Annotated in this window: 48 protein-coding genes and 2 pseudogenes (2 of these 50 only partly in view); 22 read left to right on the forward strand and 28 right to left on the reverse strand. The window is 74.4% G+C overall.

The window, feature by feature from the left end; genetic code table 11:
* On the forward strand, positions 1–716 hold the 3' portion of the coding sequence (locus tag GKE82_RS06970; RefSeq protein ID WP_154732803.1) for a hypothetical protein. 640 nt of this gene lie to the left of the window's left edge; the window shows 716 of its 1,356 coding nt (coding positions 641–1,356); its start codon lies off the left edge, out of view; the stop codon is at positions 714–716.
* A 27-nt stretch (positions 717–743) separates the two neighbouring features.
* On the opposite strand, the gene GKE82_RS06975 is transcribed toward GKE82_RS06970, so the two are convergent.
* The gene (locus GKE82_RS06975) at positions 744–2,807 is read right to left on the reverse strand and encodes an ABC-F family ATP-binding cassette domain-containing protein (protein ID WP_154732804.1); all 2,064 of its coding nucleotides are present in this window, start codon (positions 2,805–2,807) and stop codon (positions 744–746) included.
* Between the two features lie 35 nt (positions 2,808–2,842).
* Here GKE82_RS06975 and GKE82_RS06980 point away from each other — a divergent pair, with 35 nt between their 5' ends.
* Positions 2,843–3,475, forward strand: a complete 633-nt coding sequence (locus GKE82_RS06980; RefSeq protein WP_154732805.1) for an MSMEG_1061 family FMN-dependent PPOX-type flavoprotein — start codon at positions 2,843–2,845, stop codon at positions 3,473–3,475.
* A gap of 6 nt (positions 3,476–3,481) precedes the next feature.
* Here the strand turns inward: GKE82_RS06980 and GKE82_RS06985 are convergent, their stop codons facing one another.
* The 3 genes from GKE82_RS06985 to GKE82_RS06995 are packed head-to-tail and all read right to left on the reverse strand — an operon-like array spanning position 3,482 to position 6,226.
* A complete protein-coding gene (locus GKE82_RS06985; RefSeq protein WP_154732806.1) occupies positions 3,482–4,657 on the reverse strand; it encodes a zinc-binding dehydrogenase in 1,176 nt (391 codons plus the stop codon).
* Positions 4,658–4,698: 41 nt separating this feature from the next.
* The gene (locus tag GKE82_RS06990; protein ID WP_107569400.1) at positions 4,699–5,466 is read right to left on the reverse strand and encodes an isocitrate lyase/phosphoenolpyruvate mutase family protein; all 768 of its coding nucleotides are present in this window, start codon (positions 5,464–5,466) and stop codon (positions 4,699–4,701) included.
* 28 nt (positions 5,467–5,494) lie between these two features.
* Positions 5,495–6,226 (reverse strand): enoyl-CoA hydratase/isomerase family protein, encoded by a 732-nt coding sequence (locus tag GKE82_RS06995; protein WP_154732807.1) that lies wholly within the window; start codon positions 6,224–6,226, stop codon positions 5,495–5,497.
* Between the two features lie 30 nt (positions 6,227–6,256).
* On the opposite strand from GKE82_RS06995, the gene GKE82_RS07000 reads away from it, so the two are divergent.
* Positions 6,257–6,526 carry a hypothetical protein gene (locus GKE82_RS07000; protein WP_154732808.1) on the forward strand — a complete coding sequence of 90 codons (270 nt, stop codon included), beginning with the start codon at positions 6,257–6,259 and terminating at the stop codon, positions 6,524–6,526.
* A 241-nt stretch (positions 6,527–6,767) separates the two neighbouring features.
* Entirely contained in the window at positions 6,768–8,756 is a 1,989-nt protein-coding gene (locus GKE82_RS07005; protein WP_154732809.1) for an SDR family oxidoreductase, read from the forward strand.
* Here GKE82_RS07005 and GKE82_RS07010 read toward each other — a convergent pair.
* On the reverse strand, positions 8,734–9,996 hold the full coding sequence (locus GKE82_RS07010) for a hypothetical protein (protein ID WP_154732810.1): 1,263 nt from the start codon (positions 9,994–9,996) through the stop codon (positions 8,734–8,736). The genes GKE82_RS07005 and GKE82_RS07010 overlap by 23 nt on opposite strands.
* Before the next feature lie 54 nt (positions 9,997–10,050).
* Between GKE82_RS07010 and GKE82_RS07015 the strand changes: the two genes are divergently transcribed.
* On the forward strand, positions 10,051–10,965 hold the full coding sequence (locus GKE82_RS07015; protein ID WP_309233477.1) for a histone deacetylase: 915 nt from the start codon (positions 10,051–10,053) through the stop codon (positions 10,963–10,965).
* A gap of 92 nt (positions 10,966–11,057) precedes the next feature.
* Positions 11,058–12,870: pseudogene (locus tag GKE82_RS31255) on the forward strand (ABC-F family ATP-binding cassette domain-containing protein).
* On the opposite strand, the gene GKE82_RS07025 reads toward GKE82_RS31255, so the two are convergent.
* The 3 genes from GKE82_RS07025 to ilvE form a co-directional block, all read right to left on the reverse strand.
* Positions 12,797–13,111, reverse strand: a complete 315-nt coding sequence (locus GKE82_RS07025; RefSeq protein ID WP_146175374.1) for a hypothetical protein — start codon at positions 13,109–13,111, stop codon at positions 12,797–12,799. The pseudogene GKE82_RS31255 and the gene GKE82_RS07025 sit on opposite strands and share 74 nt — an antisense overlap.
* Positions 13,111–14,064, reverse strand: a complete 954-nt coding sequence (locus GKE82_RS07030; protein WP_154732811.1) for an RNA polymerase subunit sigma-70 — start codon at positions 14,062–14,064, stop codon at positions 13,111–13,113. The genes GKE82_RS07025 and GKE82_RS07030 overlap by 1 nt, the downstream gene beginning before the upstream one ends.
* Positions 14,065–14,131: 67 nt before the next feature.
* Complete coding sequence (ilvE, locus tag GKE82_RS07035; RefSeq protein ID WP_154732812.1) at positions 14,132–15,013, reverse strand: branched-chain-amino-acid transaminase; 882 nt, start codon at positions 15,011–15,013, stop codon at positions 14,132–14,134.
* Here ilvE and GKE82_RS07040 point away from each other — a divergent pair.
* Entirely contained in the window at positions 15,012–15,707 is a 696-nt protein-coding gene (locus GKE82_RS07040; protein ID WP_154732813.1) for a TetR/AcrR family transcriptional regulator, read from the forward strand. The two genes, ilvE and GKE82_RS07040, sit on opposite strands and share 2 nt — an antisense overlap.
* Positions 15,708–15,747: 40 nt before the next feature.
* Here the strand turns inward: GKE82_RS07040 and ppk1 are convergent, their stop codons facing one another.
* From ppk1 to GKE82_RS07060, 4 genes are read right to left on the reverse strand one after another with little or no spacing between them, the layout of a single operon-like run.
* A complete protein-coding gene (ppk1, locus tag GKE82_RS07045; RefSeq protein ID WP_154732814.1) occupies positions 15,748–17,913 on the reverse strand; it encodes a polyphosphate kinase 1 in 2,166 nt (721 codons plus the stop codon).
* 1 nt (position 17,914) lies between these two features.
* Positions 17,915–18,529: a CHAD domain-containing protein gene (locus GKE82_RS07050; protein ID WP_154732815.1), complete on the reverse strand. Its 615-nt coding sequence runs from the start codon at positions 18,527–18,529 to the stop codon at positions 17,915–17,917.
* Entirely contained in the window at positions 18,526–19,446 is a 921-nt protein-coding gene (locus tag GKE82_RS07055) for a CHAD domain-containing protein (protein WP_154732816.1), read from the reverse strand. The genes GKE82_RS07050 and GKE82_RS07055 overlap by 4 nt, the downstream gene beginning before the upstream one ends.
* 9 nt (positions 19,447–19,455) lie before the next feature.
* Positions 19,456–20,376: a hypothetical protein gene (locus tag GKE82_RS07060; RefSeq protein WP_196189095.1), complete on the reverse strand. Its 921-nt coding sequence runs from the start codon at positions 20,374–20,376 to the stop codon at positions 19,456–19,458.
* Between the two features lie 22 nt (positions 20,377–20,398).
* On the opposite strand from GKE82_RS07060, the gene GKE82_RS07065 reads away from it, so the two are divergent.
* On the forward strand, positions 20,399–21,292 hold the full coding sequence (locus GKE82_RS07065; RefSeq protein WP_107569374.1) for an ABC transporter ATP-binding protein: 894 nt from the start codon (positions 20,399–20,401) through the stop codon (positions 21,290–21,292).
* Positions 21,285–22,034 carry an ABC transporter permease gene (locus GKE82_RS07070; RefSeq protein ID WP_107569372.1) on the forward strand — a complete coding sequence of 250 codons (750 nt, stop codon included), beginning with the start codon at positions 21,285–21,287 and terminating at the stop codon, positions 22,032–22,034. The genes GKE82_RS07065 and GKE82_RS07070 overlap by 8 nt, the downstream gene beginning before the upstream one ends.
* A gap of 39 nt (positions 22,035–22,073) precedes the next feature.
* Here GKE82_RS07070 and GKE82_RS07075 read toward each other — a convergent pair whose 3' ends face one another.
* Positions 22,074–22,619, reverse strand: coding sequence for a hypothetical protein (locus GKE82_RS07075; protein ID WP_107569370.1), 546 nt, complete (start codon positions 22,617–22,619; stop codon positions 22,074–22,076).
* 38 nt (positions 22,620–22,657) lie between these two features.
* A complete protein-coding gene (locus GKE82_RS07080) occupies positions 22,658–23,251 on the reverse strand; it encodes a GNAT family N-acetyltransferase (protein ID WP_309233479.1) in 594 nt (197 codons plus the stop codon).
* 24 nt (positions 23,252–23,275) lie between these two features.
* Here GKE82_RS07080 and GKE82_RS07085 point away from each other — a divergent pair, with 24 nt between their 5' ends.
* The 4 genes from GKE82_RS07085 to GKE82_RS07100 are packed head-to-tail and all read left to right on the forward strand — an operon-like array spanning position 23,276 to position 27,299.
* Positions 23,276–24,004, forward strand: coding sequence for a metallophosphoesterase (locus GKE82_RS07085; RefSeq protein WP_154732818.1), 729 nt, complete (start codon positions 23,276–23,278; stop codon positions 24,002–24,004).
* A gap of 31 nt (positions 24,005–24,035) precedes the next feature.
* Complete coding sequence (locus tag GKE82_RS07090) at positions 24,036–24,668, forward strand: hypothetical protein (protein ID WP_107569364.1); 633 nt, start codon at positions 24,036–24,038, stop codon at positions 24,666–24,668.
* A 36-nt stretch (positions 24,669–24,704) separates the two neighbouring features.
* On the forward strand, positions 24,705–25,748 hold the full coding sequence (locus tag GKE82_RS07095; RefSeq protein ID WP_154732819.1) for a PQQ-dependent sugar dehydrogenase: 1,044 nt from the start codon (positions 24,705–24,707) through the stop codon (positions 25,746–25,748).
* Entirely contained in the window at positions 25,749–27,299 is a 1,551-nt protein-coding gene (locus GKE82_RS07100; RefSeq protein WP_154732820.1) for an adenylate/guanylate cyclase domain-containing protein, read from the forward strand. It begins immediately after the preceding gene.
* On the opposite strand, the gene GKE82_RS07105 is transcribed toward GKE82_RS07100, so the two are convergent.
* From GKE82_RS07105 to GKE82_RS07115, 3 genes are read right to left on the reverse strand one after another with little or no spacing between them, the layout of a single operon-like run.
* Positions 27,286–27,984, reverse strand: a complete 699-nt coding sequence (locus GKE82_RS07105; protein WP_230316534.1) for a bifunctional diguanylate cyclase/phosphodiesterase — start codon at positions 27,982–27,984, stop codon at positions 27,286–27,288. The two genes, GKE82_RS07100 and GKE82_RS07105, sit on opposite strands and share 14 nt — an antisense overlap.
* A 12-nt stretch (positions 27,985–27,996) precedes the next feature.
* The gene (locus tag GKE82_RS07110) at positions 27,997–29,046 is read right to left on the reverse strand and encodes a diguanylate cyclase domain-containing protein (RefSeq protein WP_196189096.1); all 1,050 of its coding nucleotides are present in this window, start codon (positions 29,044–29,046) and stop codon (positions 27,997–27,999) included.
* The gene (locus GKE82_RS07115; RefSeq protein WP_196189097.1) at positions 29,043–30,149 is read right to left on the reverse strand and encodes an ATP-binding protein; all 1,107 of its coding nucleotides are present in this window, start codon (positions 30,147–30,149) and stop codon (positions 29,043–29,045) included. The genes GKE82_RS07110 and GKE82_RS07115 overlap by 4 nt, the downstream gene beginning before the upstream one ends.
* Before the next feature lie 57 nt (positions 30,150–30,206).
* On the opposite strand from GKE82_RS07115, the gene GKE82_RS07120 reads away from it, so the two are divergent.
* Positions 30,207–30,758, forward strand: a complete 552-nt coding sequence (locus GKE82_RS07120; protein WP_107569354.1) for a hypothetical protein — start codon at positions 30,207–30,209, stop codon at positions 30,756–30,758.
* A 43-nt stretch (positions 30,759–30,801) separates the two neighbouring features.
* Here GKE82_RS07120 and GKE82_RS07125 read toward each other — a convergent pair whose 3' ends face one another.
* A complete protein-coding gene (locus GKE82_RS07125) occupies positions 30,802–31,914 on the reverse strand; it encodes an alcohol dehydrogenase catalytic domain-containing protein (protein ID WP_154732823.1) in 1,113 nt (370 codons plus the stop codon).
* Here GKE82_RS07125 and GKE82_RS31260 point away from each other — a divergent pair.
* The gene (locus GKE82_RS31260) at positions 31,913–32,935 is read left to right on the forward strand and encodes a low temperature requirement protein A (RefSeq protein WP_230316112.1); all 1,023 of its coding nucleotides are present in this window, start codon (positions 31,913–31,915) and stop codon (positions 32,933–32,935) included. The genes GKE82_RS07125 and GKE82_RS31260 overlap by 2 nt on opposite strands.
* 21 nt (positions 32,936–32,956) lie before the next feature.
* Here the strand turns inward: GKE82_RS31260 and GKE82_RS29815 are convergent, their stop codons facing one another.
* The 4 genes and pseudogenes from GKE82_RS29815 to GKE82_RS07145 all read right to left on the reverse strand — a co-directional run bounded on the left by GKE82_RS29815 (position 32,957) and on the right by GKE82_RS07145 (position 38,089).
* Positions 32,957–33,196, reverse strand: coding sequence for a Crp/Fnr family transcriptional regulator (locus GKE82_RS29815; RefSeq protein WP_196189099.1), 240 nt, complete (start codon positions 33,194–33,196; stop codon positions 32,957–32,959).
* 115 nt (positions 33,197–33,311) lie between these two features.
* Positions 33,312–33,638: pseudogene (locus GKE82_RS31265) on the reverse strand (cyclic nucleotide-binding domain-containing protein); the annotation flags it as partial.
* Complete coding sequence (locus GKE82_RS07140) at positions 33,635–35,350, reverse strand: CHASE2 domain-containing protein (protein WP_154732826.1); 1,716 nt, start codon at positions 35,348–35,350, stop codon at positions 33,635–33,637. The pseudogene GKE82_RS31265 and the gene GKE82_RS07140, both read right to left, overlap by 4 nt.
* 3 nt (positions 35,351–35,353) lie before the next feature.
* On the reverse strand, positions 35,354–38,089 hold the full coding sequence (locus GKE82_RS07145) for a CSLREA domain-containing protein (protein WP_154732827.1): 2,736 nt from the start codon (positions 38,087–38,089) through the stop codon (positions 35,354–35,356).
* Positions 38,090–38,377: 288 nt separating this feature from the next.
* Here GKE82_RS07145 and GKE82_RS07150 point away from each other — a divergent pair, with 288 nt between their 5' ends.
* Positions 38,378–43,774, forward strand: coding sequence for an FG-GAP-like repeat-containing protein (locus GKE82_RS07150; protein ID WP_154732828.1), 5,397 nt, complete (start codon positions 38,378–38,380; stop codon positions 43,772–43,774).
* A 69-nt stretch (positions 43,775–43,843) separates the two neighbouring features.
* Positions 43,844–45,568: a GMC oxidoreductase gene (locus GKE82_RS07155; RefSeq protein WP_154732829.1), complete on the forward strand. Its 1,725-nt coding sequence runs from the start codon at positions 43,844–43,846 to the stop codon at positions 45,566–45,568.
* Here GKE82_RS07155 and GKE82_RS07160 read toward each other — a convergent pair.
* From GKE82_RS07160 to GKE82_RS07175, 4 genes are read right to left on the reverse strand one after another with little or no spacing between them, the layout of a single operon-like run.
* Positions 45,492–46,085 (reverse strand): hypothetical protein, encoded by a 594-nt coding sequence (locus GKE82_RS07160; RefSeq protein ID WP_154732830.1) that lies wholly within the window; start codon positions 46,083–46,085, stop codon positions 45,492–45,494. The genes GKE82_RS07155 and GKE82_RS07160 overlap by 77 nt on opposite strands.
* A complete protein-coding gene (locus GKE82_RS07165) occupies positions 46,082–47,005 on the reverse strand; it encodes an FAD:protein FMN transferase (RefSeq protein ID WP_154732831.1) in 924 nt (307 codons plus the stop codon). The genes GKE82_RS07160 and GKE82_RS07165 overlap by 4 nt, the downstream gene beginning before the upstream one ends.
* The gene (locus GKE82_RS07170; RefSeq protein WP_154732832.1) at positions 47,002–47,442 is read right to left on the reverse strand and encodes a hypothetical protein; all 441 of its coding nucleotides are present in this window, start codon (positions 47,440–47,442) and stop codon (positions 47,002–47,004) included. The genes GKE82_RS07165 and GKE82_RS07170 overlap by 4 nt, the downstream gene beginning before the upstream one ends.
* A complete protein-coding gene (locus tag GKE82_RS07175; protein WP_154732833.1) occupies positions 47,435–47,953 on the reverse strand; it encodes a hypothetical protein in 519 nt (172 codons plus the stop codon). The genes GKE82_RS07170 and GKE82_RS07175 overlap by 8 nt, the downstream gene beginning before the upstream one ends.
* 90 nt (positions 47,954–48,043) lie before the next feature.
* On the opposite strand from GKE82_RS07175, the gene GKE82_RS07180 reads away from it, so the two are divergent.
* The 3 genes from GKE82_RS07180 to GKE82_RS07190 are packed head-to-tail and all read left to right on the forward strand — an operon-like array spanning position 48,044 to position 50,519.
* Positions 48,044–48,733 carry a response regulator transcription factor gene (locus tag GKE82_RS07180; RefSeq protein ID WP_107569342.1) on the forward strand — a complete coding sequence of 230 codons (690 nt, stop codon included), beginning with the start codon at positions 48,044–48,046 and terminating at the stop codon, positions 48,731–48,733.
* A complete protein-coding gene (locus tag GKE82_RS07185) occupies positions 48,730–50,091 on the forward strand; it encodes an ATP-binding protein (protein ID WP_154732834.1) in 1,362 nt (453 codons plus the stop codon). The genes GKE82_RS07180 and GKE82_RS07185 overlap by 4 nt, the downstream gene beginning before the upstream one ends.
* A complete protein-coding gene (locus tag GKE82_RS07190; RefSeq protein WP_154732835.1) occupies positions 50,088–50,519 on the forward strand; it encodes a hypothetical protein in 432 nt (143 codons plus the stop codon). Before GKE82_RS07185 ends, GKE82_RS07190 begins: the two co-directional genes overlap by 4 nt.
* Here the strand turns inward: GKE82_RS07190 and GKE82_RS07195 are convergent, their stop codons facing one another.
* Complete coding sequence (locus GKE82_RS07195; protein WP_196189100.1) at positions 50,520–52,562, reverse strand: neutral/alkaline non-lysosomal ceramidase N-terminal domain-containing protein; 2,043 nt, start codon at positions 52,560–52,562, stop codon at positions 50,520–50,522.
* Positions 52,563–52,836: 274 nt separating this feature from the next.
* Between GKE82_RS07195 and GKE82_RS07200 the strand changes: the two genes are divergently transcribed.
* Both GKE82_RS07200 and GKE82_RS07205 read left to right on the forward strand, forming a co-directional pair.
* Complete coding sequence (locus GKE82_RS07200; protein WP_154732837.1) at positions 52,837–53,442, forward strand: helix-turn-helix domain-containing protein; 606 nt, start codon at positions 52,837–52,839, stop codon at positions 53,440–53,442.
* Positions 53,439–54,602: a benzoate/H(+) symporter BenE family transporter gene (locus GKE82_RS07205; protein ID WP_199223936.1), complete on the forward strand. Its 1,164-nt coding sequence runs from the start codon at positions 53,439–53,441 to the stop codon at positions 54,600–54,602. Before GKE82_RS07200 ends, GKE82_RS07205 begins: the two co-directional genes overlap by 4 nt.
* 3 nt (positions 54,603–54,605) lie before the next feature.
* Here GKE82_RS07205 and GKE82_RS07210 read toward each other — a convergent pair whose 3' ends face one another.
* Positions 54,606–54,993 carry the 3' portion of a hypothetical protein gene (locus tag GKE82_RS07210; protein ID WP_154732838.1) on the reverse strand. 74 nt of this gene lie beyond the right edge of the window, so 388 of the gene's 462 nt are visible here — the last part of the coding sequence; the start codon falls outside the window, past its right edge; the stop codon is at positions 54,606–54,608.

The following is a 54,993-nucleotide window of genomic DNA, read 5'->3' on the forward strand; positions in this document are numbered from 1 at the left end:
CGCTCGTGACCGGCCTGACGGGCACGCTCTCCGGTGCGGCGCCGAGCGCGGCCGGGCTCGCGAACCCGCTCGCCCAGCTGCAGGCGCTGCTGGCCGGCCTGCCGGTCGGGGCGAACCTGCTGCAGCTCGACAGCCTCCTGGGCACGGTCAACGGCCTGCTGACGACGACCGGCGTCGCGGACCTCCCGATCGTCGGACCGCTGCTGGAGTCGGTGACCCGCGTCCAGGCGACGAGCGGCACGACGCCCGCGCTGACGACGCTCGCCTCGACGCTGTCCTCGCTGCTGGGCTCGCGTCCCGGCTCGACGCCGCTGAAGCCGACGACCACGACGACGAAGCCGTCGGCCACGACGCCGGGCTCGACCTCACGGCCCGGCGCGGCCGCGAGCGCGCGGGCCCGGGCCACGATCGGCAAGGCACTGCTGACGAAGAGCCGCAAGTCGGCGTCGTTCACGGTGAGCTGCCCGAAGGTGGCGGCGAAGGGCTGCGTCGTGCAGGTCAGCGCCTCGCTGGCGGGGACGAAGGTCCTGAAGCCGCGCTGGATCGCGGTCCTGTCGGGCAGCTCCCAGAAGGTCAGCGTGAAGCTCTCGCGCGCCGTGACCAAGCGGCTGGTGGCCAAGGGCGGGACGCTGACGTTCCGCGCCTCGACCGCCGCGGCCTCCGGCGGCGCGGTGACGAAGGCCCTGAAGGTGAAGAAGACGGCGAAGCGGCGCTAGGCGCCGGTCCGGGCGGAGACTCGGGGCTCAGGCGGTCGCCTGGGCCTCGAACTCCTCGAGTGCCGCGTACGCGGCCTCGACGGCCCGCTTGGCCGCGGTGTGCTTCGCGGTCGACTTGGCGCTCTCGTAGGGCGTCGCCCACGCCTCGGGCGCGGCGAGCTCCTCCTCCGTGCTGACCAGCGCGGCCTCCGCGTCCTCGATCGCCCGCTCGAGCTTCTGCTGCATCCGCAGCCGGTTCTTGGACGGCGCCTTCTTCGTGGCGGCCGCCCCGTCGCTGCCGTTGGACGAGCCGGTCGGGGCGCCGGCGGTGGCGCGGGCGGCGGCCGGGGCACCGCCAGCGCCGCGCGGCGCGGCCGCGGACGTCGGGGCGTCGTCGGAGCGGCGCGCGGCCATCCCGTCGGGCCGCCGCTCGTCGGCGGCGAACCGCGCGGACGCGCGGCCCATCGCGGGCGGTCGCGGCAGGTCGCCGTCGTCGATGCCGGCGGCGAGCCGCGCCTGCCGCTCGGTGAAGTACTCCTGCCAGCCGCCGACGTAGGAGCGCAGGCCGTAGCGCTCGACAGCGATCGTGCGGGTGCCGACGGCCTCGAGCAGCGCGCGGTCGTGGCTGACGAGGATGAGCGCCCCGTCGAACGCGGTCAGCGCGTCCTCGAGCGCCTCGCGGCTCTCGATGTCGAGGTGGTTGGTCGGCTCGTCGAGGATCAGCACGTTCGCGCCGGAGGCGACGAGGATCGCCAGCGACAGCCGCTGCCGCTCGCCGCCGCTGAGGCCGTCGAGCGGCTTCTCCTGCTCCTCACCGCTGAACAGGAACTTCCCCAGCAGCGATCGCGCCTCGTTCGGGGACAGCCCGGTGCGCTTGACCGCCGCCTCCGCGACGGTGCGGGCCCCGTCCTTCTCGAGCTCGTCGCCGTGCTGGGAGAGGTAGCCGACCTTGACGTTGTGGCCGGTGCGCAGCTTGCCGGCGTCGAACACGCGCTGCCCGGTGAGGGCGCTGACGAGCGTCGACTTGCCGGTGCCGTTGGAGCCGACGAGCGAGACGTGCTCGCCGCGCTCGAGCCACAGCTCGGCGTCGTGCAGCAGCACCTTCGGCGGCTCGCCGACCTCGAGGTGCGCGCCGTCGAGCTCGAAGATGACGCGACCGGTGCGCTCGGCCTTCTTGAACTGGAAGCCCATCTCGCGGGTGTCGCGCGGGTCGCGTTCGATCTTCTCGATCTTGTCGAGCGCCTTGACCCGGGACTGGGCCTGCTTGGCCTTCGTCGCCTTCGCGCGGAACCGCTCGACGAACGCCTCCATGCGCGCGATCTCCTTCTGCTGCTTGGCGATCGCGCGGCCGAGCGCGAGCTCGCGCGCGGCCTGCTCCTTGCGCCACTGGTGCCAGGTGCCCTTGAAGAAGCGGGTGCGGCCGGCCTCGACCTCGAGCACGCAGGTGCCGACGGCCTCGAGGAACCAGCGGTCGTGCGCGACCATGATGACGGCGGCGTCGAGCGCGACGAGCTTCTGCTCGAGCCACTCCAGCGACTCGATGTCGAGGTGGTTGGTGGGCTCGTCGAGCAGCAGCAGGTCGGGGGACGCGGCGAGCGCGCGGGCCAGCGACGCGCGGGTGATCTGCCCGCCGGAGAACGTGTGCAGCGGCCGGTCGAGGTCGTCCTCGACGAACCCGAGGCCGTGGATGACGCCGTTGGTGGCGTCGCGCCAGCCGTAGCCGCCGGCGGCCTCGAAGCGCGCCTGGGCGTCGGCGTAGCGGCTGAAGACGCTCTCGTCGCCTTCCCCCATGCGCGCCTCGAGCGCGGCGAGCTCCGCCTCGAGCTCCAGCGGCTCGGTGCAGGCGCTGAGCACGTAGTCGCGCAGCGTGACGTCCTGGTCGCGCGGCGGGCGCTGGTCGTGCAGCACGACCTTGCAGTTCTTCTCCAGGACGAGCTCGCCGCCGTCGATCGACGTGTCGCCGGCGAGCATCCGCAGCAGCGTCGTCTTGCCGGCGCCGTTGCGCCCGGCGATCGTGAGGCGGTCCTTGCGCTCGAGCTTGAACGACACGCCGCGCAGCAGCGGGGTGCCCGACATGTCCTTCGCGAGGTCGGAGGCGATCATCACGGCCATACGACCCCCATGGTAGGCGGCGCTAGGGTCGGGCGATGCCCGCCTTCCAGGAGCTGATCACGTCGGAGGAGGCGCTGCGCGAGCTCGTGCCCCCGCCGCCGGCGACGCGGCTGTCGCGGTCCAAGGAGCTGCGCGAGCTCGACGAGCACGCACGCGCGTGGATCGCCGCCTCGCCGCTGGTGCTCGTCGCGAGCGCCGACGCGGACGGGCGCTGCGACGTGTCGCCTCGGGGCGGCCCGGCGGGCTGGGTGCGGGTGCTGGACGACCACCGGATCGCGCTGCCGGACGCTCCCGGCAACGGCCGGATCGACACGCTGCGCAACGTCGTGCAGACCGGTCTCGCGGGCCTGCTGTTCGTGGTCCCCGGCCGCCGCGACGTGCTGCGGGTCAACGGGTCGGCGTGCGTGACGCGGGACCCGGAGGCGCTGGAGGGGATCCCGGGCTCCCCGCGGCTGGCGCTCGGCGTCGTCGCCGAGGAGGTGTTCTTCCACTGCGCGAAGGCGCTGCTGCGCAGCGGCGTGTGGGACCCGGACGGCTGGCCGGCGCCGGACGCGCTGGCGCCGTTCTCGGTGGTGCTGCGCGACCATGCGGCGCGCAACGGCAACGACGTGGACCTCGACGACGCCGAGGCCCAGATCGTGGAGTCGCTGGCGACCCGGATGTGGTGAGTCCGCTCAGGGCGCGACGGGCTCGGCGGCGTCGCTGCGCGGGTCGACGAGGATCTTCGCGAACGCCTCCGGGTCGGCGAGCGCCGTGAACGCGGCGTCGACGCCCTCGAGGCCGACCGTCGCGGACAGCAGCGGCCGGGGGTCGACCTTCCCGTCGGCGAGCAGGTGGAGGGTGTCGCGGAACTCCAGCGGCGTGTAGCCGATGACGAACCGCAGGTCGACCTCCTTGTTGATCGCCATCGCCGGGGTGATCTGGTCCGTGCCGACGCAGACGCCGACGACCACGACGCGCGAGTACATCGGAGCGCTGGAGACGAGCTGGTCGATGACGCCGGGGACGCCGACGCACTCGAAGATCACCGGGTGCTTGGGCTCGATGCCGAGCCTCTCGGCGAGGCGGAAGCCGGGCCAGGGGCCGAACGGCAGCTTCGAGAGCTTCTCGGTCGCGCCGACGGCGAGCTCGAGCGCCTCGGGGATCGTGGTGAGGTGGTCCTTGGACGGGGCGGCGGCGAACGGGTCCGTCTCGCGCGGGTCGACGACGACGTCCGCCCCGCAGCGGCTGGCGAGCGCGCGCCGGCCCGGCGAGTAGTCGCTGGCGACGACGGTGTGCACCCCGCGCGCCTTGAGCATGAGGATGACCCCGAGGCCGACGGGACCGCAGCCGATCACGATCGCGACCTGCCCCTTGCCGACCTCGCCGCGGCGGACCGCGTGGTAGGCGACGGCCATCGGCTCGGTCAGCGCGGCGACCTCGACGTCCAGCCCGTTGGGGACCGGGAGCATCAGGGACCGCTCGACGAGCACCTGCTCCGCGTAGGCGCCGGGGGCGTGCTGGGAGAGGCCCAGGGTGTCGACGCCGCCGCCGGCCCCGCCCGCGCGCAGCAGCGGGAACGCCACGACCGGCGTTCCCGCGGGGACGTCGGCCTTGGTCTTCGGGCCGTACTCGGCGACCGCGCCGCAGAACTCGTGGCCGAACACGACCTGCTCGTCGGAGCGGCCGAAGCGGTCGTAGCCGCACGCCGCGGTCATGTCGGCCCAGTCGTCGATCCCGTGACGCGCGTGCAGGTCCGAGCCGCAGATGCCGCAGCGCAGGACCTCCAGGCGGACCTGCCCGCGCTGCGGGACGGGATCGGGCAGCTCCTCGACGGTGAGCTCGGCGTTCTGGCAGACGACGGCGCGCATGCGCGCACCCTCTCACGAACGCGACCGTTCAGGGAGGTCGCTCAGGGCGCCGGCGGGCGGAACGCCAGGGCCTGCGGGTAGGCGCCGCGCGCGTGCAGCGTGGTGGCCGCGTCGCTCAGCGCCTGCGCGGCGAGCCCCATGGTCCCCGGGCCGAACGACACGCGCGCGACCCCCAGCGACGCGAGCTCGGCCAGCGACGGGGACGCCGGGCCCGCGACGACCGACAGCCGCCCCTCGAACGCCTGCGCGAGCATCCCGATCGTCTGCGCGTCGCGGACGCCGGGCACGAAGACGCAGTCCGCGCCCGCCTCGAGGTACGCGACCCCCGCGTCCATCGCGCGGGCCCGGACCCCGTCGCCCTTGAGGTACTCGTCCGTCCGCGCGTTGATCACGAACCCGACCCCGGCGGCGTCGCCCGCGGCCCGGGCGGCCATCACGCGGGCGACGTGCTCGTCGATCCCCTCCGCCTTGTCCTCGAGGTTCGCGCCGACGACGCCCACGGCGATCGCGGCGGCGACGGTCGAGCCGGTGTCCCCGTAGCCGGACTCGAGGTCGGCGGTGACGGGCAGGTCGGTCGCGGACGCGATCACCGACACCGCGGCGAGCATCTCCTCGACCGGGATCTGCTCCCCGTCGGCGTAGCCGCGCGCCTCCGCGATCGAGTGCGACGCGGTCGCGAGCGCCTCGCAGCCGGGCGTCGCGGCGACGGTCCGGGCGCTCCACCCGTCCCAGACGTTGACGACGACCAGCGGGTCGCCGGGGCGGTGCGCGGCGCGGAGGGTGTCGGCGAGGGCGGCGAGATCGGACATGCCCCCCAGCCTACGGGCGGGGGCGTCCTCAGCCGCGCGGGGCCTGCGGCAGGCCGCCGCCGTCGCGCTGGAACGCGACCAGGCGCGTGTTCTCGCGCGCGACGCGCTCGGGCAGCGGCAGCGCCTCGTACTCGCGGAACATCGCCTTCAGCGTGCGCAGGCCGTCCGCGTCGTTGGCGACGAGCTGCTCGGCGAGCTCGATCGCCGCGGCCTCGGCCTGCGCCTCGGGCGCGGTGCGGTGCAGCAGGTGCAGGCGGGCCGCCTCCTCCATGCCGACGACGCGCCCGGTGAAGACGAGGTCCTTCGCGACCGACAGGCCGACGAGCGGCGCGAGCCGCGCCGGACCGACGGGGACGCCGAGGCGCGCGCCCGCCCACGCGAGCTTCAGGTTGTCGCCACCGACGCGCAGGTCGCAGCCGGCGGCGAGCTCGGCGCCCGCCCCGACGACGTTGCCGACGCACACCGCGACGGTCGGGACCGGGAGCGCCTCGAACCGCGCGTAGACCTCGGCGAAGAGCTCCATCCGCTCGACGCCCTCCGCGGGCGTGAGCTGCTCGCCGACGTCCGCGCCGGCGCACAGCGCGCGGGTCGCGGTGGTCGACACGACGACGACCCGGAGGGCCGGATCGGCCTCCAGCTCGGCGAGCGCCGCGAGCAGCTCCCGCAGCGTCGCGCGGTCGAGCGCGTTGCGGACCTCGGGGCGGTCCAGGCGCAGGATCTCGATCCCGGCGCCGAGGCGTTCTCTGGCGAGCGACGACATGACCCCCTCGTTCTATACGATTGCCGGGCCATGACCGCGTTCGCCCGCATCGCCCTCACCACCTGCGTCACCTTCGCGCTGCTCGCCCCGTCCGCCTTCGCGCAGGCGTCCGGCGAGGGGCTCTACGGCGAGACCAACGACCGGGTCGTCACGAACTTCGGGTTCATCCTGATCGCGTTCTTCCCGCTGTTCATCCTCACGATGTCGCTCATCCAGTGGAAGCTGGAGAAGCGCAAGGACGAGAAGAAGGCGGCGGCCAAGAGCCGCGCCAACGACGAGATCTGGAAGGGCGGCTGGTAGACCGGCCCCCGGGCGCGCCCGGCGTGCCCGTCCCCCAGCAGGTTCTTCACATGGCCTCGCGGATCCTCCGCGAGGCTTTGTCGTGCGGCTCGTCGACCCGGCCGCCGCTGCAGTCTCCGCGCCCCGCCTGAAGCCCCTCCCTCCGGCTTGCGGGGCGCGTCGCGTCGAGGCCCCGGCGGGACCACCGGCGTTCCGGATAGGGTCGCCCGAGTTCGTCGGTTCCGCGGGAGAGAGAGGCTGTATGTCGTACGTCGTGACGGGCGCGACCGGGTTCATCGGTCGGCACCTGGTGGCCGAGCTGCTGGCCAACCGCAAGGGGGACGTCCACGTCCTCGTGCGCAGCGGGTCGAAGAAGAAGCTCGCCGCGCTGATGGAGGGCTGGGGTCCGCAGGCGGCCAAGCGCGTCAAGCCGGTCGTGGGCGATCTGGCGAAGCCGCGCCTGGGCGTGTCGAAGAAGTGGATCGCCGAGCACCAGGGGAAGGTCGGGCACGTCTTCCACCTCGCCGCCATCTACGACATGACCGCCGACGACGCGACGAACGAGCTGCTGAACACGGGCGGCACGCGGCACGCCGTGGAGTTCGCCAACGCGGTCGGCGCCGGGATCTTCCACCACACCTCCAGCGTCGCCGCGGCCGGCGCGCACCGCGGCCTGTTCCGCGAGGACATGTTCGACGAAGGGCAGAAGCTCCCGTCCGCCTACCACCGCACGAAGTTCGAGAGCGAGAAGATCGCCCGGACCGAGACGGAGATCCCGTTCCGGGTCTACCGGCCCGCCGTCGTCGTCGGCCACTCGCAGACCGGCGAGATGGACAAGATCGACGGCCCGTACTACTTCTTCAAGCTGATCCAGAAGCTCCGCGACGCGATGCCGCCGTGGCTGCCCCTGGTCGGCCCGGAGCTCGGGCACACGAACATCGTGCCGGTCGACTTCGTCGCGAAGGCGATGGACCACATCGCCCACCAGAAGGGCCTCGACGGCCAGGCGTTCCACCTGACGGCGCCGAAGTCGATCCGCTCCGGCGAGGTGCTGAACATCTTCGCGCGCACTGCGCACGCCCCGCAGTTCGCGATCCGCGTCGACAAGAAGCTCACCGACGCGCTGCCCAAGGGCACGATCTCGATGCTGCTGAAGCTCCCGGCCCTCAAGGGCATCCGCGACGGCATCCTCAAGGACGTCGGGATCCCGCCGGAGGTCGTCGAGCACGTCGGCTTCAGCTGCCAGTTCGACACGCGCGACACCGAGCGGGCGCTGAAGGGCTCCGGGATCGCCGTGCCGCCGCTGGAGGACTACGCGGACGTGCTGTGGCAGTACTACGAGCGCCACCTCGACCCCGAGCTGTTCAAGGACCGCTCCTTCGAGGCCGCGGTCCGGGGGAAGATCGTGATGATCACCGGCGCCTCGTCGGGGATCGGCGAGGAGGCCGCGCGCAAGTTCGCGGCCGCGGGCGCGATCCCGCTGCTCGTCGCGCGGTCGCTCGACAAGCTCGAGGCGCTGCGCGACGACCTCGTGCGGGCCGGCGGCACCGCCCACGTCTACAGCGCGGACCTGACGAGCCTCGACTCGATCGAGGACCTCGCGCAGCGCGCGCTGGCCGACCACGGCCGCGTCGACATCCTCGTCAACAACGCGGGCCGGTCGATCCGCCGCTCGATCAACCTCTCGCACGACCGCTTCCACGACTTCGAGCGGACGATGCAGCTGAACTACTTCGGCGCGATCAAGCTCGTCATGTGCCTGCTGCCGTCGATGCAGAAGAACCGCTTCGGCCAGGTCATCAACGTCAGCTCGATCGGCGTGCAGACCTCTCCCCCGCGCTTCAGCGCGTACATCGCGTCGAAGAGCGCGCTGGACGGGTGGACGCGCGTGGTGTCCTCCGAGGTCATCGGCGACAACGTGCACTTCACGACGATCCACATGCCGCTCGTGCGGACGCCGATGATCGCCCCGACGAAGATGTACGACTCGTTCCCGACGATCAGCCCGTCGGAGGCGGCGGACATGATCTGCGAGGCGGCGCGCTCCCGGCCCAAGCAGATCAACACGAAGCTCGGGACGGCGGGCGAGGTCCTCTACGCGCTCGCCCCGAAGGTCTCCGACCAGATCCTCCACATGGCCTACAAGGTCTTCCCCGACTCGGCGGCCGCGCGCGGCGAGAAGGACGAGAGCGAGAAGGCGAGCATCGAGCAGGTCGCGATGGCGACGGTCATGAAGGGCGTCCACTGGTGAGCCGCAGGGTGCGCTCGCGCACCCACGGCACGTAGCCGTCCGGCCGGGCGTCGATCCGTAGACGGGTCACCGCCCGGCCGACCGTCAGCGTCAGCCGCCGCGTCCCGGGCGCGACCCGGCGGACGACGCGGCGCGTCCCGGCCAGCACCCGGATCTCGCCGGGTGCCTGCGCGGCGAGCGTCACGGTCACGCGGTCCCGCGTGCGGCGGGCGGTGGCCCCGGTGAGGACGCGGCCGCGGCCGTCGAGGTCCGCGCAGTCGGGGCGCAGGAAGCAGCGCAGCGGCGGGATCTCCCGGGTCGGCGTGCCGCTGCGGGTGAGGATCGCCGGCGCGACGAGCGCGAACGCGGCGAGGTCGACGCCGTCGAAGAACAGCTTCCCGCAGGCGCTGCGGTCCGCGCGCGCGACGACCGCCGGTCCCGGGTGCCCGAGCGCGTCGGTGGTCAGCGCGAACGCGGCCGCGTCACCCGCCATGAGGATGTGGTCCTGGCCGGTGGGCATGCGCCGTCCCGGGCACAGGTCCTGGATCTGCACCGAGGTCATGCCGGGCTGCTCGTTGGCGGCCGGCTGCGGCGTGACGGTCGCGTCGGCGAGCGTGCCGATCGCGGTGTAGGAGGGGCCGGGTGGCAGCGCGCGGCGCGCGAGCGCGGTGAGGAGCTCCGAGCCCGTGGCGATCTGGTGGAACGCCGGGACGCAGCCCTCGGGACGCGCGCACTCGGCGGTGATGGCGGTCGAGCCGCGGTCGTAGGCGCCGACCAGGCCGACGAGATCGTCGACCATCGCGGCGAGGTCCGGCCAGATCCGCAGTGCGAACACGGGCTGGAACGCGCCCTGGCTCTGCCCGATGATCGACAGGCGGCGCCCGCCGGCGCGGCGGTGCACCTCGCGGATCGCGGTCGCGACGTACTCGGCGCTGCGCTGCACGTCGACGTAGCCGAAGCCGGGCATCGTGACCGTGCAGACGGCGTGGCCGCGGCGCAGCAGCACGGGCTGGTGGTTGCTCGGCCAGTTCTCCTGCGCGGTCACGCCGGTGCCGTGCACGAGCAGGACGGGCGTCGCGACCGAGGTCGCCGGGTCCCCCAGGCAGCTGATCGCGGCCAGGCGCTGCGGCAGCGGCTCGGTCATCACCGGGCCGGGCTCGGCGGACGCGGCGGCGGGCGCCGCGGCGAGGGCGAGCAGCGCGACGAGCGCGGCCCGGCGGGCGGGACGCCGGCGCGGAAGAGCCTGAACGATCGTGTTCATCAGGGCGCGCATGCTCGCACAGGGCCGGGGTCCGGTGCTTGCCATGATGGGTGGGTGCTGCGGGTGTGGACCCACGCCGATCACCCGTTCCCGCTCCCGGAGCGTCACCGCTACCCGCTGGCGAAGTACGCGCTGCTGCGCGACGCGGTGCTGGCGCACGGCCTCGCGACGCGCGCGGACACCCCCGCGGAGATCTCCTGGGAGGCGCTGCTGCGCGTGCACGACCGGGCGTTCCTTGAGCGGATGCGCACCGGCGCGCTGGACCGCCGCGAGTCGCGCGTGCTCGGGCTGCCGTGGTCGCCGGAGCTCGTCGAGCGCGCCCGGCGCGGGACGCGCGGCACGCTGCGCGCGGCCCGCGACGCGCTGGACGGCCAGACGATCGGCGTCATGCTCGGCGGCGGCACGCACCACGCGGGCCGCGCGAGCGCGCGGGGCTACTGCCTGTTCAACGACCTCGCGGTGACGACGACCGAGCTGCGTCGCGAGGGGCGCCTGCGGCGCGTCCTCGTCGTCGACTGCGACGTGCACCAGGGCGACGGCACCGCCGAGCTGCTCACCCCCGACCCGGAGGCGTACACGCTCAGCCTCCAGTGCGAGCGCAACTACCCGTTCACGCGGATCCCCAGCGACCTCGACGTCGAGCTGCCGACCGGGACCGGCGACGACCTCTACCTCAGCTCGCTGGAGCGGGCGCTGGCGATCGCGGTGCGCGAGTCGCGCCCCGAGATCGTCCTCTACCTCGCCGGCGCCGACCCGTGGGAGGGCGACGGCCTCGGGCGCCTGTCGCTCACCAAGGCCGGGCTGCTCGCGCGCGACGAGCTCGTCCTCGACGCGGCGCTGGCCGCCGGGGTCCCGGTCGTCGTCACGCTCGCCGGCGGCTACCCGCCCGACGTGCACGACGGCGTGGAGATCAACCTCGCCACCGTCCGTGCGGCGGCGGCACGGGCGCGCCCGCTGCCCTCGCCGTAGCCCGGTGGACCACAGCTCGCGGCGCCCGCGAGCTGGTGTCCACCGGCGCCGGCGGGCGGCCGGTGGCGCCGGACCGGCAAGATGCAGCGGGCATGCCGCCGCCCGCCCGCAACCTCGTCAACCTCAAGGACGTCCGCAAGGGCTACGGCTCGCGGACCGTGCTCGACGGCGTCACGCTCGGCGTCGCCGAGGGCGAGCGGATCGGGATCGTCGGGCGCAACGGCGACGGCAAGTCGACGCTGCTGAAGCTGCTCGCCGGGATCGAGGAGCCGGACGCCGGCCAGCTCACCCGCACCGGCGGGGTCAGCACGAGCGTGATCGCCCAGGCCGACGAGCTCGACGGCACCAAGACGATCCGCGAGGAGCTCGTCGGCGGCCGCGCCGACCACGAGTGGATGGGCGACGCCCGCTTCCGCGACGTGCTCGACGGCCTGCTCGGCGGCGTCGCGATCACCCGGTTCCCGCAGGGCCTCGACACGGTCATCGGCCCGCTCAGCGGCGGCGAGCGCCGGCGCATCGGCCTCGCGAAGCTGCTGCTCGACAGCCCCGACCTGCTGCTGCTCGACGAGCCGACGAACCACCTCGACGTCGAGGGCGTCGACTGGCTGGCCCGGCACCTCGCCTCCCGCCGCGGCACGCTCGTGGTGATCACCCACGACCGCTGGTTCCTCGACGCGGTCTGCACCGCCACCTGGGAGGTCTCCGACGGGGCCGTCCACCAGTACGAGGGCGGCTACGCCGCGTACGTGCTGGCCCGGGCCGAGCGCGACCGGCAGGCCGCCGCCCGCGAGGACCGTCGCCAGCAGCTCATGCGCAAGGAGCTCGCCTGGCTGCGCCGCGGCCCGCCCGCGCGGACGAGCAAGCCGAAGTTCCGCATCGAGGCCGCGAACGCCCTGATCGCCGACGAGCCCCCGGCCCGTGACGGCGTCGAGCTGCTGCGGTTCGCCTCGCAGCGGCTGGGCGACAAGGTCCTGGAGGCGGAGGACGTCTCGCTCGCCTACGGCGACCGCGTCCCTGCTGCGCGGCGCGACCTGGCGGCTCGGGCCGGGCGACCGCGTCGCGCTCGTCGGCGTCAACGGCTCGGGCAAGACGACGCTCGTCAACCTTCTCAGCGGCGCCCTGGAGCCGACCGACGGCCAGGTGATCCGGGGCGCGACCGTCAAGCTCGCGCACCTCTCCCAGGACGCCGTCGAGCTGCCCGGTCATCTCCGCGTGATCGAGGCGCTCGAGGAGGTCCGGGGCCGCACGACGACCGCCGACGGCCAGGAGCTCACCGCTGGGAAGCTCGCCGAGCGGTTCGGCTTCAAGGGCGAGAAGGGCCGCACGCTCGTGCGCGACCTCAGCGGTGGCGAGCGTCGCCGCCTGCAGCTCATGCGCCTGCTGATGGACGAGCCCAACGTGCTGCTGCTGGACGAGCCGACGAACGACCTGGACATCGACACGCTCACGGCGCTCGAGGACCTGCTGGACCGCTGGCCCGGCACGCTCGTCGTGGTCAGCCACGACCGCTACTTCGTCGAGCGGGTCACCGACGACGTCTACGCGCTCGGCACCAACGGCCGCGTCCGTCACCTGCCGGGCGGCATCGACCAGTACGTCGAGCAGCGCCGCCTCGCGGCGGCGGGCGCGAAGGACGTGGCCTCCGCCGCCCGGGCCGGCGCTCCCGCGCAGAAGCCCGGCCTCTCCGGCGGCGAGGCGCGCACGGCGCGCAAGGAGGTCGCCCGGCTCGAGCGCGCGATCGAGAAGCTCGAGACCCGTGAGGCGCAGCTGCACGAGGACATGGCGCAGGCGGCGACGGACTTCGACCGCCTCCGCGGCCTGCAGGAGGAGCTCACCACCCTGACGGCGGAGAAGGAGGAGCTGGAGGCCTCCTGGATGGAGCTCTCCGAGCAGCTCGAGGGGTGATGACCCGCAGCCGCAGCAGCGGGTCGCGGCACACCCCGGCGTGCAGCGCGACGAACGGCAGCCCGCCGAGCCACAGCACCGCGCCGCGCCCGAACCGCCACCGCTCCCCGTCGCGTCCCTCGGCCACGAGCACGCCGCGGACGACGACCACGAGCCCGTCCTCCCAGTCGGCCGGGTCGTAGGGCAGCGGTCGCCCCGGGGGCAGCGACAGCTCGCGCACCGCGAACCGGTCGCGGGCCATCAGAGCGTCTCGGGCAGCCCGAACCAGGGGAAGACGGCGGGCACGAACGTGACGATCTCGGCGACGAGCCCGTCCTCGATGCGCAGCACGTCGATCGCCAGGGCCCGGTGCGTGTCGTCGCCGGGGCGGCGCACGTAGACGGCCACGGCGGGGCAGCCGTTGGCCCGGGTGACGCGGCAGCGGACGTCGCCGAACTCCGCGGAGCCCCAGCCGCCCTGCTCCCAGCACTCCATCATCTGACGGTTGCCGCGGACCAGCAGCGGCTCGGGCGGCATCGACCAGGCGCCGTCCTCGCGGATGAGCGCCACGAGCCCCTCGGTGTCGTGCTCCTCGCTGACGCGGACGTACCGCGCGACGAGCTCGCGCTCGGCGTCGTCGGCCTCTGCGGACCACTGCTCGCGCCGCTCCGGGAGCCGCTCCTGCAGCATGCTGCGCGCACGCTGCAGGGCGCTGTTCGCCGCCGCGACCGTGATCTCGAGCAGCGCGGCGGTGTCCTTCGCCGACCAGCCGAGCACGTCGCGCAGGATCAGCACGGCGCGCGAGCGCGGCGGCAGGTGCTGCACGGCGACGAGGTAGGCGAGCTCGACGGTCTCCTTCGCGAAGACGACCGCCTCGGGCTCGTCGGCCGCGTCCGCCGCGGCGCGCTCGAGCAGCTCGTCGGGGTAGGGCTGCAGCCAGGTGATCTCGGCGGTGCCCTCGGGGCCCGGCGTGCGCGGCCGCCTGGCGAGCGCGTCGAGGCAGACGTTCGTGGCGATGCGGTAGAGCCACGGGCGCAGCGCGTCGACGGGCGTGCCGTCCGGTGCCTCGAGGCGCCGCCAGGCGCGCAGGAACGCCTCCTGGGTGAGGTCCTGCGCGTCCTCGTAGGACCCGGTCATACGGTAGCAATGGACGTGGATCTCGCGGCGGTGGCGCTCCAGCCGCGCGGCGAGGTCCGGCTCGGTCGTGGTGGTCATGCCCGTGTGACCGGGACGGCGGCCGGAACTCATCGCGTGGCGAGCATCGCACGCCACGCCCGCCCGGTCAGCCGCCGCGCACGGAGGCGGCGAAGAGCTCCTGCGCGCGCCGGGTCAGCGGGCCGGGCGCGGCGGGGAACGGGCGGCCGTCGACGCTGCGGATCGCGACGACCTCCGCGCCGGTGCCGGTCATGAACGCCTCGTCGGCGGTCCACACGTCGGCGAGCACGAGGGACGCCTCGATCACCGGGACGCCGGCGGCGTCGAGCAGGCCCACGACGTGGTCGCGGGTGATCCCGCGCAGCGCGCCGTCGGTGGCGGGCGGGGTGCGCGCGACACCGCCGTGCACGACGAAGAGGTTGTCGGCGGTGCACTCGGCGACGCGGCCCTCGGCGTCGAGCAGCAGCGCCTCGTGCGCGCCCTGCCGGCGGGCCTCGATCGAGGCGAGCACGTTGGTGAGGTAGTTCAGCGACTTGACCTGCGGCGGGAGCGCGTCGGAGGCCGCGCGCCGCAGCGAGCTCGTCACGACGTCCACCCCCTGCTCCAGCGCCTGCGCCGGGTAGAGCGCCAGCGGCGCGCCGATCAGGATCAGCGACGGACGCTCGCACGAGGCGGGCGAGACGCCGAGGGCGCCCATCCCGCGGGTGACGACCAGGCGGATGTAGCCGTCCTGCAGTCCGGTGCGCCGGGCGGTCTCGCGGCAGAGCGCGCCCAGCCGCTCGTCGCTCCAGGGGACGTCGAGGACCAGCGCCCGGGCGCTCGCGCGCAGCCGACGGAGGTGCGCGTCGAGCGCGAACGGCTCCGGCCCGTAGAAGCGGATGCCCTCGAAGACGCCGTCGCCGTAGAGGAGCCCGTGGTCCAGGACCCCGATCGTCGCGTCGCGCGCGTCGTCGAACCAGACGCCGTCGACGTGGGCGACCGACCGGCCGGTGTGCGATGCTCGGGACATGGCCGCGCAACTTACTGATCAATCAGGAAGTACGCAATCCGGTCCGCGGCGGCGCCGCGACGCCGATGCGAGCCGCGAGGCGATCCTCGACGCGGCCCGCGACGCCTTCGCCCGCGACGGCTACGACGGTGCCGCGATGGGACGGATCGCCGCCGACGCCGGCGTGTCGTCCGCCCTGCCCGCCTACTTCTTCGGCGACAAGGACGGGCTCTACGAGGCCGTCGTCGCCCGCGAGCTCGACGCGCGCGAGGCGGCGCTGCGCCCGGTCGCCGACCGCGTGCGGGCGCTCGTCGCCGACGCCCACCGGCCGCTGGACGACGCCACCCTGCGCCGCGCGCTGGCGGCGATCGTCGGCGGGTACGTCGGCTTCCTGGCCGAGCGGCCCGCGTTCGTCCGGCTGATGGCCTGGGAGGCGCTCAACGAGGGGCGGCGGATCGGTCCCGCGCGTCCTCCCCACTCCACCGCGGTGCAGGACGCGCTCGACGTCGTCCTCGACGGGCTCGCGGTGCCCTGGCCGCCCGCTGCGCGACGCCAGCTGCTCGTCACCACGGTCGGGCTGTGCTTCTTCCCCGACGCGCACGCCGACACGATGCTCGCCGGGCTCGGCATCGACGCGACCGCGCCGCGCTGGCGCGCCGCGCGCGTGCGGCACGTGGTCGACGTCCTCGCGGCGGTGCTGCGCGACCGCGCCTGACGCGACGCGACGCGGCGCGGCGCCGCTCCGCGCCGGGAGGCTAGGCCGCCGGGCCCTCGGCGGCGCGGGCCTGGTGGCCGAGCATCAGCTCGCGGTGCACCGAGCGCGGCTCGGGGCCCGGGGTGCGGCGCGTCCACGTGCCGTCGGCGTCGAGGTCCCAGGCGTTGCTGTCGTCGGCGAAGCAGCGCTCGAGCGTGTCGGCGAGGTCGTCGCGCAGCACGGGATCGTCGACCGGTGCGACGAGCTCGACGCGCGTGTCGAGGTTGCGCGGCATGAGGTCGGCGGAGCCGATGTAGATCCGCAGCTCCCCCGCGCGCTCGAAGCCGAAGATCCGCGAGTGCTCGAGGAAGCGGCCGACGACCGAGGTCACGTGGACGTTCTCCGACACGCCGGGGATGCCCGGGACCAGGCAGCAGATGCCGCGGATGTTCAGGTCGACCCGCACACCCGCCTGGGAGGCCCGGTAGAGCGCCCGGATGCACTTCTTGTCGACCAGCGAGTTCATCTTCATGACGATCCGGGCGGGCGCGTCGTCGTGGTGCGCGGCGATCGTCGCGTCGATCTCCTCGATGATCCCGTCACGCAGGTGGTTGGGCGCGACCAGCACCCGGCGCGACGCGCGCGGCCGCGCGTAGCCGGTGAGGAAGTTGAACATGTCCGCGACGTCGCCGGCGATCTGCTCGTCGCAGGTGAAGAGGCCGAAGTCGGTGTAGAGCCGCGCGGTCGACGAGTGGTAGTTGCCGGTCCCGACGTGGACGTAGTGGCGCACGCCGTCGCCCTCGCGCCGCACGACGAGCACGCACTTCGCGTGCGTCTTCAGCGACGGGTGGCCGTAGACGACGTGGACGCCCGCCTCCTCGAGCTCGCGCGCCCAGGCGATGTTCGCGCGCTCGTCGAAGCGCGCCTTCAGCTCCACGAGGCAGACCGCCTGCTTGCCGCGCTCGGTCGCGCGGATCAGCGCGGGCACCAGCGGCGAGTCGTCGGAGGTCCGGTACACGGTCTGCTTGATCGCGAGGACGTCCGGGTCGCTGACCGCCTGCTCGACGAACCGCTCGACCGACGAGCTGAACGAGTCGTAGGGGTGGTGGACGAGGATGTCGCCCTGGCGCATCGCGGCGAACAGGTCCGCGCGGTGGCCGTCCTCGCCCTGCAGCCGCGGCTGGGTGACCGGGGACCAGGGGGTGTCGCGCAGCTCGGGGAAGCCGCCGAGCTTCACGATCTGCCAGAGGTCCCCGAGGTCGAGCAGGCCGTCCTGGACGTAGACCTGCCGCTGCTCGACGCCGAGCGCCTCGACGAGCTGCTCGCGCAGCCCGTCGCTCATGGCGCTGTCGATCTCGACGCGCACGACCTCGCCGAAGCGGCGGCGGCGCAGCTCGGCCTCGACCGCCCGCAGGAGGTCGTCGGCCTCGTCGGAGACCTGGAAGTCGGCGTCGCGGGTGACGCGGAAGACGCCGTGGTCGACGATCTCCATGCCGGGGAACAGCGCGTCGAGGTGCGCGGCGATGACCTGCTCGAGCGGCACGAAGACGTGCTCGGCGACCTCGACGAACCGCGGCAGCATCTCCTTGGGCACCTTCACGCGCGCGAAGGTCGAGACGCCGCTGACCGGGTCGCGCACGAGCACGGCGAGGCTGAGCGACAGGTTGGAGATGTACGGGAACGGCCGCCCGAGCCCGACGGCCAGCGGCGTGAGCACCGGGAAGATCTGGCGGCGGTAGCGCTCGGCGAGGTCGCGCCGGTCGTGCTCGTCGACGTCCGCGTGGTCGACGATCCGGATGCCGTGCTGCTCGAGCGCCGGGCGCAGGTCGCGCTCGACGCAGCGGGTCTGGCGCTCGCACAGCTCGACGACGCGCTTGCGGATCGCGTCGACGGTCTCCGACGGCGTCAGGCCGTCCGGGCCGCGGTCGACGAGCCCGGCGTCGATCTGGTCGTGCAGGCCGGCGACGCGCACCATCACGTACTCGTCGAGGTTCGAGCTGAAGATCGCGACGAACTTCACGCGCTCCAGCAGCGGCTGGCCCTCGTCCTCGGCGAGCTGGAGCACCCGGTTGTTGAACTCCAGCCAGGACAGCTCGCGGTTGAAGTACAGCGCGGGCGCGTCGAGGTCGGACGGAACCGCCGGCGCGACGGCCTGCTCGACGGCCGTGGTGTCGACGGCGCGGATCGGCTCCTGGACGGCCTCGGAGGTGCTGGGCGGCTCGTTCATGTCACCCGGACGGTAGGTGCGGCTCCTCCCGCGCCACGTTGCCATCCTGTGAAGACGGTGTGATCGTCGCGGGTCGCTCGCCGAGCGCGAACTCCAGCCGCGGGCGGAACCCCTCGCGCTGCAGCTCGAGCCAGGTGCGCAAGAAGCCCTCGAACAGCAGCTCGCGCCGGGCCTGCAGGTAGGAGCGCATCGCCTCGAGACCCTGGTAGGCCTCGGCGTGCGGGGTCGCGGCGGCGAGCGCGGGCTCGATGTCGTCCTGCCCGGCGGCGCGGGCGCGGATCGCGGCGATGTCGGCGCGGCGTGCCTCGTCCAGCAGCTCCCCGACGCGGGGGATCGTCACGTCGCAGTCGTGGATCTCGCCGATGACGGACTGCAGCTGCTTGGCGCGCTTGGCCGCGTCGGCGGCGTAGGGCCCGAAGTTCCCGTGGTGCAGCTCGAGGATGTACCGCAAGCGCTTGGCCGCGATGCGCATGTCGTGCAGCGCCTCGACCTCCTCGGGGTCCTCGGCGCGGGGCATGAACGCGCAGAGCTCATCGAGGCGGGTGAGGACGATCCGCGCGACGTTGTCGGCGAGCGTGCCGTCGGGATCGAGCCCCGTGACCTTGCGGGCCTTCATCGGGACCTCCGCAGGACGCGCAGCAGCCCGGTCCGCGTCGGCGCGGGCGCGAGGTCGGCCCCCGCGGCCGGGTCGGCGTCCGGCCGCGCCGGAGCGGGCCGGGGCGGGCGCGGCGGTCGGGGAGGCCGCTCCCCGAGCGGGGTGGCGGCGGGACCGGCCTGGGGCTGCGCCGGCAGGTCCCAGAGCGCCGGCCGCCCAGCCGGCGGGTCGGTGGCCGGGGCGTCAGGCACCTCCGCGGAGACGGCCACGGGCTCGGCCGCCGAGACGTCCGACACCTCCGGAGAGGCGTCCGCAGGCCCGGCCGCCGGGACGTCCGGCACCTCCGGAGAGGCGTCCGCAGGCCCGGCCGCCGGGACGTCCGGCACCTCCGCGGAGGCGTCTGCAGGGTCGACGACCGGGACGTCCGGCACCTCCGCGGAGACGTCCTCCACCGCCGGCTCCGGGGTTGTGGCGCTGTCGGCCAGCTCCTGCAGGCGGGCGGGCAGGTCGCTGTGGCGCATCCGCTCGAGCGCGTCGGCGAGCACGCGGTTGCCCTCCTCCTGCTCGGCGCGCAGGCGGTCGGCGAACAGCGCGATCCCGGCCTGCTCGCCTGCGCCAAGCGCGGCGGCGAACTCCTCGATCGACGCGAGCTGCACGTCCGGGTCGCGGCGCGCGCCGAGGGCGTCGGCCAGGTCCTTGACCTCGCGCAGCACGGGCTTGAACAGCTCGGGCGGGAAGCAGGCCCGGTGGATCTCCAGCACGGCACGCAGGCGACGGCTGGCGACGCGCATCGCGTGGACGCGCTGGATCGAGCTCGTGTCGAGGACGCCCTCGCTGTGGTCGATCAGCTCCTGCGCACGGACGCGGACGGTGCGCGCGGCCGCGTCGCCGAAGCGCATGTCCGGGGAGAGGCCCTTGATCGGTCGTGCCTTGGCCACGAGCCCAGGTTACCCGGCGGCCGACCACCCGCCACGCTCGAGCTCCTCGAGCACGACGCCCTCGCGCAGCCCGCCGCGACCGACCTCCAGCGGGCGCCCGCCGAGCGCCCCGGAGGCGGCGCCAAGCAGCACCAGGCCGGCGGGCAGCATCCGCACGCGGTCGGGGTGCAGCGCGAACCGCTCGACGACCGCGTCGACGGGCAGCTCGAGCAGTACGTCGAGGGCGCGGTCGAGGCCCGCGGGGGACAGCGTCTCGCCCGCGAGCAGCCGCAGCGACGTGGCGCTGCCGCCGACCGCGACCGCGCGCGTCACGGCGGGCGGCGTGATCCCGTCGAAGCCCTGCAGGGCGGTGGCGCGCGCCGCGGCGACCGACGCGGGGTCGGGGACCCCGTCGGGCTCGGGGCGCTCGATCGGCAGGACGCTCGACCCCAGCGGCACCGACACCACCCAGTCGACCGTGCCGCCGGGAGTGCCGACGACGATCTCCGTCGAGCCGCCCCCGACGTCGACGACCGCGACCGGGCCGTCCGCGTCGAGCACGACCGCGCCGGGGCACGAACCGGTCGCCCCGAGGAACGCCAGGCGCGCCTCGTCCTCCCCGCTGAGCACCTCGACCTCGACGCCGCTGCGCTCGCGGATCGCGGCGAGCAGCTCGTCGCGGTTCGGCGCGCGGCGGATCGCCGCGGTGGCCACCGCGCGCAGCCGCTGGGCGCCCGCGGCGGACGCGATCGCCTTCTGCGAGGCGACCGTCAGCGCGACCTCGTCGATCTTCTCGCGCGGGATCGTGCCGTCCTCCCGGCAGGCCGCGCCGATGCGCGTGAACGCGCGGACACCGTCGAGATCGCGCAGCGTCGAGCCGTCCGGCTCGGCCACGAGGAGCCGCGTGGTGTTGCTGCCGATGTCGATGCAGGCGCACCGCAAGGACCCCACCTTGACATGATGCGGGGCACTGATGCCGGCCAGCCCCTCGGCAGACATCGCGATCCTCGTCCGCGAACTCCGGCGCGCCTACGGTGCGCACGAGGCCGTCCGCGGCATCGACTTCGACGTCCACCGCGGCGAGGTCTTCGGCCTGCTCGGTCCCAACGGGGCCGGGAAGACCACGACGGTCGAGATCCTGGAGGGGTACCGCACGCGCACGAGCGGGATCGTCTCCGTGCTCGGCCACGACCCCGCGCAGCGGCCGCGCGAGCTGCGCTCCCGCGTCGGGATCGTCCTGCAGTCCACGGGCATGTACCGGCACATCGGGGTCCGCGAGGCGGTCGCGCACTTCGCCAAGCTCTACCCGCGGCCGCGCGACGTCGACGAGGTGCTCGCGCTCGCCGGCCTCGGCGACGTCGGCGAGCAGCGCGTCCGCACGCTCAGCGGCGGCAAGGCCCGGCGCCTGGACTTCGCGCTCGCGCTCGTCGGCGACCCGGAGCTGATCTTCCTCGACGAGCCGACCACGGGCTTCGACCCGGCCGCCCGTCGCGCCGCGTGGGACGTCGTGCGCTCGCTGCAGGACCTCGGCAAGACCGTGCTGCTGACCACGCACTACCTCGACGAGGCGCAGGCGCTGTGCGACCGCGTGGCGATCCTCAAGGAGGGCAGCATCGTCGCGCAGGGTCCGCCCGCGGCGCTCGGCGTCGGCTCCTCCCGCTACCGCGTCACCTGGCGGACGGAGGCGGGCGACCTCGAGACGCGCGAGACCGAGGACCCCACCGCCCTGCTGCACCAGCTCACGAGCGCGGCGCTCGCGCGCGACGAGCCGCTGCGCGAGCTGAGCGTCACCCGGCCGACGCTCGAGGACGTGTACCTGGAGCTGACCGCGGAGACCGCGGCGGAGGAGGTGGGCTCCGGTGGCTGACGCCGTGACGCTCGCCTGGCACCAGTACCGCCTCGAGCGCCGCATGTTCTGGCGCAACCCGTCGGCGGCGTTCTTCAACTTCGCGCTGCCGCTGCTGTTCCTGATGCTGTTCGGCGCGGTCTTCAGCGGCTCGCAGGAGAACCTCGACGTGATCGTGCCCGGCATCGCCGGCATGAGCGTCATGTCGACGACGTTCAGCGCGCTCGCGATGAACCTCACGTTCCTGCGCGAGCAGGGCGTGCTCAAGCGGATGCGCGGCACGCCGCTGCCGTCCGGCGCCTACCTCGCGGGCGTGTTCGCCAACGCGGTGACGAACGCCGTCGTGCAGGTGACGCTCGTCGTGCTCGCGGGCAAGGCGTTCTTCGGCGTCGACTGGCCGAAGGACTACCTCGAGCTCGCCGTGTTCGTGCTCGCCGGGGTCGTGACGCTCGCCGCGCTCGGCGTCGCGTGGTCGCACGTGATCCCGAACTTCGACGCCGCGCCCGCGTACGTGAACATCGTGTTCCTGCCGGTGATCTTCATCTCCGGCGTGTTCTTCGACGCGGAGAACGCCCCGACGTTCCTGCGGGACATCGCGCAGGCGCTGCCGCTGACGCACCTGATCGACGGGCTCTCCGGGGCGATGGTCGACGGATCCGGGCTCGGGGATCACCTCAGCGGCCTGGCCGTCGTGGCGATCTGGGGCGTGGCGGGCATCGCGCTCGCGATCCGCGGCTTCTCCTGGGAGTCCCACCGCCGTTGAGCGGGCCGGGTGGCCTGCGGCGCGCGTTCGCGCAGCTCGTCAGCTGACCGGGGCGGCGCTGGCGACCGGGTGGTCGACGAAGCCGTCGGCGAACAGCTCGATCGACCCGCATCGCGGGCACGCGTACTCGTGGTGCACGACGAGACCCGGGCGGGCCAGGCCGAGGTCCTCGAGCCGCCCGAACTGCTCGGGTCGCTGCACCGCCATGAGGTGTCGCCGTCCGCGGTACTCGCGTGGCTGCGCGCAGCGCGCGCAGGTGACGTCGAGCGTCGCGGCGAGCTGCTCGCGGGCGGCGCGGTGCTCGTCCTTGCGCTGCGCGGCTCCCGCGCTGATCGTGCGGGCGCGCTCGTGGATCGCGCGGGCCTCGGCGAGGTACGCGTCGGCCTCGGAGAGGTCCAGCCGGCGCTCGCGGCGACGACCGTCGAGGTCGACGGTCTCGAGCGTCGCGTGCGTGGCGGACAGCCGGTCGGCGTCCCCGTCGCCGCGCAGGCCGCCGCGCGCGACGCGCCAGCGCAGCACCGCGCTCGCGTCGCCGCCCGGCAGCGGTGCGGTGAGGTCGACCCGGGTCCCCGACGTGTCGCTCATCGCCGCCATCGTAGGGCGACGCCGGGACGGGTCGCCGCTCAGCCGGGGAGGAACGCGGGCGGCAGGTCGCCGTACAGGTCGCACGGGACCTCGCGCAGCGGCGAGGTCTCCCAATCGGCGCGCAGCAGGCCGTAGAAGCGGACGTCCTTCTGCGTGTCGCCGTGGCGGTGCCAGGCGCGCAGCGTGCCCTCGAGCGTGAAGCCGACCTTCTCCAGGGCGCGCTGGGAGCGCTCGTGGCGCACGTCGGCGTACGCGCCGACGCGCGCGAGCCCGAAGCCGGCGAAGGCGAGCGCGAACACGAGCGCCTTGCTCTCCGCGTTCACGCCGCTGCCCCACCACGCGCGGCCGAACCACGTTCCGACCACGGCGCGCCGGTCGCGCAGGCTCCACTCCGACAGGCCGGTGACGCCGATCGGTCCGGCCTCGCGGTGCACCACGAGGAGGTCGAGCTGCTCGCCCGCGTCCTGCCGGGCGCGGGCGCGGCGCACGTAGGCGGCGGGCTCGTCGGCGGAGCGGTACGGGCCCCAGCTGAACCAGCGGGTGACCTCGGGGTCGCTGCCCAGCTCCAGCAGCGCCGGGACGTCCTCGGCGGTCGGAGGACGGAGCGTGAGTGTCGGGCCGCGCACCTCCACCAGCCCGATGGTATTCGTGTGGGCATGACCGCGCCGCTGGCCCTGCTCTACGACCTGCACGGCAACCTGCCCGCGCTGGAGGCGGTGCTCGCCGACGCGAGCGCGCAGGGCGCGGGCTCCTACCTGCTCGGCGGCGACTACGCCGCCTTCGGTGCCTGGCCGGTCGAGACGGTCGCCCGGCTCGACGCGCTGCCCGCCGACGCGACGACGTGGATCCGCGGCAACTGGGACCGCTGGCTCGCCGACGAGCTGGCCGGGACCCCAAGCCGCGACCGGCCGGACAACGAGCTCGTCGGCGGGGCCGCCGCGCACGCGCTCGCCGCGCTGCCCGCGGAGGTCGTGCAGCGGCTCGGCGCGCTCGACGCGCAGGTCGCGCTACCCGACCCGCCGGACGGGATGGCCACGCGCGCGGTGCACGGCAGCGCCGGGTCGGACATGACGTCGTTCCTGCCGACGCACACCGACCACGACGCCCAGAACGCGGCGGGCGTGCAGGAGCCGCGCCTGGTGTTCGGGCACACGCACCTGCAGTTCGAGCGGCCCGGACCGGGCGGCCTGGTGCTGCTGAACCCGGGCAGCGTCGGCATGCCGCTGGACGGTGACGTGCGCGCGGCCTACGCGCTCGTGCACACGGACGGGGTCGAGCTGCGCCGTGTCCCCTACGACCACGAGGCCAGCGCGCAGGCGCTCGACGCCGTCGGGTCGCCGTGGGCGCGCGAGATCGCCGACCGGCTACGCAAGGGCCACGCCTGAGCGGGCCCGCGTCCGGGCCCGTACCCCGGGCATGGAGACCGTTCGCGCCACCGCCTTCGAGGTCGTCGACGAGGAGGGCCGGGTCCGCGCCCGGCTGGGCACCGCGCCCGACGGGGCGTTGTCCCTCGACCTCGCCGACGAGCAGGGACTCGTGCGCGCCACGCTGACGGTCGAGCCGAACGGGTCGAGCGCCCTGAAGCTCGCCGACGGGGCCGGCACGTTCCGGGTCGCGGTCGGGTCCTGGCTGGACGGCTCCAGCGGCCTGGACGTGTTCGACGAGGCCCGCAACCACCGCGTGAGCGTCGGCCACGCCCCGGGCCGTCCGGCGGGCGCGATGGTCTGGGACGCCGCGGGGCACCTGCGCGCCGCGCTCGCCCAGGGTCCCGAGCCCGAGCGGGAGGCGAGCGTCGAGTTCTGGGACCGCGACGGCAGCTACCGCGCCGGCCTCGGCGTCTGGCCGGACGGGGCGACGGGCATCGAGCTGCTGGACGGCGACGGGACGCTGCGCACCCGGGTCGGGCAGCGCGCGGAGGGCCCGGCGACGCTCGAGCTGTACGGGGACGACGGCGCCTACAAGGCGGCGATGGGCGAGTACCCGGACGGCGCCGGCCGGCTGAACCTGTGGGACGCGGACGGCCGGCCGATCAGCGGCCGCGTCGCCTGAGCGGAACGGCGCCGCCCGGTCGAGTACGGTCGCGGCGTGCGCCGCATCGCCACCCTCGGCCTGCTCCTGCTCGCCGCCCTCGCCGTCCCGGCCGCCGCCCAGGCGGGCCGGACGACGGTCGCGAAGGTCCCCTCCCCCACGAACCTCGCGTTCGACGGGCAGGGTCGGCTGTGGGCGACCTCCGGGGTCGGGGCCGCCTCCCCGAACGACGGGGTCTGGCTGGCGGCGGGCCCCGGGGTCACCGCGCCCCGCCACGTGGTCAAGCGGCTGCCGGTCGCGCTCGGGCTCGTGTGGCTGCGGGGCAGCCTGTACGTCTCGTACGCGGCGAGCCGCCGGACCGGCCGGGTCGTGCGCTACTTCCGCTTCAACGGCCGCTCGTTCGACCGCAAGGAGGTCGTCGTGCGCAGCCTGCCGATCGGGCGTCACACGCTCGACTCGATGGCGGTCGGTCCGGACGGCCGGATCTACCTCGGGGTCGGCAGCGAGTTCGACGCGGAGCGCTCGCGGCGCCGCTACAGCGGCTCGATCGTGTCGTTCGCCCCGGACGGGGGCGGCCTGCGCACGGAGGCGCGCGGGCTGCGCAACCCGTACGGGCTGGCGTTCATCCCCGGCACCGACCGGCTGCTGGTGACCGACAACGGCCGCGACGACCTCGGCCCCGACCGGCCGCCGGACGAGCTGAACCTCGTCGACACGGGCGCCCCGGTGCGCGACTACGGCTTCCCGGACTGCGCCGGCCAGGGCGGTGCGGCGTGCGCGGGCACGGTCGCGCCGCTGCTGGACCTCCCGACGCACTCCAGCGCCGTCGGGATCGCGGTGGCCCCCGACTGGAACGGCGGCGGCCTGACCGCGTTCGTGGCGCAGAACGGGTCGACGATCCGCCCGCGGGACCCGACCGGCCGCGACGTGCTGCGCATCCGGCTCACCGCGCGGTCCGACGGCGGCTACGACGCGACGCCGGACCGGCTGGCGGGCCCGTTCGCGCTGCGCGACCCGCTCGGCGTGGCGCTGTCCCCGGCCGGTGATGCCCTGTTCGTGTCGATGTACCGCAGCGGCCGGATCGACCGGTACACGCCGTAGATGCTGCGCGAGCGGCTGGCGGTCCTGCGCGCGGTCCTCGCGGGCACGCCCGGGGAGACGCACGACGACGCGGTGCAGCGGATCACGACGCTGACCATCGTGGCGGCGTGCGTGACGTCGAGCCTCGTCGGCGTGGCGATCGTCGTGCTGCTGCTGACGCTCGTGCTGCCGCTCCCGGTCGACCCGTTCGCGTCGCGGACGGCGCTGCGGAACTTCGTGGCGATCGCGATCTACGTGCCGTTCGCGCTGCTCGTCGGGGTCCGGGTCGGTCGCCGGATCGGTGACGGGGCGACGGTCTGGATGCGCGAGGGCCGGGCGCCGACCGCGCGCGAGCGGCGCCGGGTCGTGGCGATGCCGATCCGGCTGTTCTCGATGCAGCTGGGCCTGTGGGCGCTCGCGGCGGTGATCTTCGGCGGCCTGAACCTGACGGTCGACGCGCTGTGGGCGTTCGAGGTCGGCATCACCGTGCTGCTCGCCGGGGTGGCGACCGCGGCGGTCGCGTCGCTGCTGGCGGTGCGGTTCGGCCGCTCGATCGTCGCGCGCGCGCTCGAGGACGCGGCCCCGCAGCGATACCGGATCGTCCCGGGGGTCGCCGTGCGGTCGGTGTTCGGCTGGGCGCTGGGCAGCGCGGTCCCGATCACCGGGGCGCTGGTGCTGTGCGCGGTCGCGCTCGGGCAGGAGGACGTGGGGCGTGTCGAGCTCGCCCGGTCGGTCGTCGCGCTGAGCGCGATCGCGCTGGTGATCGGGCTGCTGGCGATCGTGCTGACCGCGCGCTCGATCGCCGATCCGCTGGCGCAGCTGCGCGACGCGCTCGGCCGGGTCGAGCAGGGCGACCTCGACGTCAGCGTGCCGGTGAACGACGCCAGCGAGGTCGGGTTCCTGCAGGCGGGCTTCAACCGGATGGTCGGCGGCCTGCGGGAGCGTGAGCGGGTACGTGACCTGTTCGGCCGCCACGTCGGCCACGACGTGGCGCAGCGCGCGATGGAGGAGGGCGTGCGGCTCGGCGGCGAGGAACGTCAGGCCGCCGCGCTGTTCGTCGATCTCGTCGGCTCGACGACGCTCGCCAGCGACCGCTCGCCGACGGAGGTCGTCACGATCCTCAACGCGTTCTTCGCCGTCGTGGTCGAGGTCACGCGCGCGCACGGCGGCCTGGTGAACAAGTTCGAGGGCGACGGGGCGCTGTGCGTGTTTGGGGCGCCGCTGGCCCACGACGACCCGGCGGGCGCGGCGCTCGGCGCGGCCCGGGAGATGCAGGATCGCCTCGTCGCCGAGGTCGACGGGGTGCGGGCGGCGATCGGCGTGTCCTACGGGACGGTGGTGGCGGGCAACGTCGGCGCGGCGGACCGCTTCGAGTACACGGTGATCGGCGATCCGGTGAACGAGGCGGCGCGGCTGACCGAGCTGGCCAAGGAGCAGCCGCGGCTGATCGCCGCGAGCGAGCGGGCGCTGGAGGCGGCGGGTGCCGCCGACGAGCGGGCGCTGTGGGCCCTCGGCGACGCGGTCGTGCTGCGCGGCCGCAGCGCCCCGACGCGGCTCGCTACCCCGGCGTGACGCCGAGCAGCTCGGCGAGCGCCGCAGGCGCCGCGGGCCGCGCGAAGAAGTAGCCCTGGGCGGTGTCGCAGCCCAGGCCGCGCAGCCGCTGGACCTGGCGGACGTCCTCGATCCCCTCGGCGACGGTCCGCAGTCCCAGCGCGTGGCTGAGCGAGACGATCGCGGCGACGATCGCCGCCTCCTGCTCGGAGGTCTCGATCCCGCGCACGAACGAGCGGTCGATCTTCACGGCGTCGAACGGGAAGCGCTGCAGCGCGCGCAGGGACGAGTAGCCGGTGCCGAAGTCGTCGATCGCGAGCGTCAGGCCGAGCGCCTTGAGCTGGTGCAGCACGCCGGCGGCGCGGTCGTGGTCGTCGGTGACCGCGGTCTCGGTGACCTCGAAGCACAGCGTGGCCGGGTCGACCCCGGTGCGCTCGATCGTCGCGGCGACGGTGGCGACGAGGTCCGGATGGGCGATCTGGCGGGCCGACAGGTTCACCGACACGGTGATCGGCGGGCGGCCGGGCCGCGCGGCGCTCCAGGCCGCCGACTGGCGGCAGGCCTCCTCGAGGACCCAGGCGCCGAGCGTCGTGATCAGCCCGGTCTCCTCGGCGCTGGTGATGAACTCCGCGGGCGACACGAGGCCGCGCTCGGGGTGGTTCCAGCGCACGAGCGCCTCGACGCCGGTGATCGCGCCGGTGACCATGCGCACCTGCGGCTAGTAGTGCAGGACGAACTCGTCGTGCAGCAGGGCGCGGCGCAGGCTGTTCTCGGTCTCCAGCCGGCGCAGGGCGCGCTCGCGCATCCCGTCGTCGAAGACCTCGTAGACGCCGCCGCCGCGCTCCTTGGCCCGGTACATGGCGGCGTCCGCGTCCCGGACGACGGCGTCGGGGCCCCCGTCGCCGCGTCCGCCGGCGAGCGCGATGCCGACGCTGGTGCGGACGAACACCTCCTCGCCCCCGAGCTGGAAGGGCGCGTCGAGCGCGGCGGCGATCCGCTCGGCGATCGTGATCGCCTGGCGTTCGCCGTCGACCGCCTCGCACAGGACGGCGAACTCGTCGCCGCCGAAGCGGGCGGCGGTGTCGCCGCCGCGCAGCGCGTCCTGGAGGCGCGCGGCGACGTCGACGAGCAGCCGGTCCCCGGCGCCGTGGCCGAGCGAGTCGTTGACGACCTTGAAGCGGTCGAGGTCGAGGAACAGGACCGCGACCTGCGCGTCGTGGCGGTCCATCCGCGAGAGCGCCTGGGCGAGCCGGTCGAGGAACAGCGCCCGGTTGGGCAGGCCGGTGAGCGCGTCGTGCAGGGCCTGGTGGGCGAGCTGCACCTCCGCGCGCTTGCGCTCGATCGCGTAGGTGATCGAGCGGGCGAGCAGCCGCGGGTCGACCTGGCCCTTGATGAGGTAGTCCTGCGCGCCCTCCTGGACGGCGCGGACCGCGAGCGTCTCGTCGGTGCGGCCGGACAGGACGATGATCGGGAGGTCGACGGCGACCGTGCGCAGCTGCGCGACGGCGTCCAGGCCGGCGGCGTCGGGCAGCGCGAGGTCGAGCAGGACGCAGTCGGCGCCGGCCTCGAGCAGGTGGGCGATCCCGTCGCGCAGCCGCCGCGTGTGGGTGAGCACATAGCCGGTCTCCGCGGTCTCCCGGAGCATCTCGCGGACGAGCACGGCGTCGCCGGGGTTGTCCTCGATGACGAGGATCCGCAGCGCGGCGGCGCCGGGCCCGTGGTCGCGCGCGGGCCGCGGGCGGCCGTCGGTGCCGACGACGATGGTCACGCGCTCACCGCCTCGTCGCGGAGGGTGACGACGAAGGTCGTGCCCTCGCCGGGGACCGAGCGGGCGGTGATGGTGCCGCCGTGGCGCTCGCAGATCCGCCGGCAGATCGAGAGCCCGATGCCGGTGCCGTCGTACTCGTCGCGCGAGTGCAGGCGCGTGAACACCTGGAAGATCCGCTCGAGCTGCGCGGCGTCGATCCCGATGCCGTTGTCGCTGACCTCGAGGACGAGCGTGCCGCCGGTGCGGCGGGCGCCGAGGGTGACGTGCGGGGCGCGCTCGGCGGTGCGGAACTTCACGGCGTTGACGAGCAGGTTCTGCAGCAGCTGCCCGAGCATGGTGGCGTCGCCGACGACGGTGCCGAGCGGCGCGGCCTCGATCGTCGCGCCGGCCTCCCCGATCGTCTCCTCGAGGTCCTGGCAGACGGTCCGCAGCAGCGCGTCGAGGTCGACGGGCGCGTGGTCGGGGAGCGCGCCGCCGATGCGCGAGTAGCGCAGCAGGTCGTCGATCAGGGCGCGCATCCGGTGTGCCCCGTCGACGGCGAAGTGGATGAACTCGCGGCCGGTGTCGTCGAGCTGCTCGTCGTAGCGGCGACGGACGAGGTCGAGGTAGCTGGTGACCATGCGCAGCGGCTCGGAGAGGTCGTGCGAGGCGACGTAGGCGAACTCGCGCAGCTCGTCGTTGACCTGCTCCAGGTGGCGGGCGCGCCGGTCGTGCTCGCGGGCGAGCTGACGCTGCTCGGTGACGTCGCGGCCGCGGATCGCGAGCAGGCCGTGGTCGGCGAGCAGCCGGCAGCTCCACTCCAGCTCGAGCCAGCGGCCGTCGGGGGCGAGGAAGCGGACGACCTGGTTGTGGACGTCGCCGCCCTGGAGGACCGTGCGGCGGGCCTCCTCGAACGCGAGCCGGTCGTCCTCGTGCAGCCGATGCCGCAGGGGGTCGACGCCCATCCCCGGCTCGAAGTCGAGCAGCTCCATCCAGGCGCTGTTGGCGTCGACGACCTCGCCGCCCGGGCGCATGAGCGCGAGCAGCTCCCCGGACAGGTCGGCAAGTGCGAGCTGCTTCGCAGCTTCGTCGGGGCGGGGAACCGGGGCGGGACGAGACGCCATCTCGACCTCCTTCGGCAGGAAGGGCGCCCGACTGAAGCCACATGGCACCATGGGAGCATGGACGACGCCCCCGGCCCCGACCCGCAGCGCGACGACGACGAGCCCGCGGTGCTCGTCGCGTCCGTCGGCCCGCTCGACCCGGTCGTCGCGCTCCTGCGCGAGTTCCTGCACCGCAGCGGCGCGATCCGCGCGATCGCGCTGATGGAGCACGGGGTCGGCGAGGGCCCGGCGCTCGTCGACGTCGGGCAGCTGCTCCCGATCGAGGTGGTCGTCGACGAGCAGGTCTTCCAGCTCCCGCACGCGATCGAGCTCGACGTCCCGGAGCCCGACGTGCCCGAGGTCCGTCAACTCCCGCCGTTCGAGGTCAACCGGGAGACCGGGGAGATCGCCGCGATGATCGGCGGCGTCGAGCACTACGCCGAGGCGGTGATCGGCCTGACCCGCCGCATCGGCCCGCGCGACGCGGTGATCGCCACGTGGCGCACGAACGACCCGGACACCCCGATCTCGATCTCGGCCCGCGGCAACGACCCGCTGGTGATCACGCTCGGCGAGGACGACGAGTACGAGATGGAGCCGGGCTGGCCGCCGCCGGCGGCCGGGATCTAGCGCGGCGGGGCGCCCGCGGCGGACGCCCCGCGCACCGGACCGCTCAGGCGGTCCCCATCTCGATGACCGAGCGGATGCCGTCCTGGTGGTGCATCAGGTCGAAGCCCCTGTTGACCTCGTCGAGGGTGATGCGGTGCGACATGAACGCGTCGACGTCGATGTCGCCGTCGAGGTAGCGCTGCACGAGCTGCGGGACCTCGTCGCGGCCCTTCACGCCACCGAACGAGGAGCCGGCGACGCGGCGGCCCTGGATCAGCCAGCGGGGGATGACGTCGAGCGTCTCGCCCTTGCCGGCGACCCCGGCCATGGTGGCGAGCCCCCAGCCCATGCGGGCGGTCTCGACGGCCTGCTGCATGACCTTGACGAGCCCGGTCGCCTCGAAGGTGTAGTCGGCGCCCATGCCACCGGTCATCTCGAGGATCTTCTCGGTGGTGTGCTCGTCGGCGACGATCGTGTCGGTGGCGCCCTGCCCCTTGGCGAGCTCGAGCCGGTCGCTGGAGAGGTCCACGCAGACGATCCGCCCGGCGTTCTGCAGGCGACAGCCGGCGACCGCGCCGAGGCCGACCATGCCGGCGCCGAAGACGACGCAGGTGGAGCCCGCCTCGACCTTGGCGGTGTTCATCGCCGCGCCGAGCCCGGTCGACAGGCCGCAGGCGAACAGGCAGGCGCGGTCCAGCGGGGCCTCGGGGTTGATCTTCGCGAGCGCGATCTCGGGCATGACCGTGTACTCGGCGAAGGTCGACGTGCCCATGAAGTGCCGGATGGGCTCGCCGTCGCGGGACAGGCGGGTGGTCCCGTCGGGCAGGTAGCCGTTGTTCTGCTCGGCGCGGATCGCCATGCAGAGGTTCGTCTTGCCGGAGGTGCAGTGGTCGCACTCGCGGCACTGCGGCGCGAACAGGGTGACGACGTGATCACCGACCTTCAGCGAGCTGACGCCCTCCCCCACGCGCTCGACGACGCCGGCGCCCTCGTGCCCGAGCACGGTCGGCGCGTAGCCGGACGGGTCGACGCCGGAGGCGGTGTACATGTCGGTGTGGCACACGCCGCACGCGACGACACGGACGAGCACCTCCCCGGCCTTCGGCTCGGCGAGGTCGACCTCCTGCACCACCAGGGGTGCGCCGAACTCCTCCAGGACAGCTGCTCGGATCTTCATGGGCGCAACCTATCGTGACCTCGGCCCCGGCCCGCACGTTTCCGGGTCGGGCGCCGCCTCCCGGTCCTGGTCGTCCTGGTCTTCGGCCTGTGGTGCACGAGCGCCCGGGCGGACAGCACGCCCCGGCTCGTCGCGCCACCGCTCCTCGTCCTGGAGGCGTCCCGGGTGGGTGACGCTCGTGGCCCGGTTCGACGCGCCATTGCCCGCGCGGTCGGCCTGGAGGCCGACCGGAACGGCCCGGATCGACCGCCAGCGCGCCCGGTTGCGCGCACCCGGGCGGCCGGCCTGGGTTTGTGTCGCCACGGTGGCCGCCAGGACTGCGGCAGCGCCGAGCCGCCCCGTCCCCTGCCCGTCGGGCGGACCTACTCCGTCCGGATTTCCCGGACGACCGGTGACCCGTGACCGGTGGTCGCGCGCGTCGTCCTGCGGGCACTTCGCCGAGCGCCACGGCCTGATCGTGATCATCGCCCTGGGCGAGTCGATCGTCGCGCTCGGCATGGGCGCCTCCGAGGAGGAGCTCACCGGGCTGGTGGTCCTGGCCGCCGTGCTGGGCACGGTCGTGACGGCGTCCCTGTGGTGGGTCTACTTCGATGTCGTGGCGCAGGTCGCCGAGCGGCACCTGCACCGGGCGACCGGTGCCGCGCGAAACGCGATGGCGCGCGACTCCTCCAGCTGCATCCACCTCCTCATGATCGCGGGGATCGTGTTGCTGGCGCTCGGGATCAAGAAGACGCTCGGGCACGTCGACGAGCCGCTCAAGACGATCCCGGCGGTGGCGCTGGGAGGCGGGACCCCGCTCTACCTCCTCGGGCACGTCCTCTTCCGGCTGCGCAACGTGCGCTCCGTGGCGTGGCGGCGGATCGCGGCGGCGGCCGCGTGCGTCGCGCTGATCCCCCTCGCCAAGGAGGTGGACTCCGTCTTCACGCTCACGCTCATCGCCGCGATCCTCGTCGCGATGATCGCGTACGAGGCCGTCCGGTTCGCAGAGGCGCGGGACCGGATCCGCCACGCCCCCGCCTGACCGGTGACGTCGGCGGGCCGGTCAGGCTTCGGGGCGTCCGGCCCGACGTGCCACGGCGGCGCGATCGAGGATCGAGATGGTCCCGCGTCCCGTGGTGAGCCACCCGGCACGTCGCAGCGCCGACAGGGCGCGCACGGTCGTCTCCAGGGACGTCCCCGCCCACCCCGCCAACTCCGCCTGGGTGACCGGGAGCGGGACCACGACGGCGCCGTCCCGGTCCTCGCCCAACCGGTCGGCGAGCTCGAGCAGCCTGGAGGCCACACGGGCGGTGCCGTCCCCCCCCGACGTGCTCCAGCCGTTTGGCGTCGGCGTCCCGCAGCCGTGTTGCGAGGGTGACGAGGACCGCCCGCGAGATGCCAGGCCGCTCCTGGACCAGACGGCGGAACACCGTGCCGGAGAGGGCGAGCGCGCGCACGTCCGCGAAGGCCTCGGCCGAGCCCGCGCGCGGTTGCCCGTCCAACGCCGCCAACTCGCCGAGCAGCTCGCCAGGTCCGCGCAGGCCGAGAAGCATCTCCTTTCCGCCCGGGGACTGCGCCGTGATCCGCACGGCGCCGGCCAGCAGGACGATCACCGCGTCGGCCTCCTCGTGCTGCGTCAGCATCCGCTCGCCCGCGGGCGCCTCGACGGCGCGCCCGTGCTCGCGCACGAGCTGCCGGGCCGGCTCGTCCAGAAGCGACCAGAAGGTCGGAATCCCACCGGTCATCCGCCGAACACCTCGAGGGTTCCGTCGCGGCCCCGCAGGCGCCCCGCGGGCATCGGTCGCAGGCCATCGTGGTCGTCGAGACGCGCCGCCGTGGCGGCGGACACGACCAGGTCGAGTCCTTCGGCGGCCGCGAACTCTTCGAGGCGGAACGCGGTGTTCACGGCGTCCCCCGCCACCATGAACTCGGCCCGACCGTCCGCCCCGACGGTCCCGGACCAGATCGGCCCGGAGTGGACGACCGCCCGCGCCAGCAGTGACGGGCATCCTGACCGCCGATTCGCCTCCGAGAGCTCCCGGGTACGCCCGAGCGCCGCTCGTGCGGCCCGAACCGCCGCCGCCTCGTGGTCGTCCAGTGGGTCCGGGGTCCCGAAGGCGGCGACCAGGCCGTCGCCGCGGTAGGAGACCGGGATGCCGCCCTCGTCGAGCACCGCCTGACCGGCCACCCTGAGGTAGTCGTCGATCACCGCGAGCGCCTCCTGCGGCTCGCGGTCGTGGCAGAACCGGACCGAGTCCTGCAGGTCGTAGACCAGCACGGTCCCGTACGCGGTCGCCGCCGGCAGCCCACGCTCCGGAGCCTGCGCGAGGAGTCGCTGCGCCACCGACGCAGGCACGAACCGGCCGAAGGTCCGCTCGGCGCTCGCCGCGCGGACCGTGGACGCCGTCGAGAGCGCGAACGCCGCTCCCACGAGACCGCAGAGCGCGCTGGTGACCGGTCCCAGCACATCGAGCTGGACACCCAGGAGGACCAGTCCTCCGGCGAGCCCCAGCGTGCCGACGAGGGCGAGGAGACCCGCCGCGACCGCGGCGCGCGTCCGCCCGCGCAGTGCGGCGGCAGGGGCGAGCAGACCGCTCAGCGCGGTCAACAGCAGCGTCCATCCGCGTCCGGCGGGTCCCAGCGGGGCACCGGACACGAGGGTGGCGATCGCGTTGGCGTGCACCTCGGCACCCGCCATCGGGCCGTCGCCCGCGGCCGTCGCCACGGTGTCCTTCAGACCGGGAGCGGTGGCGCCCACCACGACCGTCCGCCCGCGGAGCGCGGCGCCAGGGGCGCGGCCACGGAGCACGTCGACGAACGAGATCGTCCGAACCGTGCCGGGGCCCCCGCGGAAGTCGATCGTCGCATGGCCATCGGTCCCCCGCGGGACCGGACGGCCGCGGGCGGCGACCGCGCGCGCCGCGATCGACGGAAGGCCCCCGGCGCGCAGCGGAACCCGTCGGACGACGAGGTCCTCGTCGACCGGGAAGCCGGCATGCCCGGCCACGGCCCGCGCCGCGCGCAGCCCGTCGGCACCACCGAACACGTTGGCTTCGCCACGTGGTCCCGTCTCGGTCGTCGCGAAGATCGTGCCCGGCCGTCGGGCGGCTGCACGGATCAACGCGTCGTCCTCGCCGGGATCCTCGGCCGGCTCGGTGAACTGGACGTCGAAGACGACCACGGCAGCGCGCGCCTCGCGCAGCCGGTCGAGAACCCGCGCGTGGTGGCGTCGCGAGAACGGGAAGCGACCGAGGGCCGTCACCGTGTCCGTGTCGATCGCGACCACCGTCACGTCCCGGGGCGCCTCCCCGTCGCTGCGCAGCCCGAGCAGCGCATCGCGGAGATCGAGCTCCGCCTCACGCAGCGCACCGGTTTCCTCGACCAGCAAGCCCGTGGCCACGGCAACGACCCCGGCAGCGACCAGCAGCCGGCGGCGCAGCTGATCCCACGGGGCCATCGCTCACCGCCGTCGGGTGAAGACCGCGGACGCGCCGGCGCGGAGGGTGGCCGCGGACCCACGAGCACGGTTCAGCGGCCGGGCCCGGACCACCCCTTGACGGACGGTCACGGTCGAGCTCGTGCACGTGTCGCGCACCAGCCAGTGCGTGCCGCGGACGGTCGCGTCGGCATACCGACCCTGCGTGCGGAAGCGCCCCTCCCCCTTGCCCCAGAGCCCGCGGCTGCGCCGCTTCTTCTTGGCCTTGCTCTTCGCGGCCGCGCGCGCCTTCGGCGCAGGCGGGCAACTGAGGGCAGCGGTCAGGCGCACCGTGGTGACCCCGTCGTCCACGCGGCGCTGGGTGACGCGGTACCGGCCGCTGTGGAAGTCCGCGACGTCGAGGCCACCGTCCGGCTGGGCCGTCGTGAGCCGCGAGCTCGCCCCTGCGGCGTCGACCGTGGTTCCCACGGGCACGATGGTCGGTCCGTCGATCGGGGCGGTCGTCCCGTCCGGGAGCACGATCTCGACGGTGCCGCGGACGCGCGCGACCACGACGCTGCTGGCGAACCGCGGCTGCGGACCGTCGATCGCCGTCGTCGCCCCTGGGGTCGCACCCTCGGGCGGCGGCGTGACCAGGACCTCCAGAGTCGCGCGGTCGTCGTCGACGGCGGCATCGAGCTCGGCGGCGCGGACCGCGGCGACCGCGCTGGCGCTGCCCGCGCGTCGGAGCGCGACGACGGCCGTGCGCTCCGCGGTCTCCCCCGCGGCCAGCGCCGGGATCGAGCAGAGGACGGCCCCGTCGATCGGCCCGGCGCACCCGGGACTGACCGCGAGCAGCTCGGTCCCGGGCGGCGGTGTGAGCTCGAGGACCACGTCGGTCGCCGTCACGGTCCCGGCGTTGACCGCCTGACCGACCAGGCTCAGCTGCCGCCCGACCTCCGGCGTCCCGCGGGTTCGCAGGCCCGCCCGCAGATCCGTCGGACCGGTGACGGCACGGCAGGCCGAGTACTCCGAGGTGCTCCCGTCGGGGGCGGTGGCCGTCGCGGTCAGGACGTCACCCACCGCGAGACCCGTGGGCGCCTTCGCGGTGAAGCGCGCCCGGCCGTCGGCGTCCGTGGTCACCAGGCCACGCCCGATGATCTCTGCGCCCTCGCCGCGGCCGGACGGATCGCAGCTCGTGCTGCGGCTGAACTCGAGGCCGAAGGTCGTGGTCGCCGTGGACGCCAGCGTGCCCGAGTAGGCCATCTGGCCAGCCGCGACCGAGACGGACTCCAGCACCGGCGCGTTCTGGCGGCCGTTGGCGCCGGCATCCGCGTCCCCTGGGCCGTCGTCGGCCGTCACGCCGTTCTCGTCGAGATCGACGCCCAGACCGCCGTTCTGGAACGTGGAGGTCAGGCGGGCGGCCACACCGAAGGCCGACGGGGCGACGGCGATCCCCGCACCTGCGTTGTGGGCAATCGTCGCGCCCTGTCCGTCGACGGCGCCCCCGATCTCCACCGGGCCGCGGGTCACCCGGACTCCGGGCCCCGCGTTGCCCATGGGCGTGCCGTCGCGCAGCAGCCCGACGTGGACGTCGCGGACCGTCGTCCCCGTGCTCCGCAGCACGATCCCGGCCGTCCCGTTGGCGACGACGATCCCGCCCTCGACGCGGTGGTTCCCGAGCGTCGTCTCCGTGTCGTCAGCGACGATCCCGCCCCCGGCGTTTCCGCGCGCGACCGTGACGAGCTCGTCGACCCCGATCCGGTTGCCGAGCACCTGGCTCCCCGGGGCCGTCAGCCGGATCCCCGCCGCCGCGTTGCCGGAGATCGTGTTGTGCTCGCGCAGTCCGAGGCCACCGATGGTCGATGGAGCCCCGGCGCGGATGCCGTCACCGAGGTTGGGCAAAGCGGTGCTCCCGTCGTCGGCGAGACCGATGTAGCTGCCACGGACCACGGTGCCCGTCGCCGTCGGACCGATGTCGACGCCGGGGCCCGCGTTGGCCGCGACGAAGTTCGCGTCGACGTTGTTCGTTCCCGATCCGCCGACGAGCGTGTCGGCGCCCTCAACCCGGATCCCGGCGCCGTCGTTGGGGCGCGGAAGTTGACCGGCGACCGACGTGCCGATCCGGTTGAACTGCAGGATCGTGTCGATCGCTCCCTGCTCGACGAGGACACCGTGCCCGGCGTTGCCCGACACGACGTTCCCGTCGTACCCGTCGACGCCACCGATCCTCGTCCCGGTCGCGCCCGAGGCGACCCGCACGCCGACCCCACCGTTGCCGGGTGCGTCCTGGGAGGCCACGCGGTCCGGACGGATGCCGATGCGCGAGTTGTCGAGCTCCACGCCATCACCGCTGATGACGATCCCCTCGGAGAACCCGTGGATGCTGACCCCCTGGACCTGCGCGCCGCTCCCGGTCACCCGCAGGCCGGGATACCCGGCGCCGCCCCCGACGAGCTCGACCGCGATCTCGTCGAACTCCGGGTCGGCGGAGTACCCGTTGATCCAGGTCGCGTCCGCGATCGCGGGAAGCTCGGAGAGGAAGGTGAAGACGACGGTGCCGACACCGACCGCGACGGGCTCGAAGTTCACCTGGTCGGGCCCGGCGTGGTCGTTGGCCGCGGTGATCGCCTCGCGGAGCGTGCAGTCGCCGGGAGGCGACTGGCATCCGACGTCCGCCGGCGCATCCCCGGTGGTCGTGACGGTGTAGGTGTTCCCGAGCGCCATGGACGGCACGACGAGCGCGCCGGACAGGCACAGCACCACTGCGATCCCCCGCATCGACGTCAGAGTAGACCTTCCCCCGACGCCGCGGCAATCGCGCGCACCTAAAGATGGTCAAATGACGTGGAGCGCGGGAGACCGACGCGTGACCATACGCCGGGCGCCCGGGGTGGGCGCCCGAGCGACCAAGGGGACCCTGTGCGCAGGATCAGAAGACTGGCCAACGTGCTCGGCGTCGGCGTCGGTGCGGCATCGCTCGCCCTCGTCGTGCCGTCGACGGCGCACGCGAGCTTCGCCGAGATCGCCGGTTCTCCCTTCGGACCTGGAGCGCCATTCGCGCTCGCGATGGCGACAGGCGACGTCGACGGTGACGGGACGGTCGATGTCGTGACCGGCGGCGAGGGCGGCGACATCGCCGTGCACCGCCGCACCGGGTCGCGGTCGTTCACGAGCGCGACCCTCAGCCCCGACGAGTCGTCCCCGGTCCGCGCCGTCGTCCTGGCCCAGCTCGGCGGCTCCCCGGCGCTCGACATCGCGGTCCTCGTCTCGTCAGCGGCCGTCGGTGGACCGCAGCCGTACGTGCGGGTGTACACCGGGGACGGCGCTGGGGGATTCACGCAGGCTGCGACGACGACCACGGTCGCCGACAGCGGCCTCCCGGCGAGTCTCGATGCCGCGGACGTCGACGGGGACAGTGACGGCGACCTCGTGACGCTCGATCCCGCTGACGACGAGCTCGTGGTCCTGCGCAACGACGGCAGCGGGGCGTTCGCACCCGCGGACATCGTGCGGTCGACCGTGGCCGACGCCCCCGCCGCGGTGCGGCTTGCGGACCTCACGGGAGACCTGCGCCCCGAGGCCGTCATCGGCAGCACTGCCGGGGTGCAGATCGCGAACGGTGCGCCCGCCGGGTTGTTCGAGGCGCCAGGTGCGCTGAAGCCGATCGGCGGGCCCGGCGGCACCGGCCCGGACGCGCGCGTCAACGTCGAGCTCGCGAACGTCGACGGGGATGCGGATCGGGACGTCGTCTACTCGCGCGGGACCCTGGACGAGGCGGCCGGCACAGTCGCCGCACTGCTCGGGGACGGGTCAGGGGACGTCGTGACGCTCGCCCCGGCAGGTGCGCAGCCGGCCACACCCGCACCGAGCTCGATCGCCACCGCGGACGTCGACGGCGACGGCCACCCGGACGTCGTGACAGGCGCGAGCGGCACGCAGGTCTCCGCCCTGCTCGGCGATGGGGCCGGAGGATTCACGAGCGCGCCGGGAGCGCCGTACGCGACGAGGACCAACGTCCATCGAGCCGTGCGGTCCATCGCGATCGATGACGACGGGCGACCCGACCTGGTCGCCGCGACGAACTGCCCCTTCCCCGAAAGCGGTACGCCGCTGTGCCCGGCTCCGCCGTTCGCGTTCCCCTACGGCCTGACGGTGCTCGCCAACAACTTCGTTCCCGGCGTCTCCGTCGCCCCGACGGCCGTGAGCCTCACGGCCGACGTCGGCGCGACCGCGACCGGCGACGTGACGATCACGAACACCGGGGCCGGAGCGCTCGACGTCACCGCGCTCGACGTCACCGGCGCCGACTGGACGGCGTCCGATCCCAACGGCTGCGTCGCGGAGCTGATCGGTGCCGCCGGGACCTGTGTCGTCCGGGCGGCGTTCGCGCCGACCGCCGGGGGCGCCCGCCCGGGCCAGCTCGTCGTCCGCACCGCGGCCGGCGACACGACGGTCACGCTCACCGGAACCGGCGTCGCGCCACCCGCCCCGCCGTCCCCGGCCGCGACCCCGGCTCCGCCCACCCCTGCTGCGCCCACCCCGGCGCCGCCCGCAACACCGGCGCCCGTGGCGACGTTCGGGCTCGCCGACGAGCTGCCCATCGGCGAGATCGTCCAGCTCAACGCGGACCGCGCCCGCGGTGCCGGCGTGCTCGTCTACGAGTGGGACCTCGACGGCGACGGCACGTTCGACACCGCCCCCGCGACGATCCCGCAGCAGGTGCTGCGTCCGCTGCGCTCCGGTCCGCTCACGATCACGCTCAAGGTCACGGACGCGACCGGCCGTTCGTCGATCGCCTCGCGGCAGACGGTCGTCACCGCGCCGACCGAGATCCGCCGGACCATCCCGAGCCGCGCGACCGTGGGCAAGACCGTCACCGTCGAGCTCAAGGCCCGGATGGACAAGGACACCCCGGTCGACTACTACACGTTCGACTGGGGCGACGACCATCGCGCGACGCCCCGGACGATCAACGGCGTCCGCATCACCGGGGTCGAGTCCGGGTCCGACGGGCGGGCGTCGCACTCCTACCGGCGCGCCGGCATCTACAGCGTCCGCATCACGGCGGTCAGCCTGCGCGGCCGCAGCGTGGTGACGACCGCGACCGTCCGGGTCGATCCGAGCACGCAGCGGGCGAGCACGGCGAGCACGCCGGGGATGAAGCCGATCACGGTCGACGCGGTCGAGCCGCTGAGCACCGACGTCCCGGTCGAGTTTCTCCTCGACGGCGGCCTGGACAAGCGCGTCCCGACGTTCACGATCGTCGACGTCATCGCGGACCGCCCGCGCGTGTTCGACCGCTTGCCCGACATCATCCGTCCGGCGGCCGCCGGGTTCAGCCGGATCCCCGCGTTCCAGAACCAGATCGGCGGCTCGGTGACCGTCCGGCCGCGGGCCCGTCTGCGCGGTGTGACGGCGACCCCGAGGCAGGTCACCAAGAACTCCGACCGCAAGGACTCCTACCTCTTCCGGGGCGGCTACGCGATGTGGGACTTCGGTGACGGATCGCCGAAGTTCTCGACGAAGGACCTCGCGACGAACGACGCCGTCCACCAGTACGCGAAGGCGGGGACGTACGCCGTGAGCGTGCAGTACGTGCCGTTCAACAACGCGGTCCCGGCACCCCCGCCCCACACGTTCAAGGTCGCCGTCTACGACCCGGTCTGCGGCGGCTTCAAGGTCGGCAACCTCCAGGCCCGAGCGGTCGGCGGCTGTCTGCGCCAGATGGACCCGGCGGGCACGCTGCGGGCGGACCCCGGGGTGCGCGCGGAGGTCGCGGGTGTGCAGTTCATCGGCTCACCGCTCTTCCTCCAGCCCGGCGGGATCGTGAGCTCCAACCTCACCAAGGGCGCGGTCGCCGCAGTCGAGATCCCGGGCGAACCCGAGCCCGTCCGCTTCGCGACCGCCCCCGGGCCCGCCCAGCTGCCGGCGACCATCCCCGCCGGTGGCTCCGCCCTCGTCGGCGCCTTCTCGCGCGTGACGCCGACCGGCAAGGCGCTCTATCCCGATGACCTCGACGCCGAGGCGGCCCTCACGGCACAGGGAGCGATCGGTCCGCTGCCGATCGTGGGGGCACGTCTGGGGATGGGCCGTTCGCAGTCCCGCGTCACGCTCAACACCCGGCTGCCGCAGCCGTTCGACGACACGAACGAGATCCTCGTCACCCCGTCGACGAGCCTGGCGAAGGCCGCGGGCTTCACGACCTCGTTCCCGGGCGGACGCTTCACCGCCAACGACGACGGCACGTTCCGCCTGGAGATCGACGAGGTCAATCTCGGCCCGGTGATCGGCCGGAAGATCACGCTCGAGTACGGGGACATCAAGTACCTCAGCGGTGCGCAGTTCGTCACCGAGCGGCTGCTCGCCGGCGGCGGCAACCTCGAGATCCTCGGGGCGACGCTCGAGGCCGAGGCCGTCCCGCCCGGGTTCACGAGCAAGAGCGGCGTCGAAGGGCCATCCGGCTTCGCGATCAACGACGACGGCTTCCTCTACGGCGGCGCGGCGCTGAACCTCCCGGACAGCAAGGCGATCCCGCTAGGGCCGATCGGCCTGGTGAAGATCGGGGCGAAGATCAACACGAAGCCGTTCTTCTTCCAGGGCAGGTTCGGGCTCATCGTCCCCACCGGCGCGGCGGTCGCGCGCGGGGAGATCTGCGTCCAGATCCAGGAGATCAAGAAGGGCCAGGTCGTCGTCTACTGCGCCCCCAAGGGGGTGAAGGAGCAGGACATACGCACGGCGTACGACAACGCCGACAAGGCCTGTCCCCCGTCGAAGGACCAGCAGAGCTGCGAGTTCCTGCGCCGATCGATCCTGAAGGGCTACGAGTTCTACTCCTTCCGCGCCCCCCGGGACATGTTCAGCCTCTACTTCAAGGGGCAGGTGAGCATCCTCGACCTCATCCAGGCGCAGGCCTACCTGCGGTATCTGCGCTACCAGGTGCCTGGAAAGAACGGCGTGCCTCAGGAGGGCGGCAGCATCAAGATCGGCGCGCTCGTCGAACTCGACGCGGCCGTCGTGTCGCTGCGCGGTCAGGCCGAGGCGGAGATCGCGTGGCCCGGGGGCTTCTTCCAGGGCTGGGCGAAGATCGACGCGTGCTTCGGCGACATCGTCTGCGCCGGCGCCGAGGGACTCGTGAACAACAAGTACTTCGCCGGGTGCGCCGACTTGCTGTTCGGCTACGCCGGCGCGGTGTACTCCGTGGAGGACGAGGAGTTCGACCTCTTCGGCTCGTTGAGCGGCGGCTGCGACCTGCGCGGCTCGAAGTACTACCTCAAGTCCCCGGCGACGGGATCCAGGTTCCACGGGCGCACCAAACTCCCCGACCCCGTCGCCGACCTGCGCGACGGGACGCCGCGCGCAGCCCCGGACGAGCAGGAGATCCCGTTCACCACCTCGACGACGGCGGCGAGCGGTCTCATCGTGGTCGAGTCCCCGGGCATCAAGGCCCCGGCCCCCGACACGGGCCCGACACAGGCCGACGACCTCCTCGCACAGGCGCCGGCCGCGGTCCGCGCCGACCTTGCCAAGGACGGGTACGCCAAGCCCGAGCCCCGCAAGCCGGTGACCACCCAGACGCCCGGCGCACCGACGGTCGTCGTCCGTACACCGGACGGCCGCACGTTCATCGCCGGGACCAAGAGGGAGGAGAAGATCCCGAACCTGGGCATCACGATCGTCCGTTCCGACGGGCAGAACTCGCTGTACATCCGCGACGACAAGTTCCGCACCGGCAAGTACTCCGTGACCCCGATCCCGGGATCGCGTCCGGTCACGGGGATCCGGACGAGCGAGTTCGTCCCGCCGCCTCGCGTCCTCTCGAAGCTGCAGCCGGCGAGCGGCGGGGAGAAGGCGTTCTCCATCCAGTCGACGCTCGCTCCGGGTGAACGCGTCGAGCTGTACGAAAGCGGCTCGGGCGGCCAGGCCCGCCGCCTGTCGGTGATCACCGGGGCGAGCGCGTCACGCAGCGGGGCGACCCGACGCACGCGCACGTCGCGCACCCGGTTCCGGCCGATCCCGGCGACCGACCGGCGCCGGCGCACGTCGCTCGTCGCGATGGTCACCCGCGACGGCGTACCGGTCCGGCGCTACGAGATCGCGACCTTCGCGACGCCCGCCCCGACGCGCCTCGCCGCGCCGAAGAGCACGCGGATCGTCCGGGGGAAGGACCGCGTCACGGTGCGCTGGCGCCCGGTTCCGGGAGCGGCGTCCTACAAGGTGCGCTGGCGGACCGCGGACGGGAGCGACGTCACGCGAACCGTGAAGCGCACCGTGCGCTCGGCGGTGCTTCGCGGGGTGGCGCCGACGACGCGCACCACGGTGAGCGTGACCGCGGTGGAGCTCACCGGCGCGAGCGGGCGCGGCGCGATCGTCCGGTCGGTCGGGAAGCCGCACGCGAAGGCGCGGCCGACGGTCGCTCCCGCGCCGCCGAAGCTCCGCGTCTCGAGGAGGCCGCTGACCGCCTGATCAAGGTCGCGCGCCGCCTTCCGCGGAAAAGGTGACGTAGGCGTCACCGTTTCCGTTAGGCTCGCCCCCATGAGCGGAGTGGAGCGGCAGTACGACTACGACTGGATCGTCATCGGATCCGGGTTCGGCGGCAGCGTCAGCGCGCTGCGGCTCGCGCAGAAGGGCTACAAGGTCCTGGTGCTCGAGGCCGGCCGCCGGTTCGAGGACAAGGACTTCCCCAAGAGCACCTGGGACGCGCGCAACTACTTCTTCGCGCCGAAGCTCGGGATGCGCGGGATCCTGCGCCTGTCGATCTTCAAGGACATCTTCATCGCCTCCGGTGCCGGGGTCGGCGGCGGGTCGCTCGGCTACGCCAACACGCTCTACCGGGCACCCGAGCGGTTCTACAACGACGGCCAGTGGTCCTCCCTGGGCAACTGGGGCGTCGACCTCGAGGAGCACTACGACGAGGCCGAGCGGATGCTCGGGGTCACCGACTACTGGAAGGACGACGCCGCCGACCAGCTGCTGAAGGAGTTCGGCGAGGAGATCGGCTGCGGCGACACGTACTCCAAGACCCGCGTCGGCGTCTACCAGGGCACGCCGGGCGTCACCGTCCCCGACCCGTTCTTCGACGGCGAGGGCCCGGACCGCACGGGCTGCATCGACTGCGGCCGCTGCATGGTCGGCTGCCCGCACGGCGCGAAGAACACGCTGGTGAAGAACTACCTGTACCTCGCCGAGAAGCTCGGCGTGCGGGTCGAGCCGTCGCGGATGGTGCTCGACGTGCGGCCGCTGGCCCGCGCCGACGGCTCCGACGGCTACGTCGTCACCGACGAGCGCGCCGGCTCCTGGGTGCGCAAGGGCCGCCGCGAGCTGCGCGCCCGGGGCGTCATCTTCTCCGCCGGCGCGCTGGGCACGAACCGCCTGCTGGCGAACATCAAGCACCGCGGCTCGCTGTCGATCAGCGACCAGCTCGGCGAGCTCGTGCGCACCAACAGCGAGGCGATCCTCGGCATCACCGTGCCCGAGGACTTCCCGGCGGACATCACCGACCGCGTCGCGATCACCTCGAGCATCTACCCCGACCCCGACACGCACATCGAGACGTGCGTCTACGGCGACGCGGGCGGCTCGATGCAGTACCTCAACACGATCCTCACCGGGGACGGGACGCGCGTGACGCGGCCGCTGAAGTGGGCGGCGACGGCGATCCGCCACCCGCGCCAGTTCTGGAAGGCGACGTTCTTCAAGGGCGGCAGCAAGCGCGCGATCATCATCCTCGTGATGCAGACGCTCGACAACGCGATCGCGCTGCGGGCGAAGCCGAAGCGGTTCGGCAAGGGCGTCAAGCTCGTCACCGAGCAGGACCCGCTGAAGCCCAACCCGACGTTCATCCCGATCGGCAACACGGTCACCCAGTGGTTCGCGGACCGCACCGGCGGGGTGCCGCAGTCCTCCACGATGGAGGCGCTCTTCAACATCCCGTCGACCGCGCACATCCTCGGCGGCGCGGTCATCGGCGCGGACGCGACGACCGGCGTGATCGACAAGGAGCAGCGGATCTTCGGCTACGAGAACCTGATGGTCTGCGACGGCGCCGCGGTGCCCGCGAACATCGGGGTCAACCCGTCGCTGACGATCACGGCGATGACCGAGCTGGCGATGAGCCGCATCCCGCGCAAGGGCGAGGACCGCAAGGCGCTGCACGCGGCCCCCACCCCGATCGATCTCGCGATCACGCAGGTGTCGCCGGAGCCGGTCGCGGTGCCCGCGGGGCCTTCGGCGGCGGGGCCGGCGTCGCCGGCTGCGTGATCCGCAGCAGGAACAGCGCGAGGATCGGGGCGCCGGTCAGCAGCAGCAGCGTCCGCATCCACGCGGTCGAGGCGTCGGTGCCGGCGCCCAGCGTGTGGGTGACCGACAGGACGTAGGCGAGGATCGCGAAGCGGTGGGCCGTGCGCCACCGCTTCGCGCCGAGGCGCTTGCGGGCGTAGAAGCTCAGGCCGAGCAGCGCGGCGAGGTAGCCGCCGACGATCCCGGCCGCGACCCACGCGGTCCGGTAGTCGAGCGCGAACGGGACGGCGATCCCGTCGACGCCGGGCCGCAGGTACGGGTCACCGAGCAGGGTGACGCCGTGCAGGCCGATCGAGATCAGGCCGACGAGCGCGAGGTGCTCGTGGGCGCCGCGCATCGCGACGGCCATGCCGGGGCGGCGCCGGGCGCGGATCGACGCCCACAGGCCGAGGCCCACGGAGGCGGTGATGGCGAGCAGCGCGACGATCCCGGCGGCGCGGGAGCCGAGCCACCAGGCGTGGTCGGTGACGACGGTCATGCGGGGATCTCCAGGACGTTGCGGTCGGACAGGACCAGGACGCCGCCACGGTGGGCGCGCAGCAGCGCGGCCCCGGCGGCGGGACCCTCGAGCAGCGCCTGCTTGGCGAGCAGCTCGGCTTCGAGGGCGGTCCGGGCCCGGGCGGTGGCCTGCACGACGCCGGTGTCGGCGGGGGCGCCGGTGCGCGGGTCGAGCAGGTGGTGGGCGACGGTCCCGTCGGCGGCGCGCCAGGCGCGGCGGACGATCGTGCTGGTGGCGACGGCGCCCCGGTCGACGGTGAGACGGGCGACCGCCGGGGCGTCGGGCTCGGGGCCGGCGACGAGCACCTGCTGGGGCAGGTCGCGGCGGGTGCCGCCGACGCGGACGTCGCCGCCGAGGTCGACGGCGTAGCGGTCGAGGTCGCGCAGGCGGCGCGCGGCGAGGTCGGCGGCGAGGCCCTTCGCGGTCCCGCCGAGGTCGATCCGCACCCCGGGCGGCCGAGTGACGGCGCGGTGGTCGGCGGTGACGGTGACGTGCGGCCGGCCCGGTCGCGGCCCGCCCGCACGCGCGGTCGTGGTGGCGTCGCGGCCGTCGGCGGCGTGCAGCTGCGCGAAGCTGCGGTCGTAGCCGGCGGCGCGCAGCTGGGCGCCCAGGGTCGGGTCGACGAGCCCGCCGCTGCGCTCGCGGCACCACAGCGCGGCGGCGATCGCCCGGCCGAGCAGCGGGTGCACGGGCACGGTGTCGCGCGGGTCGTCGTTGAGCCGCTCGAGGTCGGACGCCGGGTCGAAGCGGGTCCAGCGCGCGGCGAGCAGGTCGAGCTCGTCGGCGACGGCCCGCAGGCGGGCGGCGACGCCTGCGCGGGGCCGGTCCTGCGCGCCGCCGACGAGCGTCAGCCGCGTGCCCATGGTCGGGACGGTGAGCGACTCCCACACGTCGCTCACGACCCCTGGCTGACGACGGGCGGCGGGGGCGCGACCGGGACGGGCGCCGGGGCCGGGGCGGCGGCGACCGGTGCCGCGGGCGCGGCGGGGGCGACCGCGACCGGCGCGGCGGTGCGGACGACCGGGGCTGCCCCTCCCCCGCCTGCGCCGGCGACGACGCGCCGTGTGACGATGACCTTGCGGATCACGACGATCCGTCGCGGGGTGGCCGCGGCCGCCTGGGCGCGGGCGTTGGCCTGCGCCCAGTCACGGGCCGCGGTCTGGGTGGCGACCCGGGCGGCGTGCTCCCGGGCCGCGATCTGCTGCAGCGCCGGGTCGTTGCCGGTCGCGGCCTGCACGGCGAGGAAGCCGCCGGCCGCGACCGTGCACGCCACCGACGTGCCGAGCGTCTGGGTGGCGCGGGCGCGCCAGCGGACGGGTTCGCGGCGCTCAGTCATCCTCGCCGTCGTCCTCGCGCTCGCCGCCGTGGTCGTCGCCGCGGTCGTCGTCGGACTCGTAGCGGTCGTCGTCGCCGCCGCGGTCGTCGTCGGTCTCGGAGTGGTCGTCGTCGCCGCCGCGGTCGTCACCGGCCTCGGAGCGGTCGTCGCGCTCGCGCTCGCCGCCGTGGTCGTCGGAGCGGTCGTCGTCGCCGCGGGCGACGCGGACCGGCGCGGTCGCGGCGCTGGCCGCGGGCGCCGCCGCGACGGGCGCGGGCCGCGAGGAGGACGAGGACGAGCTCCCGCGCGCGGGCGAGGTGGCGGGGACCGTCTCGGTGCGGCGCACGGTCTCGGTCCGCACCTCCACGACCGGCTCGGGCGTCGCCACCGGGGCGGCGGTGACGGCGGCGGCGGGTGCCGCGGTGACGGCGAGGTCCGCCGCGTCGGGCTGGGAGGCGAGCGCGATGGCGCCGAGGCCGCCGAGCGCGGCGACGGTGACGGAGGTGACGATGAGCTTGGGGCGGGTGATCATGCTCCGCACTGTGCGGGAGCGCCGGTCAGCCGCCGGCGAGCACCGGGTAAGCGCCGGGTAACGCGCCCCGGGACCCGGTAGAACCTCCCCATGCCCGGAGCCCAGAGCCTGCTCGTGGTCGAGGACGAGGACTCGATCCTCCAGCCGCTGCTGCGTGCCCTCGCGCGTGCGGGCTTCGAGCCGACGAGCGCCCGCTCGGTCCGCGAGGCGACGGCCCTGATCGACCGCCGGAGCTTCGATCTCGTCCTCCTGGACCTCGGGCTGCCCGACGGCGACGGCCGCGACGTCTGCCGGCACCTGCGGCGCACGAGCGAGACCCCGGTGATCATGCTGACCGCGCGCGGCGCGGAGATCGACCGCATCGTCGGGCTCGAGCTCGGCGCCGACGACTACGTGGTGAAGCCGTTCAGCAGCGACGAGCTCGTCGCGCGGATCCGTGCGGTGCTGCGCCGCAGCGCGGGCGACGCGGGCACGCGACGCCCGCAGGAGGCGGTGACGGTCGCGGCGCTGCAGGTCGATCCCGCCGCGCGCACGGCGCGGGTGGACGACGTCGAGCTCGATCTCACGCGGCGCGAGTTCGACCTGCTGTTCGCGCTCGCGCGCCGCGCCGGGTCGGTCGCCGGGCGCGAGGAGCTGTTCGACGAGGTCTGGGGCACCGGCTGGTTCGGGACCGGCAAGACCCTGGACGTGCACGTGGCGGGCCTGCGCCGCAAGCTGCCCCCGGGCGCGCCGCCGATCACGACGCTGCGCGGGGTCGGCTACCGGATGGACGTGCCGTGAGCCTGCGCGCCCGGCTGCTGCTGGCGATCGCCTACCCGCTGGTGGTCGCGATCATCGCGCTGGCGGTCCCGCTGACCGTGAACCTGCACGACCGGGTCGAGGCGGAGGTGCGCGAGCAGGCCAGCACGCAGGCGTCGCTGCTCGCGGCGACGGTGCCCGAGCTCGACGCCGCCTCGCTGCGCGAGCTCGTCCGCCAGGGCGGCGAGCGCACCGGCGGCCGCGTGGTGGTGACCGACCGCACCGGGGTCGTGCTGGCCGACAGCGAGGACGCGGGCGCGATCGGGGCGGGCTTCGGGGCGCGCCCGGAGATCGCGGCGGCGCTCGCGGGCCGGCGGTTCCAGGAGGAGCGGTCGAGCTCGACGCTGGGGACCGACCTGCTCGCCACCGCGGTCCCGGTCGTGCGCGCAGGCGAGCCGGACGGCGCGGTGCGCATCACCCAGGACACGCGCGCGGTGGCGGACGCGACGACGCGCGCGACGACCGGCATCGCCGCGGTGTCCGGGATCGTGCTCGGGGCGGGCCTGCTGCTCGCCGCCGTGCTGGCGGCCCAGCTGGCGCGCCCGTCGCGGCAGCTGCAGGCCGCCGCCGAGCGGCTGGCGGTCGGGGACCTGCAGGCCCGCGCCCCCGAGACGGGCGCGAAGGAGCAGCGTCGGGTCGCGGTGGCGTTCAACGACATGGCGGTCCGGCTGGGCCGCCTGCTGGACGGCCAGCGGGCGTTCGTGGCGGACGCCTCCCATCAGCTGCGCACGCCGCTGACCGGGATGCGGCTGCGGCTGGAGGAGATCCGGCACGCCGACGTGCCGGCCGCGGTCCGCGAGGACGCCGACGCGGCGATCGCGGAGCTGGACCGGCTCTCCCGGACGGTCGACGAGCTGCTGGTGCTCTCCCAGGCGGGCGAGCGCGACGCGCCGGCGGAGCGCCTGAGCCTCGAGGCGGTGCTGGCCGAGACGTTCGACCGCTGGTCGGCGCAGGCGCACGCGCAGGGCGCGACGCTCGTGCTGGCGGACGGGGAGCCGGTGACCGGGGTGGCGGCGGAGGCGGACCTGCACCGCGCGCTGGACGTGCTGGTGGAGAACGCGCTGGCCTACGGCGGGCCCGGGGTGACCGTGACGCTGCGGGCGCGCCCGGGTGCGGTCGAGGTGCTCGACGACGGTCCGGGCCCGGAGCCCGGCGAGGAGGACGAGGTGTTCGACCGCTTCCATCGGGGCAGTGCGGCGCGGGCGGGCGGCTCGCGCACGCCGGGCACGGGCCTGGGCCTGGCGATCGCGCGGGAGCTCGCGCAGCGCTGGGGCGGCGCGGCGTCGTTGCGGCGCGGCCCGGCGGGCGGCGCGGTCGCGACCCTGGAGGTGCCGTCGTGATCCCGCAGGGTCGTCTGCGCACGGCCGTCCTGGGCCTGGCGCTCGTACTGGGGGGCGTGGCGTTCGCGGTCGGCCTGGCACTGCTGACCACGCGGATCGCGTCGCCGCAGATCGGGTTGCGCGGCACGCCGGGGATCCTCTCCCCCGCGGACCTCGGCGCGACCGTGCAGCGGCGCACGACGACCGCGCCGACCCGCACGACCGCCCGTCCGACCCGGACGCGGACGACCCGGACCACCCGTCCCACCCGCACGACGGCGCCCACGCGCCCGCCGCGTCCCGCGTCGACACCCGCGCCCGCGGCGACCGCGCCGCCCCCGGTCGCGACCGTCGCGCCGTCGGGCAGCGACGACGACGGCGGCGAGGACGACTCCGGGCGGGGCCGGGGTCGCGGTCGCGGCGGCGACGGGGACGGCGACGACGACTGATCAGCGCACGAGCGCGAACGGGCTCGTCGTCAGCGCGTAGCCGTTGGCGGTGATGCGGATGCGGTGGGTGCCCGCGTCGGCGCCGCGGGGGACGAGCCACTCGCCGCGGTGGCGGCCGGCGTCGTCGACCTGCCAGCGCAGGTCGATCCAGCGGTCGTCGCTGACCGTGCGCCAGCGTCCGGCGACGCGGCGCTCCACGGTCAGGAAGGCCGTGTCGAGCGGCTTGTCGTAGCCGCCGGGGCCGCCCTGCCAGGAGAACGGGACGGTCTGGCCGCCGCGGCGGCCGTCCGGTGGCTGGGCGAGCATCCGCCCGTCGGTGGCGCCGGTCGGGTAGGGCTCGCCGTCGGCGACGACGCCGTTGCGCGGGTCGAAGTCGTAGGGCTGCGGCGCCTCGCCACGACCGGTGAGGTTGCGCGCGAGCGCGACGAGCGCGTCGGTCAGCAGCACGCTCGCGTTGGTCCCGTAGATCTGCGAGCCGCCCTCGTAGTGCTGGCGCGCGTACTCCTCGGGGGTCACGAAGTACTGGAAGAACTCGTTGGTCAGGCCGGCGACGATGACGCGCCGCACGCCCGCGCCGCCGATCGCGTCGAGGATCCTCTGGCGGACCCGGCGGCCGGTCTCGACGGTCGGCTCGCCGGGCAGCGAGGCGATGATCCGGTCGCGGACGCGGACGGTGAACAGCGGCGCGCCGTTGGGGTAGGAGTCGGTGCTCGACGCAGGGACCGCGATCTTGTGCCCGTGGCCGGCGAAGCCGTCCTCGACCGGGCTGCGCTGGTCCTCCAGCGGGATCCCGGTGAGGTCGAAGAGCGGGCCGCGTCCCTCCTCGCTGCCGGTGAGGAACGGCAGTCCGGGGATGGGCTGGGCGCTCGTCGGCCCGGCGGAGGAGTCCTGGCCGCAGAAGCACACGCGCGTCCAGCGCAGGTCCAGGGCGGGCCGGGTGGTCATCGACCGGCCCGCGGCGCTCCAGGCGCGCAGCATCGCGGCGGCCTCGGCGCGGCCGACCTCCTCGGCGTGCTCGGGGCCCTGCTCGTCGAGCCCGGCGGACTGGTCGCCCTCGTTGCCGTTGCCGTAGACGCCGACGACCGCCCGTGCGGCGGGGACCTTGCCGCGGCGCCGGACCTCGCGTTCGAAGACGCGGGTCGCCGGGCCGTGGTGGTCCTGGTTGTAGTACTGGTAGCTCGACGGGTTGACGGTGCCGTGGTTGGCGAACATGAGCCAGCCGCCGATCGGGACCGCGACGGTGCGGCGGCAGCGCGTGCGGCGTCCCTGGCGGGTGCACGGCGTAGAACGCCGCACGAGCCGGTCGACGCGCAGCACGTCGACGTCCGGGTCGATGGTGTGCAGCACGCCGTCGGGGTCGAGCTCGGGTCGGCCCTGTCCGCGCGCGAGGATCTGCCCGTGGTCGGCGAGGTGCGCCTCGATCGAGCGGTTCTTCGTGACGTCGGGGAGCGTGGCGGAGCCCCAGCCGACGCGGGCGGGCCCGAGGTCGCGGTCGGCCTGCCGCAGGGCGAGCGCGATCCGCTGCGCGAGGAAGGTGTAGAGCCGCCGGTCCGTGGGCTTGGGGTCGAGGAACTCGACGAACGAGGACGGGTTGCCGATGGTCGCGGGACTGGGCGCGACGGTGTTGAGCGTCGAGAAGTTCGCGAAGCCCGACGGTCCGGCGTGGGTGTGGGAGGCGGAGACGACGACGTTGCGCTCGGAGAAGCCGCGGTCGGCGGTGCGGTCGGCGACCTCCTTGACGAGTCCGCCGACGGCCGCGAAGAGGTCGACGGAGACGAGCGCGACCTTCGTGCCGCCGCGCTCGAGGACGATTGCCTTGGCCATCAGCCGGGTGTGGACCCCGCGGCCGAGCCGGTCGGCCCGGACCCAGCCGCCCAGGGGCGAGCCGGTGGGCGGCGTGATGTCCGCCTGCCCGACGCCGACCCGCACCGCGGGGGCGGCGGGCGGCCCGGCCGCCGCGGCGACGGGCGCCCCGAGCGCCGCGGTGGCCGCGAGGACCGCCCCGATCGTGGTCACGCGCCGTGGAGTCGTCCTCGCCCTCATGGCGCGGGAGCGTAGACCTCCGGGCCATGGCGGTGGGGGCTCGTGTGCGACAGCCTGCCGGCATGGCGCACTCCAGAACCAGGCCATCCACTCCGACTCCCGTGGCGAAGCTCGCCCCGTTGCCGGACCTGCGCGGTACCCGGCGGTCCCCCGGCCGGGACTGGCACGACCCGGCGAAGGCGCGTACGCGCCGCGGGCCGGCGCTCACCCGCTGAGGCGGGCGAGCGCGGGCGGGAGGGACTCCGCCCTTCACTAGAGTTGTCGACCATCCATCATGGTCGATAGCTCTGGTTCCCCCGGTGACCCGCCCGATCTCGACGTCCTCGCGCGTCGGGTCGGGCGGGTCGTCCATCTGCACCGCACCGCGCAGGGCCTCTCGCTCGGTGCTCTCGCGCGCGCCGCGGGGCTCTCGACGACGATCGTCTCGCGGATCGAGTCCGGGCACGGCAATCCGTCGATGGAGACGCTGTGGCGGCTCTCGCGCGCGCTCGGCGTCCCGCTCGGCGCGCTGCTGGCCGAGGAGGAGACGCCGAGCGTCCGCCGGATCGACGCCCGTTCGGGGGAGCGGATGCTCGCCGACTCGGGCATGACCGGTTGGCTGGTCCACGCCAAGAGCGCCCCGCACCGCTCGGAGGCGTACTGGTGCGACGTGCCGCGCGGGACCGATCAGGCGAGCGTCGCGCACCTGCCGGGCAGCGAGGAGGTGCTGCTGTGCCTGTCCGGTCGGCTGCTGGTCGGCCCGCCCGGCGAGGAGCAGGAGCTCGCCCCCGGTGACGCGGTGTGGTTCGCGGCCGACGTCCCGCACCGCTACCACGCGCTGGAGGACTCGACCGCGCTCTCGTGGGTCCTCTACCCCCCGCCGGCCGGGACGACGACGTGAGGGCCAACGCCCAGCCGCTCGTCACGGGCGCGGTGATGGCGGTCGTCGGGTTCGCGGGCGCGTTCACGATCGTCCTCTCCGGACTCGTGGGCGTCGGGGCGAGCCCGGCGCAGGCGGCGTCGGGCCTGACGGTCCTGTGCCTGACGCAGGCGGTCGTGGCGATCGTCCTGGGCCTGCGGTTCCGGATGCCGATCAGCGTCGCGTGGTCGACGCCGGGGGCGGCGCTGCTGGCGACCGCGGGGCCCGTCGACGGCGGCTACGCGGCGGCGCTCGGGGCGTTCCTGGTCTGCGGTGCGCTGATCGTCCTGGCGGGCCTGTCGCGGACGCTGGGCCGCGCGATCGCGGCGATCCCGGTGCCGCTCGCCAGCGCGATGCTCGCGGGCGTCCTGCTGCCGCTGTGCCTGGCGCCCGCGACCGCGGCGGCGGAGCTGCCGGCGCAGGCGCTGCCCGTCATCGCGGTCTGGCTGGTGCTGATGCGGTTCGCGCGCCGCTACGCGGTGCCGGGTGCGCTGGTCGCGACCGCGCTGGCGGTGCTGCTGGATCCGGGCTCGGGCGCTGCGATCGAGGGGGATCTCGCCCCGACGCTCGTGTGGACGACGCCCGCGTTCGATCCCGGCACGATCGTGGGGATCGGGGTGCCGCTGTTCCTCGTGACGATGGCCTCGCAGAACATCCCGGGCATGGGGGTCCTGGCCTCGTTCGGCTACCGGCCGCCGCTGCGGCCGATCCTCACCGGGACCGGCCTGGGCACGATCGTGGGCGCGCCGCTGGGCGGGCACGCGATCAACCTCGCGGCGATCACGGCGGCGCTCGGCGCGGGCCCGGAGGCGGACCCCGACCCGGAGCGCCGGTGGATCGCGACGGTGAGCGCGGGCGGCGTCTACGTGGTCCTGGGCGTGGGCGCGGCCCTCGCGACCGCGCTCATCACCGCGGTGCCGATGCTGCTGGTGCAGACGGTCGCCGGGCTCGCGCTCGTGACCGCGCTGGCCGGGGCGCTGGCGACCGCGCTGGCGGACGAGCGCCACCGCGACGCGGCGGTCGTGACGCTGGTGACGTGCGCCTCGGGCATCACGGCGCTGGGGGTCAGCGCCGCGTTCTGGGGCCTCCTCGCGGGGCTCGCGGTGCTCGGGCTCCAGCGCGTGGGCGACGGCGGGCGGTGAGCCTCAGCGTCCGAGCCGGCGCAGGAACTCCTGGACCTGGTGGGGCACGGTCTCGGCGATCTCCCGGATCGACGCGAGCCCGGCGCGCAGCTCGGCGTCCCCGACCTCGACGGGCGCCATAGAGTCCTGCAGCTCGGCGATGAGCGTGGCGGCCTCCTCGACGGCCTCCCCGGCGGCGGTGACGAACGAGGCCGCCCCCTGCGAGTGCACGCCGGGCGTGCCCGGGGCGACGACCGCGGCCGGGCCGAGGCCGTGGCGGCCGGCGAAGCCCGCGGCGGTCGCCTTCGCGCGACCGAGCGCCTGCTGGACCGGCCGGAAGAGGTCCGCCTCGAGGTGGTCGGCGGTCTGCTCGTCCAGCAGCTCGTAGGCCTCGCCGAGCTGGCCCATGGCG

This window comes from Conexibacter sp. W3-3-2 (assembly GCF_009707605.1).
Classification (GTDB): Bacteria; Actinomycetota; Thermoleophilia; order Solirubrobacterales; family Solirubrobacteraceae; genus Paraconexibacter; species Paraconexibacter algicola.

What these genes read in the sequence shown, in the direction of transcription:
- GKE82_RS06990 (WP_107569400.1), bottom strand. Translation starts at nt 5,466, where the DNA reads ATGTCCGATCTCGCCGCCCTCGCCGACACCCTCCGCGCCGCGCACCGC.
- GKE82_RS07100 (WP_154732820.1), top strand. Translation starts at nt 25,749, where the DNA reads ATGCTGCGCGAGCGGCTGGCGGTCCTGCGCGCGGTCCTCGCGGGCACG.
- GKE82_RS07025 (WP_146175374.1), bottom strand. Translation starts at nt 13,111, where the DNA reads ATGGCCCGCGACCGGTTCGCGGTGCGCGAGCTGTCGCTGCCCCCGGGG.
- GKE82_RS07195 (WP_196189100.1), bottom strand. Translation starts at nt 52,562, where the DNA reads ATGAGGGCGAGGACGACTCCACGGCGCGTGACCACGATCGGGGCGGTC.
- GKE82_RS07160 (WP_154732830.1), bottom strand. Translation starts at nt 46,085, where the DNA reads ATGACCGTCGTCACCGACCACGCCTGGTGGCTCGGCTCCCGCGCCGCC.
- GKE82_RS07030 (WP_154732811.1), bottom strand. Translation starts at nt 14,064, where the DNA reads ATGACCACCACGACCGAGCCGGACCTCGCCGCGCGGCTGGAGCGCCAC.
- GKE82_RS07200 (WP_154732837.1), top strand. Translation starts at nt 52,837, where the DNA reads ATGGTCGATAGCTCTGGTTCCCCCGGTGACCCGCCCGATCTCGACGTC.
- GKE82_RS07120 (WP_107569354.1), top strand. Translation starts at nt 30,207, where the DNA reads ATGGACGACGCCCCCGGCCCCGACCCGCAGCGCGACGACGACGAGCCC.
- GKE82_RS07090 (WP_107569364.1), top strand. Translation starts at nt 24,036, where the DNA reads ATGGAGACCGTTCGCGCCACCGCCTTCGAGGTCGTCGACGAGGAGGGC.
- GKE82_RS07105 (WP_230316534.1), bottom strand. Translation starts at nt 27,984, where the DNA reads ATGGTCACCGGCGCGATCACCGGCGTCGAGGCGCTCGTGCGCTGGAAC.
- GKE82_RS07125 (WP_154732823.1), bottom strand. Translation starts at nt 31,914, where the DNA reads ATGAAGATCCGAGCAGCTGTCCTGGAGGAGTTCGGCGCACCCCTGGTG.
- ilvE (WP_154732812.1), bottom strand. Translation starts at nt 15,013, where the DNA reads ATGTCCCGAGCATCGCACACCGGCCGGTCGGTCGCCCACGTCGACGGC.
- GKE82_RS07075 (WP_107569370.1), bottom strand. Translation starts at nt 22,619, where the DNA reads ATGAGCGACACGTCGGGGACCCGGGTCGACCTCACCGCACCGCTGCCG.
- GKE82_RS07000 (WP_154732808.1), top strand. Translation starts at nt 6,257, where the DNA reads ATGACCGCGTTCGCCCGCATCGCCCTCACCACCTGCGTCACCTTCGCG.
- GKE82_RS06995 (WP_154732807.1), bottom strand. Translation starts at nt 6,226, where the DNA reads ATGTCGTCGCTCGCCAGAGAACGCCTCGGCGCCGGGATCGAGATCCTG.
- GKE82_RS31260 (WP_230316112.1), top strand. Translation starts at nt 31,913, where the DNA reads ATGGGCGCAACCTATCGTGACCTCGGCCCCGGCCCGCACGTTTCCGGG.
- GKE82_RS07175 (WP_154732833.1), bottom strand. Translation starts at nt 47,953, where the DNA reads ATGATCACCCGCCCCAAGCTCATCGTCACCTCCGTCACCGTCGCCGCG.
- GKE82_RS06985 (WP_154732806.1), bottom strand. Translation starts at nt 4,657, where the DNA reads ATGCGCGCCGTCGTCTGCCAGAACGCCGAGCTCACCGTCGAGGAGCTG.
- GKE82_RS07050 (WP_154732815.1), bottom strand. Translation starts at nt 18,529, where the DNA reads ATGAAGGCCCGCAAGGTCACGGGGCTCGATCCCGACGGCACGCTCGCC.
- GKE82_RS07005 (WP_154732809.1), top strand. Translation starts at nt 6,768, where the DNA reads ATGTCGTACGTCGTGACGGGCGCGACCGGGTTCATCGGTCGGCACCTG.
- GKE82_RS07155 (WP_154732829.1), top strand. Translation starts at nt 43,844, where the DNA reads ATGAGCGGAGTGGAGCGGCAGTACGACTACGACTGGATCGTCATCGGA.
- ppk1 (WP_154732814.1), bottom strand. Translation starts at nt 17,913, where the DNA reads ATGAACGAGCCGCCCAGCACCTCCGAGGCCGTCCAGGAGCCGATCCGC.
- GKE82_RS07145 (WP_154732827.1), bottom strand. Translation starts at nt 38,089, where the DNA reads ATGCGGGGGATCGCAGTGGTGCTGTGCCTGTCCGGCGCGCTCGTCGTG.
- GKE82_RS07065 (WP_107569374.1), top strand. Translation starts at nt 20,399, where the DNA reads ATGCCGGCCAGCCCCTCGGCAGACATCGCGATCCTCGTCCGCGAACTC.
- GKE82_RS07150 (WP_154732828.1), top strand. Translation starts at nt 38,378, where the DNA reads ATGGCGACAGGCGACGTCGACGGTGACGGGACGGTCGATGTCGTGACC.
- GKE82_RS07115 (WP_196189097.1), bottom strand. Translation starts at nt 30,149, where the DNA reads ATGGCGTCTCGTCCCGCCCCGGTTCCCCGCCCCGACGAAGCTGCGAAG.
- GKE82_RS07170 (WP_154732832.1), bottom strand. Translation starts at nt 47,442, where the DNA reads ATGACTGAGCGCCGCGAACCCGTCCGCTGGCGCGCCCGCGCCACCCAG.
- GKE82_RS07010 (WP_154732810.1), bottom strand. Translation starts at nt 9,996, where the DNA reads ATGAACACGATCGTTCAGGCTCTTCCGCGCCGGCGTCCCGCCCGCCGG.
- GKE82_RS07085 (WP_154732818.1), top strand. Translation starts at nt 23,276, where the DNA reads ATGACCGCGCCGCTGGCCCTGCTCTACGACCTGCACGGCAACCTGCCC.
- GKE82_RS06975 (WP_154732804.1), bottom strand. Translation starts at nt 2,807, where the DNA reads ATGGCCGTGATGATCGCCTCCGACCTCGCGAAGGACATGTCGGGCACC.
- GKE82_RS07140 (WP_154732826.1), bottom strand. Translation starts at nt 35,350, where the DNA reads ATGGCCCCGTGGGATCAGCTGCGCCGCCGGCTGCTGGTCGCTGCCGGG.
- GKE82_RS07040 (WP_154732813.1), top strand. Translation starts at nt 15,012, where the DNA reads ATGGCCGCGCAACTTACTGATCAATCAGGAAGTACGCAATCCGGTCCG.
- GKE82_RS06980 (WP_154732805.1), top strand. Translation starts at nt 2,843, where the DNA reads ATGCCCGCCTTCCAGGAGCTGATCACGTCGGAGGAGGCGCTGCGCGAG.
- GKE82_RS07180 (WP_107569342.1), top strand. Translation starts at nt 48,044, where the DNA reads ATGCCCGGAGCCCAGAGCCTGCTCGTGGTCGAGGACGAGGACTCGATC.